The sequence below is a fragment of the Streptomyces sp. NPDC001920 genome (assembly GCF_053594495.1).
The window spans coordinates 113,448-171,118 of the sequence record NZ_JBSFEP010000017.1 but is presented as its reverse complement, the minus strand read 5'-3'; the positions used below and the strand labels follow the sequence as shown (position 1 = coordinate 171,118).

The 57,671-nt window shown below is 71.9% G+C and carries 42 protein-coding genes, 3 tRNA genes and 1 pseudogene (2 of these 46 cut by a window edge); 18 read left to right on the top strand and 28 right to left on the bottom strand.

All coding sequences use genetic code 11. The features are described from left to right. Together ACWCPI_RS27955 and ACWCPI_RS27950 are read right to left on the bottom strand one after the other, a co-directional pair. A protein-coding gene (locus ACWCPI_RS27955; protein WP_451040734.1) for an amylo-alpha-1,6-glucosidase crosses the window boundary here: on the bottom strand, nucleotides 1-1,827 show its 5' portion. 111 nt of this gene lie to the left of the window's left edge; the window shows 1,827 of its 1,938 coding nt (coding positions 1-1,827); it begins with the start codon at nucleotides 1,825-1,827; its stop codon lies off the left edge, out of view. Continuing rightward, nucleotides 1,824-3,278, bottom strand: a complete 1,455-nt coding sequence (locus tag ACWCPI_RS27950; protein WP_451040733.1) for an MGH1-like glycoside hydrolase domain-containing protein — start codon at nucleotides 3,276-3,278, stop codon at nucleotides 1,824-1,826. The genes ACWCPI_RS27955 and ACWCPI_RS27950 overlap by 4 nt, the downstream gene beginning before the upstream one ends. 120 nt (nucleotides 3,279-3,398) lie before the next feature. Here ACWCPI_RS27950 and ACWCPI_RS27945 point away from each other — a divergent pair, with 120 nt between their 5' ends. Both ACWCPI_RS27945 and ppdK read left to right on the top strand, forming a co-directional pair. Then, nucleotides 3,399-4,601 carry an ROK family protein gene (locus ACWCPI_RS27945; RefSeq protein WP_451040732.1) on the top strand — a complete coding sequence of 401 codons (1,203 nt, stop codon included), beginning with the start codon at nucleotides 3,399-3,401 and terminating at the stop codon, nucleotides 4,599-4,601. 542 nt (nucleotides 4,602-5,143) lie between these two features. Beyond that, nucleotides 5,144-7,864 (top strand): pyruvate, phosphate dikinase, encoded by a 2,721-nt coding sequence (gene ppdK / locus ACWCPI_RS27940; protein ID WP_451040731.1) that lies wholly within the window; start codon nucleotides 5,144-5,146, stop codon nucleotides 7,862-7,864. 1,670 nt (nucleotides 7,865-9,534) lie between these two features. On the opposite strand, the gene ACWCPI_RS27935 is transcribed toward ppdK, so the two are convergent. The 3 genes from ACWCPI_RS27935 to ACWCPI_RS27925 all read right to left on the bottom strand — a co-directional run bounded on the left by ACWCPI_RS27935 (nucleotide 9,535) and on the right by ACWCPI_RS27925 (nucleotide 13,403). After that, nucleotides 9,535-10,695, bottom strand: coding sequence for an alkaline phosphatase PhoX (locus tag ACWCPI_RS27935; RefSeq protein ID WP_451040730.1), 1,161 nt, complete (start codon nucleotides 10,693-10,695; stop codon nucleotides 9,535-9,537). 249 nt (nucleotides 10,696-10,944) lie between these two features. Then, nucleotides 10,945-12,429 (bottom strand): sensor histidine kinase, encoded by a 1,485-nt coding sequence (locus tag ACWCPI_RS27930; protein ID WP_451040729.1) that lies wholly within the window; start codon nucleotides 12,427-12,429, stop codon nucleotides 10,945-10,947. After that, a complete protein-coding gene (locus tag ACWCPI_RS27925; protein ID WP_451040728.1) occupies nucleotides 12,426-13,403 on the bottom strand; it encodes a response regulator transcription factor in 978 nt (325 codons plus the stop codon). The genes ACWCPI_RS27930 and ACWCPI_RS27925 overlap by 4 nt, the downstream gene beginning before the upstream one ends. A gap of 190 nt (nucleotides 13,404-13,593) precedes the next feature. On the opposite strand from ACWCPI_RS27925, the gene ACWCPI_RS27920 reads away from it, so the two are divergent. Together ACWCPI_RS27920 and ACWCPI_RS27915 are read left to right on the top strand one after the other, a co-directional pair. After that, the gene (locus tag ACWCPI_RS27920; RefSeq protein WP_451040727.1) at nucleotides 13,594-14,199 is read left to right on the top strand and encodes a carbonic anhydrase; all 606 of its coding nucleotides are present in this window, start codon (nucleotides 13,594-13,596) and stop codon (nucleotides 14,197-14,199) included. Then, a complete protein-coding gene (locus tag ACWCPI_RS27915; protein ID WP_451040726.1) occupies nucleotides 14,196-15,974 on the top strand; it encodes a SulP family inorganic anion transporter in 1,779 nt (592 codons plus the stop codon). The genes ACWCPI_RS27920 and ACWCPI_RS27915 overlap by 4 nt, the downstream gene beginning before the upstream one ends. A 266-nt stretch (nucleotides 15,975-16,240) precedes the next feature. Here ACWCPI_RS27915 and ACWCPI_RS27910 read toward each other — a convergent pair whose 3' ends face one another. The 5 genes from ACWCPI_RS27910 to ACWCPI_RS27890 form a co-directional block, all read right to left on the bottom strand. Then, nucleotides 16,241-17,020: an SDR family NAD(P)-dependent oxidoreductase gene (locus ACWCPI_RS27910; RefSeq protein WP_451040725.1), complete on the bottom strand. Its 780-nt coding sequence runs from the start codon at nucleotides 17,018-17,020 to the stop codon at nucleotides 16,241-16,243. A 71-nt stretch (nucleotides 17,021-17,091) separates the two neighbouring features. Then, on the bottom strand, nucleotides 17,092-17,676 hold the full coding sequence (locus tag ACWCPI_RS27905) for a TetR/AcrR family transcriptional regulator (RefSeq protein ID WP_451040724.1): 585 nt from the start codon (nucleotides 17,674-17,676) through the stop codon (nucleotides 17,092-17,094). A gap of 68 nt (nucleotides 17,677-17,744) precedes the next feature. Then, nucleotides 17,745-18,098 carry a nitrite reductase small subunit NirD gene (nirD, locus tag ACWCPI_RS27900; protein WP_451040723.1) on the bottom strand — a complete coding sequence of 118 codons (354 nt, stop codon included), beginning with the start codon at nucleotides 18,096-18,098 and terminating at the stop codon, nucleotides 17,745-17,747. After that, entirely contained in the window at nucleotides 18,095-20,692 is a 2,598-nt protein-coding gene (nirB, locus tag ACWCPI_RS27895) for a nitrite reductase large subunit NirB (protein ID WP_451040722.1), read from the bottom strand. Before nirB ends, nirD begins: the two co-directional genes overlap by 4 nt. After that, entirely contained in the window at nucleotides 20,692-21,906 is a 1,215-nt protein-coding gene (locus tag ACWCPI_RS27890) for an NAD(P)/FAD-dependent oxidoreductase (protein ID WP_451040721.1), read from the bottom strand. The genes nirB and ACWCPI_RS27890 overlap by 1 nt, the downstream gene beginning before the upstream one ends. A 595-nt stretch (nucleotides 21,907-22,501) precedes the next feature. Here ACWCPI_RS27890 and cpt point away from each other — a divergent pair. Further along, on the top strand, nucleotides 22,502-23,041 hold the full coding sequence (gene cpt, locus ACWCPI_RS27885) for a chloramphenicol phosphotransferase CPT (RefSeq protein WP_451040720.1): 540 nt from the start codon (nucleotides 22,502-22,504) through the stop codon (nucleotides 23,039-23,041). A gap of 1 nt (nucleotide 23,042) precedes the next feature. Here the strand turns inward: cpt and ACWCPI_RS27880 are convergent, their stop codons facing one another. Then, nucleotides 23,043-23,948, bottom strand: a complete 906-nt coding sequence (locus ACWCPI_RS27880; RefSeq protein ID WP_451040719.1) for an NAD(P)-dependent oxidoreductase — start codon at nucleotides 23,946-23,948, stop codon at nucleotides 23,043-23,045. Nucleotides 23,949-24,044: 96 nt separating this feature from the next. Here ACWCPI_RS27880 and ACWCPI_RS27875 point away from each other — a divergent pair, with 96 nt between their 5' ends. Continuing rightward, nucleotides 24,045-24,446 carry a winged helix-turn-helix transcriptional regulator gene (locus tag ACWCPI_RS27875; RefSeq protein ID WP_451040718.1) on the top strand — a complete coding sequence of 134 codons (402 nt, stop codon included), beginning with the start codon at nucleotides 24,045-24,047 and terminating at the stop codon, nucleotides 24,444-24,446. On the opposite strand, the gene ACWCPI_RS27870 is transcribed toward ACWCPI_RS27875, so the two are convergent. The 4 genes from ACWCPI_RS27870 to ACWCPI_RS27855 all read right to left on the bottom strand — a co-directional run bounded on the left by ACWCPI_RS27870 (nucleotide 24,384) and on the right by ACWCPI_RS27855 (nucleotide 28,813). Next, nucleotides 24,384-25,121, bottom strand: a complete 738-nt coding sequence (locus tag ACWCPI_RS27870; RefSeq protein ID WP_451040717.1) for a class F sortase — start codon at nucleotides 25,119-25,121, stop codon at nucleotides 24,384-24,386. The two genes, ACWCPI_RS27875 and ACWCPI_RS27870, sit on opposite strands and share 63 nt — an antisense overlap. A 117-nt stretch (nucleotides 25,122-25,238) precedes the next feature. Beyond that, nucleotides 25,239-25,760, bottom strand: coding sequence for a hypothetical protein (locus ACWCPI_RS27865; protein ID WP_451040716.1), 522 nt, complete (start codon nucleotides 25,758-25,760; stop codon nucleotides 25,239-25,241). Nucleotides 25,761-26,120: 360 nt separating this feature from the next. Beyond that, nucleotides 26,121-27,050, bottom strand: a complete 930-nt coding sequence (locus ACWCPI_RS27860) for an aminoglycoside phosphotransferase family protein (RefSeq protein WP_451040715.1) — start codon at nucleotides 27,048-27,050, stop codon at nucleotides 26,121-26,123. Nucleotides 27,051-27,163: 113 nt separating this feature from the next. Continuing rightward, nucleotides 27,164-28,813 carry a M4 family metallopeptidase gene (locus tag ACWCPI_RS27855; protein WP_451040714.1) on the bottom strand — a complete coding sequence of 550 codons (1,650 nt, stop codon included), beginning with the start codon at nucleotides 28,811-28,813 and terminating at the stop codon, nucleotides 27,164-27,166. Between the two features lie 109 nt (nucleotides 28,814-28,922). On the opposite strand from ACWCPI_RS27855, the gene ACWCPI_RS27850 reads away from it, so the two are divergent. Continuing rightward, nucleotides 28,923-29,354, top strand: a complete 432-nt coding sequence (locus ACWCPI_RS27850; protein WP_451040713.1) for a gamma-glutamylcyclotransferase family protein — start codon at nucleotides 28,923-28,925, stop codon at nucleotides 29,352-29,354. A gap of 99 nt (nucleotides 29,355-29,453) precedes the next feature. On the opposite strand, the gene ACWCPI_RS27845 is transcribed toward ACWCPI_RS27850, so the two are convergent. Further along, nucleotides 29,454-31,658 carry a molybdopterin oxidoreductase family protein gene (locus ACWCPI_RS27845; protein ID WP_451040712.1) on the bottom strand — a complete coding sequence of 735 codons (2,205 nt, stop codon included), beginning with the start codon at nucleotides 31,656-31,658 and terminating at the stop codon, nucleotides 29,454-29,456. 425 nt (nucleotides 31,659-32,083) lie between these two features. Between ACWCPI_RS27845 and ACWCPI_RS27840 the strand changes: the two genes are divergently transcribed. The 3 genes from ACWCPI_RS27840 to ACWCPI_RS27830 are packed head-to-tail and all read left to right on the top strand — an operon-like array spanning nucleotide 32,084 to nucleotide 35,643. After that, nucleotides 32,084-33,619, top strand: coding sequence for an amino acid adenylation domain-containing protein (locus tag ACWCPI_RS27840; protein WP_451040711.1), 1,536 nt, complete (start codon nucleotides 32,084-32,086; stop codon nucleotides 33,617-33,619). Continuing rightward, nucleotides 33,616-34,863, top strand: a complete 1,248-nt coding sequence (locus tag ACWCPI_RS27835; protein WP_451040710.1) for a hypothetical protein — start codon at nucleotides 33,616-33,618, stop codon at nucleotides 34,861-34,863. Before ACWCPI_RS27840 ends, ACWCPI_RS27835 begins: the two co-directional genes overlap by 4 nt. A gap of 12 nt (nucleotides 34,864-34,875) precedes the next feature. Beyond that, nucleotides 34,876-35,643, top strand: coding sequence for an enoyl-CoA hydratase-related protein (locus ACWCPI_RS27830; RefSeq protein WP_451040709.1), 768 nt, complete (start codon nucleotides 34,876-34,878; stop codon nucleotides 35,641-35,643). Nucleotides 35,644-36,510: 867 nt separating this feature from the next. Here the strand turns inward: ACWCPI_RS27830 and ACWCPI_RS27825 are convergent. Next, nucleotides 36,511-37,197 (bottom strand): SanA/YdcF family protein, encoded by a 687-nt coding sequence (locus tag ACWCPI_RS27825; RefSeq protein WP_451040708.1) that lies wholly within the window; start codon nucleotides 37,195-37,197, stop codon nucleotides 36,511-36,513. A 224-nt stretch (nucleotides 37,198-37,421) separates the two neighbouring features. Between ACWCPI_RS27825 and ACWCPI_RS27820 the strand changes: the two genes are divergently transcribed. From ACWCPI_RS27820 to ACWCPI_RS27800, 5 genes are all read left to right on the top strand, one after another. Then, a complete protein-coding gene (locus ACWCPI_RS27820) occupies nucleotides 37,422-38,327 on the top strand; it encodes a sirohydrochlorin chelatase (RefSeq protein ID WP_451040707.1) in 906 nt (301 codons plus the stop codon). Nucleotides 38,328-38,432: 105 nt separating this feature from the next. After that, nucleotides 38,433-39,686 carry a deoxyguanosinetriphosphate triphosphohydrolase gene (locus ACWCPI_RS27815; RefSeq protein ID WP_451040706.1) on the top strand — a complete coding sequence of 418 codons (1,254 nt, stop codon included), beginning with the start codon at nucleotides 38,433-38,435 and terminating at the stop codon, nucleotides 39,684-39,686. A gap of 192 nt (nucleotides 39,687-39,878) precedes the next feature. Further along, nucleotides 39,879-41,144: an NAD(P)/FAD-dependent oxidoreductase gene (locus ACWCPI_RS27810; RefSeq protein WP_451040705.1), complete on the top strand. Its 1,266-nt coding sequence runs from the start codon at nucleotides 39,879-39,881 to the stop codon at nucleotides 41,142-41,144. 29 nt (nucleotides 41,145-41,173) lie between these two features. Further along, nucleotides 41,174-43,078, top strand: coding sequence for a DNA primase (gene dnaG, locus ACWCPI_RS27805; protein WP_451040704.1), 1,905 nt, complete (start codon nucleotides 41,174-41,176; stop codon nucleotides 43,076-43,078). Between the two features lie 223 nt (nucleotides 43,079-43,301). Next, complete coding sequence (locus ACWCPI_RS27800; protein WP_451040703.1) at nucleotides 43,302-44,609, top strand: RNA polymerase sigma factor; 1,308 nt, start codon at nucleotides 43,302-43,304, stop codon at nucleotides 44,607-44,609. 50 nt (nucleotides 44,610-44,659) lie between these two features. Here the strand turns inward: ACWCPI_RS27800 and ACWCPI_RS27795 are convergent, their stop codons facing one another. The 4 genes from ACWCPI_RS27795 to ACWCPI_RS27780 form a co-directional block, all read right to left on the bottom strand. Continuing rightward, nucleotides 44,660-46,588 (bottom strand): ABC transporter ATP-binding protein, encoded by a 1,929-nt coding sequence (locus ACWCPI_RS27795; RefSeq protein WP_451040702.1) that lies wholly within the window; start codon nucleotides 46,586-46,588, stop codon nucleotides 44,660-44,662. After that, the gene (locus ACWCPI_RS27790) at nucleotides 46,588-48,321 is read right to left on the bottom strand and encodes an ABC transporter ATP-binding protein (RefSeq protein ID WP_451040701.1); all 1,734 of its coding nucleotides are present in this window, start codon (nucleotides 48,319-48,321) and stop codon (nucleotides 46,588-46,590) included. Before ACWCPI_RS27790 ends, ACWCPI_RS27795 begins: the two co-directional genes overlap by 1 nt. Before the next feature lie 162 nt (nucleotides 48,322-48,483). Next, nucleotides 48,484-49,941 (bottom strand): FGGY family carbohydrate kinase, encoded by a 1,458-nt coding sequence (locus ACWCPI_RS27785; protein WP_451040700.1) that lies wholly within the window; start codon nucleotides 49,939-49,941, stop codon nucleotides 48,484-48,486. A 161-nt stretch (nucleotides 49,942-50,102) separates the two neighbouring features. Continuing rightward, nucleotides 50,103-50,411, bottom strand: coding sequence for a YtxH domain-containing protein (locus tag ACWCPI_RS27780; RefSeq protein WP_388798806.1), 309 nt, complete (start codon nucleotides 50,409-50,411; stop codon nucleotides 50,103-50,105). Nucleotides 50,412-50,570: 159 nt separating this feature from the next. Between ACWCPI_RS27780 and ACWCPI_RS27775 the strand changes: the two genes are divergently transcribed. From ACWCPI_RS27775 to ACWCPI_RS27765, 3 genes are all read left to right on the top strand, one after another. Continuing rightward, nucleotides 50,571-50,643: transfer RNA gene (locus tag ACWCPI_RS27775), tRNA-Asn, on the top strand. Between the two features lie 5 nt (nucleotides 50,644-50,648). Beyond that, nucleotides 50,649-50,721, top strand: a tRNA-Asn gene (locus ACWCPI_RS27770). A 178-nt stretch (nucleotides 50,722-50,899) separates the two neighbouring features. After that, nucleotides 50,900-50,976: transfer RNA gene (locus ACWCPI_RS27765), tRNA-Ile, on the top strand. Nucleotides 50,977-51,156: 180 nt separating this feature from the next. On the opposite strand, the pseudogene ACWCPI_RS27760 reads toward ACWCPI_RS27765, so the two are convergent. The 7 genes and pseudogenes from ACWCPI_RS27760 to ACWCPI_RS27730 all read right to left on the bottom strand — a co-directional run. Next, a pseudogene (locus ACWCPI_RS27760) lies at nucleotides 51,157-51,792 on the bottom strand (substrate-binding domain-containing protein); the annotation flags it as partial. 49 nt (nucleotides 51,793-51,841) lie between these two features. After that, nucleotides 51,842-53,581, bottom strand: a complete 1,740-nt coding sequence (locus ACWCPI_RS27755) for a VanW family protein (protein WP_451040699.1) — start codon at nucleotides 53,579-53,581, stop codon at nucleotides 51,842-51,844. A gap of 234 nt (nucleotides 53,582-53,815) precedes the next feature. Further along, complete coding sequence (locus ACWCPI_RS27750) at nucleotides 53,816-54,961, bottom strand: DUF475 domain-containing protein (RefSeq protein WP_451040698.1); 1,146 nt, start codon at nucleotides 54,959-54,961, stop codon at nucleotides 53,816-53,818. Between the two features lie 2 nt (nucleotides 54,962-54,963). Further along, a complete protein-coding gene (locus tag ACWCPI_RS27745) occupies nucleotides 54,964-55,359 on the bottom strand; it encodes a universal stress protein (RefSeq protein WP_388800550.1) in 396 nt (131 codons plus the stop codon). Between the two features lie 27 nt (nucleotides 55,360-55,386). Further along, entirely contained in the window at nucleotides 55,387-56,889 is a 1,503-nt protein-coding gene (locus ACWCPI_RS27740; protein ID WP_451040697.1) for a tripartite tricarboxylate transporter permease, read from the bottom strand. A 7-nt stretch (nucleotides 56,890-56,896) separates the two neighbouring features. Continuing rightward, complete coding sequence (locus ACWCPI_RS27735) at nucleotides 56,897-57,433, bottom strand: tripartite tricarboxylate transporter TctB family protein (RefSeq protein ID WP_451040696.1); 537 nt, start codon at nucleotides 57,431-57,433, stop codon at nucleotides 56,897-56,899. Further along, a protein-coding gene (locus tag ACWCPI_RS27730) for a Bug family tripartite tricarboxylate transporter substrate binding protein (RefSeq protein WP_451040695.1) crosses the window boundary here: on the bottom strand, nucleotides 57,430-57,671 show its end. The gene runs 763 nt beyond the window's last position; only the last 242 of its 1,005 coding nucleotides appear in the window; its start codon lies off the right edge, out of view — the gene reads right to left on this strand; the stop codon is at nucleotides 57,430-57,432. Before ACWCPI_RS27730 ends, ACWCPI_RS27735 begins: the two co-directional genes overlap by 4 nt.

Genomic DNA, 57,671 nt, shown 5'->3' with positions numbered 1-57,671 from the left:
GCCCGCCAGGACCTCCGGCAGCCGGTGGCCGGTCACCGTCGCCGCCTCCACCAGGGCGTGGGCGACCGTGCGGGCCTCGTCGTGCAGGCCGTACCGGGCCAGTCCCAGCGTGATCAGCGCGTTGTCGTGCGGCCAGACCGAACCCCGGTGGTAGGAGAGCGGGTGGTACGCCGGCTGACCGGACGCCAGGGTGCGCACACCCCAGCCCGAGAAGAAGTCGGGTTCGAGCAGACGGCGGCCCACCAGCTCGCCGTACTCCTTGTCCAGCAGCCCGGACCAGAGCAGATGCCCCGCGTCCGAGGCCAGCGCGTCCACCTGCCGGCCCGCACCGTCCAGCGCCAGCGCGGGGAAGGAGTGCGCCTCCATCCAGAAGTCCCGCTGGAACCGGTCACGCAGGTCGGCGGCCGCCTGCTCCAGGAGGGCGGCGTAGGTCTGGTCCTGCCACACCGTGCGGGCCAGCCACGCCGTGCGGCGCAGGGCGTCGTACGCGTACCCCTGGGCGCCCGCCGCCATCACCGGTCCGCCGGGGCGCGTGCCGTCGGCCGAGCAGATGGCGCCGGGGGAGTCCTTCCAGTTCTGGTTGGCCAGGCCGCCCTGGTCGGCGCGGTACACCAGATAGCCGCGGGAGGTCAGGCCCCCGTGGTCCAGCATCCAGCCGATCGCCGCGCGGGCGTGCGGTTCCAGACGGCGGGCCAGGATCGTGTCGCCCGTCTGCTCCACGTACGCGCCCAGCAGGATCAGGAAGAGGGGCGTGGCGTCCACCGAGCCGTAGTAACGGCCGTACGGCACCTGCCCGAAGTGGGCCAGTTCGCCGTGCCGTACCTCGTGCACGATCTTGCCGGGCTGGCGGACGGCGTCCGTGCCGGACTCGGTCGCCTGCGTCGCGGCGAGCGCCGGGAGCGTGGCGGCGGCCAGCCGCGGGCGGTAGGGCAGCGCGAACAGCGACGTCAGCAGGGCGTCACGGCCCAGCAGGGTCAGGAACCAGGGAGCGCCGCCGGCCGGGACGCGCAGTTCCTCGCCGTCCGGACCCGTCGCGCGGACCTGGAGCGAGGCGAGGTCGGCGAGGCCCCGGGCGCACGCCGCCGCCAGCTCCGGCCAGCCGGTCGGGAAGGCGACGCCCTCCACGAACTCGCCCTCCAGGCGGATGAGTTGCTCGTTCAGCGCGGCCGGGGAGCGGGGTACGCGCAACGGGCGTGTGTCGCCGTGCGGGCGGGCCATCACCCGAAGGGTGAGTTCCGCCGTGCCGTGCGGTTCCAGGTGCAGGGTCCACACCAGGCGGCGGGCCCCGGTGCCGGTCTCCTCGACCGCGTCGGGGGCGGGATCGGCCGTCACGGACGTGAGCGAGTGCCACTCCCCGCGCCGGTAGCCGAACTCCACACCGTGGTCCAGGACTTGGCGGGAGCGGACGGCGCCGGACTTGGCGTAGGTGCGGTGGTCCGAGCGCAGCTCGAACTGGTCGGTGAAGTCGGCGTCCGCGGTGACCGCGAGACGGACCGTCGTCGGCACCGGGCGGTTGCTGGTCACCCGCAGGGACTCGATGAACGATCCGTCTCCCACGGCCTGTTCACGGAAGAGCGTGCAGGCGGGCGGTTCGTTGCGGCCGCCGCGCGGGACCAGGACACAGCGGGCGGTGTCCCCGTCGGCGACGGGGGAGAGCGTTTCGGGCACAGCTCCGTCCACGGTGAGCTGCCAGCGGCTCAGGTGCCGGGCGTCGCGTACGAACAGCCCGTCCGGGGAGCCGGAGCCCCGTACGCCGCTGATGTCCCCGCCGTCGCCCACGGCGGCGAAGGTCCCTCCGAACACGAGCAGATGATGCCGGTCCGTCATCCCCGGTTACCTCCCTTGTACTCCTTGACCGCGAGATCCTCGACGGCGCATTCCGGAACGTCGTTGGTGTCCCGCGCCGGCTCGTCGTGCAGCAGGTCCAGCGCGAGCGCGGCGGTCCAGCCGAAGCCGGTGGCACCGCAGGCCTCGCCGGTGTACGGGTCGACGTACTCGGCGAAGCCGGAGGCGTCGGCGAGCTCCAGCATCGCCCGGCGCAGGGCGTCGGCCCGCTCCCGCTCGCCGTGCGTGCGCAGCCCGCGCTCCAGCAGCCAGTTCGTGTTGAACCAGGCCGGGCCCCGCCAGTAACGGTGCGGGTCGAAGGCCTCGCCGAGGAGGTCGTACGACGGCGCGAGGCGGGTGGTGCCGCCGAGACCGAAGTGGGGGCCGTGCGCCGTGCGCACCAGGGCGGCGGTGATGTCGCGCGGGAGCGTGGGGAGCAGGAGCGGGACGAGCCCCGCGACACCCCGCTCGGGGACCAGCTCTCCGGCCGGTCCGTCGCCTCGCAGGTCGCGGCAGAGGAACATCCCCTCCGCCGGGTCCCACAGCCGCTCGATCAGAGCCGCCGTCAGCCGCTCGGCGCGCGCGTGCCGGGCCGTGCCCGTCGCGCCCAACTCCCGCGCGATCCGGGCCAGCGCGTGCTCGGAGGCGATGAGCAGGGCGTTGAACGCCGGGTCCTCGACGGCGAAGTCACCGGTGCCGTCTGCGTAGCCGCCGTCCCGGTAGTCGGCCGCCAGCCGCACGTACCGCCCGTAGTCCAGATCCGTGGGCCGGTCCTCGGCGGCGCCGTGGTCGAGGTCGGCGCGGCGGAAGGAGCGGGCCGGGGCGGGTGTGACCCGGCTCAGCGGCGCGTCCCAGCAGGGGCTGTTGTCCATCCCCTGCTCCCACGGGTGCACGACGGACGCGAGGCCGCCGCCGCCCAGGTCCCGGCGGTGCAGCAGATAGCGGTGCCAGGCGGCCAGGCGGGGATACACCCGGGTGAGGAAGCCGCGCGCCCGGGACAGCACCGGGTCGGCGCGGTGCACCAGCCAGGCGGACAGCGCGTGCACCGGTGGCTGCACGATGCCGGAGGTCTGTACGGTGCGCGGGGCGCCCGCGGTCCGTCCCGCGGTGGAGGAGCGCCAGAAGTCGGGGCTCGGGAAGTACGCGTCCAGCGGTACGGAGGGGTTGAAGACGATGTGCGGGATCCGCCCGTCACCCCACTGGGCGTCCAGCAGCGTCTCCAGTTCCGCCTGCGCCCGTAACGGCGAGACGTGCCTGAGACCGATCGCGATGAACGCCGAGTCCCACGACCACTGGTGCGGGTACAGCCCGCGTGAGGGCACCGTCGAGGTGCCGGTCCAGTTGGCCTCCAGCACGCGGGCGGCCCTGACGTGCGGCGAATCCGCGGTGGGCGGCGGATCGTATGCGATGTCACGCTCCGCCGGAGGCACGGTGAGTTGGGCGCTGCGATCCACTCGGGGCTCCCCGAAAGACGTCCGGCCGACCAGTTCGGTCGTGGCTACCGTAGGGTTACGTCTATTTAACACGCAAAACCCAATATGTAATGCAGGGTTGAGGAACACAAGGGGGTGTGCATGAACGCACGAGGTCCGGCGAGCGCCGGGGAGCTGCTCGAACTGGTGCGGAGCGGACGGGCCGTCACACGCGGCGCACTCCAGCAGGCGACCGGCCTGTCCCGTGCCACCGTCGGCCAGCGCCTCGACCGCCTCTTCCGCGCGGGGTGGCTGCGCGAGGGTGCCGTCGGGCCCGTGGGCTCCCCGCTGGGCGGCCGGCCCTCCATCACCCTGGAGTTCGACGATGCCCACGCCGTGGTCCTGGCCGCCGACCTGGAGACCCGGCACGCGCGCGCGGCCGTCCTGTCACTGACCGGTGAGATCCTCGCCGAGCACACCGGCACGCTGGTCGTCGAGGACGGCCCCGACGCCGTGCTGGACGAGCTGGGGCGCTGGTTCGCCGAGTTGCTGGAGAAGGCCGGCCGCCCAGCGGCGGAGGTCTGCGGCATCGGTCTCGCGGTCCCGGGTCCGGTCGACACCGTGACCGGCCGGGTGGTCCAGCCGCCGATCATGCCGGGCTGGGACGGCTACGACACGACGGGCCGGCTCGCCCGCTCCTTCGCCGAGGCCACCGGTGCCGCACCGGTCCCGGTCCTGGTGGACAACGACGCCAACCTCATGGCGTACGGCGAACAGCGCACCGGTTTCCCCGACTGCTCGGCGTTCGTCCTCGTCAAGGTCTCCACCGGCATCGGCGCCGGGGTCGTGGTGGACGGCTCGATCTACCGGGGCATCGACGGCGGCGCGGGCGACATCGGCCACATCAGGGTGCCGGCGGGCGCGGACGCGCTGTGCCGGTGCGGTTCGTACGGCTGCCTGGCCGCCGTCGCCAGCGGGGGTGCGGTGGCCCGCAGGCTGGCCGGCAGCGGGGTACCGGCCGCCTCGGGCTCGGATGTGCGGGACCTGCTGGCGGCCGGGGACCCGGGCGCGGCGGCACTGGCGCGGGAGGCCGGGCGGCAGGTCGGGGACGTGCTGGCCACCGTCGTGACGCTGCTCAACCCCGGTGTGCTGATGATCGCCGGGGACCTCGCCGGGACGCCCTTCCTCACCGGCGTACGGGAACTGCTGTACCAGCGGGCGCTGCCGCGCTCCACGGCCCACCTGGACGTCGTGACCTCGCGGCTGGGGGAGCGGGCCGGGCTGGTGGGGGCCGGGGCACTGGTCGTCGAGCATCTGTACGCGCCGCTGCGGGTGGAGGAGCGGCTGGCCGCGCTGGGGGTGTGAGGGGCGGAGCGGGTGTGTGACGGGTGGAGCGGGTGTGTGACCGGCGGATCTGTGACGGGCGGAGCGGGTGCGTGAGGGCCGGGTCCGTGACGGGTGGAGCAGGTGCGTGACCGGCGGATCTGTGACGGGCGGGTTTCGGTTGGGAGGCGTGTCCGGAGCACGTCCGCATGGTGAAATCCGGCGGCTTGTGGGAGCGTGATTCTCGCCACCCTTGATAAGGGTTGCGCTCAGATGAGCGGATCTTGAGCGGATGCACTTCTCCAAGGGGTGGCACTCGGTGCCACCCCTTGATCGTTCATCGATCGAACTCAGACGTGCGATAGTCCCGCTCATCTGAGCGCGATTGCTTGCTTGTGAGGGCTCTTGCGTTCAAGAAGTGAAAACATCCGTCCGCCTCGGCTTGCCAAGCCTTGACTTTCGATCCCCTGGCGGACGGGTGGTTACGGGCGTATGACGCGTGAGTAGACGTACCCAGGCGCCTTCGATCTGGGTATGTTCCTCGCCGTCAGGGCAGCCACCGCGTCCTCGAGGGAGTCGAGACCGTGTCGGAAAACAAAGAACCCCACGTAGCGAAGTTCGTTTACGACTTCACCGAGGGAAACAAGGACCTCAAGGACCTCCTGGGTGGCAAGGGCGCCAACCTCGCCGAGATGACCAACCTGGGGCTCCCCGTTCCTCCCGGCTTCACGATCACGACGGAAGCCTGCAAGGTCTACCTCGACAGCGGCGAGGAGCCGGCGGCACTGCGTGACGAGGTGAGTGCGCACCTCGACGCCCTCGAGACGAAGATGGGCAAGAAGCTCGGCCAGGCCGACAACCCTCTGCTGGTCTCGGTCCGCTCCGGCGCGAAGTTCTCGATGCCCGGAATGATGGACACGGTCCTCAACATCGGGCTCTCCGACAAGTCCGTGAAGGGCCTCGCCGAGCAGGCGGGCGACGAGCGGTTCGCCTGGGACTCCTACCGGCGCCTCATCCAGATGTTCGGCAAGACCGTCCTCGGCGTCGACGGCGACCTCTTCGAGGAGGCCCTGGACAAGGCCAAGGAGGCCAAGAAGGTCACGGTCGACACCGACCTGGAGGCCGCCGACCTCAAGAAGCTGGTCACCGCCTTCAAGAAGATCGTCAAGAAGGAGGCCGGCCGGGACTTCCCGCAGGACCCGCGCGAGCAGATGGACCTCGCCATCAAGGCGGTCTTCGACTCCTGGAACGGCGACCGCGCCAAGCTGTACCGCCGCCAGGAGCGCATCCCGCACGACCTCGGCACGGCCGTCAACGTCTGCTCGATGGTCTTCGGCAACCTCGGTCCCGACTCCGGTACCGGCGTCGCCTTCACCCGTGACCCCGCCTCCGGCCACCAGGGCGTCTACGGCGACTACCTCCAGAACGCCCAGGGCGAGGACGTCGTGGCGGGCATCCGCAACACCGTCCCGCTCGCGGAGCTGGAGTCGATCGACAAGAAGTCGTACGACCAGCTGATGCAGATCATGGAGACGCTGGAGAACCACTACAAGGACCTCTGCGACATCGAGTTCACCATCGAGCGCGGTCAGCTGTGGATGCTCCAGACCCGTGTCGGCAAGCGCACGGCGGGCGCGGCCTTCCGTATCGCCACGCAGCTCGTCGACCAGGGCCTCATCGACGAGGCCGAGGCGCTCCAGCGCGTCAACGGCGCCCAGCTCGCGCAGCTGATGTTCCCGCGCTTCGACGAGAGCGCGAAGGTCGCCCAGGTGGGGCGGGGCATCGCGGCGTCGCCCGGTGCGGCGGTCGGCAAGGCGGTCTTCGACTCGTACACCGCCGTGAAGTGGTCGCGCTCCGGTGAGAAGGTCATCCTGGTCCGCCGGGAGACCAACCCCGACGACCTCGACGGCATGATCGCCGCCGAGGGCATCCTGACCAGCCGGGGCGGCAAGACCTCCCACGCGGCCGTCGTCGCGCGCGGCATGGGCAAGACCTGTGTCTGCGGCGCCGAGGAACTGGAGGTCGACACCAAGCGGCGCCGCATGACGGTCCCCGGCGGGCACGTCGTCGAGGAGGGCGACGTCATCTCCATCGACGGCTCCAGCGGCAAGGTCTACCTGGGCGAGGTCCCGGTGGTCCCGTCCCCGGTCGTGGAGTACTTCGAGGGCCGGATGCACGCGGGCGCCAACGACGCCGACGAACTGGTCGAGGCCGTGCACCGGATCATGGCCTTCGCCGACCGCAAGCGCCGCCTGCGGGTACGCGCCAACGCGGACAACGCCGAGGACGCGCTGCGCGCCCGTCGCTTCGGCGCCCAGGGGATCGGTCTGTGCCGCACCGAGCACATGTTCCTCGGCGACCGCCGTGAGCTGGTCGAGCGCCTCATCCTGGCCGACACCCAGGAGGAGCGCGAGGAGAGCCTGAAGGCGCTGCTGCCGCTGCAGAAGAAGGACTTCGTGGAGCTCTTCTCCGCGATGGACGGCCTCCCGGTGACGATCCGTCTCCTCGACCCGCCGCTGCACGAGTTCCTGCCGGACATCACCGAACTGTCCGTCCGTGTCGCCCTCGCGGAGTCCCGCCAGGAGTCCCACGAGAACGACCTGCGCCTGCTGCAGGCGGTCCACCGTCTGCACGAGCAGAACCCGATGCTGGGTCTGCGCGGCGTCCGGCTCGGCCTGGTCATCCCCGGCCTGTTCACCATGCAGGTCCGCGCCATCGCCGAGGCCGCGGCCGAGCGCAAGAACGCCAAGGGCGACCCGCGCGCCGAGATCATGATCCCGCTCGTCGGCACCGTCCAGGAGCTGGAGATCGTCCGCGAGGAGGCCGACCAGGTCATCGCGGAGGTCGAGGCGGCGACGGGCACGCAGCTCAAGCTGTCGATCGGCACGATGATCGAGCTGCCGCGGGCCGCGCTCACGGCCGGTCAGATCGCCGAGGCCGCGGAGTTCTTCTCCTTCGGCACGAACGACCTCACCCAGACCGTGTGGGGCTTCAGCCGGGACGACGTGGAGGCCTCGTTCTTCACCGCGTACCTGGAGAAGGGCATCTTCGGCGTCAGCCCCTTCGAGACGATCGACAAGGACGGCGTCGGCTCGCTGGTCGCCGCCGCGGCCAAGGCCGGCCGTGAGACCCGCCCCGACCTGAAGCTCGGCGTCTGCGGCGAGCACGGCGGAGACCCGGAGTCCGTCCACTTCTTCCACGAGGTCGGCCTCGACTACGTCTCCTGCTCGCCGTTCCGTATCCCGGTGGCGCGCCTGGAGGCCGGCCGCGCGGCGACCCAGTCGGAGGGCAGCGACCACCGCTGACCTCCCCCGACTCCGGAGCCGTCGTCCGTCCCCGACCCTCAGTACCGATGGGCGGCGGCTCCGGTGCACGAAAGAGGGCGGCACCCTGTGCGGGGGTGCCGCCCTCTCCCGCACCCCACACGGCGAAGCCCCCCGGTCTTCGTGTACCCGCACACACCGGCGAGGGCGACCGGCTCGGGCAGCGTGCTCACCTCCAGACGGGGGCCGCATCGGCGCACGCAGTGACCTGGAGCAATGCTCGCCGTGCCGTCCAGATGACGTCATCCAGCGTGTCGTCCCCTGAGCGAGGTGAACCGCCCTCCGTCCTCCAGCCGTTGGCCGGCCGCGTGAGCGTCGCTGCTGATCACCAGATGCCATTCGGCGAGTGCGCAGGGAGGGTGCCGTAATCGCTCGGCCCGAACCGCTCTCGCTGGTGCAGCAGTTGGGAGACTATGGAGTAGGAGACAGCCAGGCGTGTTGGCGTTTCCACATCCGTGGGGGAGCCGTGGCCGATTCATCCGACGCGAAGCACAGTCCGACTCACCGTCCCGTCATCCTCGACCTGCGGACAACGCGGCAGCGGAACGTGATGGTGGGGGCGGGTGGCCCTGTCGGCTCCGGGTGCTTCCCGTGGAAAACGATGGTGTTCCTGATCACCGTCGCCCTGATGCCTTTCGGCGTCGTGATCGGCAGCGACCCCGGTCCAGACAGTCAGAAAACGTACGTCGAGACCATCGGCCGCGCTCGCCAGCAACTATTTGAGGGCCAACTCGTGTACACGGACGCTCGATCCTTGAATCTTGTGGCAGGCGCGGAGCCGCGTCCATTCCGCGCCGAGGTCCTGGGTAGTTGGCGTCACGTCAGACCGGGTGAGGCACAGGGGACAGTGCGTGCGGGCGCTCAGATCGGGGTGAGGCTGCGTTGCTCGGGAGTCGGAGTGCGGTGTACGCGACTGTCGTCCGAGCGCCAGAGCGTACTTTCCACGAAGGACAGGGCAACCTGGGTCTGGGAGGTGAGCGCAGAGCGTCCCGGCAAGATCAGCATTGCTCTCACTGTGACTGCCTACTTCGGCCAAAGCAACACGGTTCTCGTCGAGAAGCCGCCCGTGGCACAGCGTGTGGACGTTGTCCCGTTCCCTGACCTGAACGGGTGGTCCTGGGTGAGGGGCCTGTGGCAGTGGATGACCGCTGCGATCACCAGTCTGGGCGGATTGGCTGTGTCTTTGAGTGCCATCGCCGCTGTGGTCGTCATGGCGATCCGTCGGCAGCTTCCGGGGATCGATGCCCCCGCGCAGGGTGTCGGCTCGCGGACAGGTGTGCGTTCGGTACGCATGACACGCTCCAGTCGGGGGCGCCCACTCCCGCGGTCCACTGTGCTGAGGAGTCTCCGGCCCGGTCGTCGGAGAGACGCTCAGCGTGCGCCGCACGAGTGAAGCCCAAGTCGCGCAGACGCTGCCGGCTGCGACCAGGTACGCGCACGTTCGACGTCAGGAAGCCAGCCATGCACCCTGTGCGTGGGTGCCGCCCTCTCCCGCGTGAGCATCGCTGTTCTGTTGCCGGAACCGGTGTCCTTCGAGCCCTCACCGGACGCGCCGCCGCGTCGATGCCGAGGAGGTGGGCGAGGGCGAGCGCGGGAGCACGTAGCGCTTGCGGGCCCACTTGGGGGGCCCGCACCCGTCTGTTGCGTGACCGCTAGGTGCGGAAGGGTCCCTTCACCTCGTAGGTGATGCCGCCCGAGGAGCTTCCCGTGGTGCCCCGTTGGCTGGAGAAGTACAGCCGCGTCCCGTCCGGGGAGAAGGCGGGGCCGGTGATCTCCGAGCTCGACTGGCCGTCGATCCGCAGGAACGGGGCGACGACGTCGTCCGGGGTGATGACGCAGATGTCCATGGAGCCGCCGTCCTCGGCGACGAAGAGGTCGCCGGAGGAGGAGCCGGTGATGTTGTCGACGCCGGTGAGCGGGGCCGTTCCGGAGGTGACGAGGGAGTCGTCGTACGCCAACTCGTAGGTGCCGGCCGTGAGGTTCAGCTGCCAGACGCGGTTGTCGCCCTTGGTGGTGAACCAGACCTTGTCGTCGGCGTAGTGGCAGCCCTCACCGCCGTTGAAGGACTTCGAGCCCGAGACCTGCGAGCGGGTGGCCGTGGGGGAGCCGTCCGGGTCGGGGACGTTCGCCCAGCTGAAGGAGCCGCTGGTCCCGCTGCCCGCGACCATGACCTGGAGGGTGCCGGAGGACAGGTTGCCCCACGTCGTCGGGACGAAGCGGTAGAAGCGGCCGTTGGTCTCGTCCTCGGTCAGGTACACCACCCTGCGCACCGGGTCGGCGGCCGCCGCCTCGTGCTTGAAGCGGCCCATCGCGTCCCGGCGGACCGCCGCGTTCGTGCCCCACGGGTCGGTCTCGTAGACGTAGCCGAGGGACACCTCCTCGCAGGACAGCCAGGTGTTCCACGGCGTCTTGCCGCCGGCGCAGTTCTGGCGGGTGTTGGACAGGATGCGGTACGCGCCCGTGATCGTGCCCGTCGAGGAGAACTTCACCGCGCTCGCCCCGCCGCCCGGGTTGATCTCGGAGTTGGAGACATAGATCCAGCCGGTGCCGTCGGTGTAACAGGCGCCCCCGTCGGGGGCGTTGTGCCAGGTGTACGACGTCCCGGCGACCGTCTGGCCGGAGCGGGCGATGACGCGGCTGGTGAAGCCGCTCGGGAGCCTGATGCCGTTGGCGTCGGGGGAGCCCAGCGGCCCGTAGGGGCCGGGGCCGGGCTGGGCGGGGGCCGCGTGGGCGGCGCCGCGCCACAGGGTTCCGCCGAACACGGCGGTCGAGCCGCCGAGGACGGCCGCACGCAGGAGGTCACGACGTTCCACTCTCACTCCAAGGGGTGCCGTACCGCCCCGCCGCCGGTCGACGGCGGGGTCGTGCGTGGGGGGTGCTGGATGACGGGCGTGGGTGGGGCGGCATGGAACCTAAAGGAGCATGGTGGACGCGTCATGGCCAGTGCGTGACCGGCGGACGGCGTACCCGAGAGCTGACCGTGCCCGCGGGCGGCCGGTATCGCCCGTGCCCGCCAACGAGCACCGTCCGAACCGCCGGCGGGCGCCCCCCCGTACCCGGGATCACGCGCGCAACGCCGGCAGCCCCCGCTTGCGCTGACCGGGCCTGTCCGCCCCCGGACCGTGTGCCTCGCGTGGCGGCTCCGCCGACGGCAGGCGGATCACCACGTCGAGCCCGCCCGCGGCCGCGGCGTGCAGGCTCGCCTCGCCGCCGCTCGCGTGCGCCAGCCGCTGGACCAGCGACAGGCCGAGCCCCGTCCCGCCCTTGGGGGCGCCCGGCGCCCGCCAGAAGCGGTCGAAGGCGCGGCTGCGCTGCTCCGCCGTCATCCCGGGACCCTCGTCGGTGATGTGCAGGTCGACCCAGGCCGGGCGGGCGTCCCGCAGGGCGCGGCGGGCCGGCACATGGAGCCGTAGCTCCATGGTCACGGTGCTGTCGGACGGGGAGGCGCGCAGGGCGTTGGACAGCAGGTTGTCCACGATCTGCTCGACGGCGCCCGGCACCGCCAGCACCGGGCCGACACTGCCGGCGAACAGCACGAGGGAGACGCCCTGCCGTTCGAAGAGCGGCTGCCAGGTGCGGTGCCGTTCCGCGCAGACCGCACCCACGTCGACGGGACCGGGTGTGGCGGCGCTCTCCTCCAGCCGGGCCATCGCCAGCAGGCCCTCCACCATCCGCGAGAGCCGGTCCGTCTCGGTCACGGCGGCGGCGAGACTGCCCCGGCCACGGGCGGCGACGCTCGGCTCCAGGTTCTCCAGCCGCAGCCGCAGCGCCGCCAGCGGCGTCTTGAGCTGGTGGGAGGCCTCGCCCGCGAACGCGTGCTGGGCGGCGAGGAGTTGGGCCAGCCGGGCCGCCGTACGGTTGAACGCGGCGGCCAGCCGGCGCACCTCGGGCGGCCCCTTGGTCATCGTCACCGGTGTGGCGCGGCCGCCCTCCGCCAACTCGTGCGTGGCGTGCTCCAGTTCACGGATGGGCCGACCGGCCCAGCGGGCGATGGCGAACCCGACCGCGGTGACCGCCGTGAGGACCCCCAGCCCGCCGAGGACCAGCAGCAGCCAGACATGGCGGACGCGTTCGTGCACGGTCTGTGTCGGCACCGTAAGCCAGACGGCACCCTGCATCCGCGCGTCGCGCTGGATCGGCGCGGCGACCGAGAGGTACTCGACGCCGCCGATGGTCGACGTACGGACGTCCACCGTGGGGGCGCCGCGGAGCGCGGCCGCGATGCCGGGACGGGAAGCGAGGTTGGAGGACATCACGGCGGCCCGCGGATGCGAGGTGGCGAGCAGGGCGCCCGAGGCGTCCACGATCACCACCTTCCCGCCGATGCGCTCGGCGCAGTGCGTCACCCGGCGCGGCAGTTCCCGTTCGGCCCGGCCCGCGCTGAGGGAGAGCGAGGCGTAGGCGGACACCGACTCCGCCTCGTCCTTCGCCGCGTTCACCACCCGCTCCCGCTCGCTGCGGGAGTAGACGAAGCCCAGCGGGATCTCCAGGCAGAGCAGCACGAGCGCGGCGAGGCTGAGGTAGCTGAGCAGCAGCCGGCGGGTCATGGGGAGGGCACCCGCGGTCCGCTCGGCTCGGTCCGCACCGCCAGCCGGAAGCCGACTCCGCGCAGGGTCCGGATCCATGCCGGGTCACCCAACTTCCGCCGCAGTGAGGCGATATGGACGTCCAGCGTCTTGGTCGGACCCTCGTAGTGCGGATCCCACACCCGGTCCAGGATCTGCTGCCGGGAGTAGACCGCGCCCGGGTCCTCGGCCAGCAGCGCCAGCAGTTCGAACTCCTTGGGCGTGAGGGTGACGGGCACCTCGCCGACCCAGACCCGACGGGTGCGGCGGTCGACGACCAGGGGGCCGGGGGCGGGCCCGGCCGGCAGGGACGCGGTGTCGTCGTACGGGGAGGGGGACTCGGCCTCGTACGACGAGGGCGGCGGAGGTACCGCCGGGTCCGCCTCGGCCTGGGCGCGCCGGCGTTCCGCCACCACCTCCGCGTGCAGCCGCTCCACCACCGCCTCCGCGCGTTCCCGGTACGCCACCGCCTCCGTGCGCAGCCGCTCCACCAGCGCGTCCGTCCGCCCGCGGTCCATCCCCGCGGACAGGCTCCCGTGCCCGGCGGCGGGCCCCGCGTCCGCCGGCTCGGCGCCCGCCGGTTCCGCCGCCGACTCCGCGCGCTGGGTCCGCCGGGTCACCGCCCGCACGCGGGCCACCAGCTCCCGGACGCTGAACGGCTTCGCCAGATAGTCGTCCGCCCCGAGCTCCAGCCCCAGGACCCGGTCGGCCTCCTCACCCCGCGCACTCAGGATGATGACCGGCACGTCCGAGACCTGTCGGATGCCGCGGCAGACGTCGATGCCGTCCATGTCCGGCAGTCCGAGGTCGAGCAGGACGACATCGCCGTACGGCCTTCTCAGTCCCTCGGCTCCGGTGGTGACGTGGTCCACCCGCAGCCCGAAGTGCCCGAGCCCCTCGATGAGCGGTTCGGCGATCGTTTCGTCGTCCTCGATGAGCAGCACGTGTATGCCCATGGGTCCCGTCTCTCGAATTCATATTCTCTGCCCTGGAGCGGTCCACGCTACAAGAAACAGGTGCTCGCAGAACAGTGCACCAAAGAATGGCCAATCTCTGTGCGGGCGCTTGCCTTCGCTTAACCTTCGTCTGGTGTGCCCTCCTCTACGGTGTGACGACCTGGTCGAACTCCCCACCGAGGAGGCTTCGTTGAAGGCATTGCTGGACCATGCGCGCGCGTTCGGGCGCCGGGTCGAATTCGAAAGCGGTGAATACCGGAAACTGGCCGACGGGCAATATCCCGAGGCCCTCTTCATTACCTGCTCGGACTCCCGGGTCATACCCGCGCTGATTACCGGAGCGCGGCCCGGGGAGATATTCGAGCTGCGCAACGCGGGAAATATCGTGCCACCGTACGGCAGCCCCGGCGCGTCCGGTGAGGCGGCCACCATCGAGTACGCACTGGAGGTGCTCGGAGTTCAGGACATCGTCGTGTGCGGTCACTCACACTGCGGCGCGATGGGGGCGCTGAAGTCCGGAGACGACCTGTCGGCGCTGCCGGGTGTGGACGCCTGGCTCCAGCTGGCCCGCCCCGAGCTGACCCAGGTGCTCGACGCCGCCTCCGACGACCCGTCGCTGCCCGACGTGGCCCAGGGCAACATCGTCAACCAGCTGGCCGCCCTGCGGACCTACCCGATGGTGCGGCAGCGACTGGACGCGGGACGGCTGCGGTTGCACGGCTGGTACTACGAGGTCGACACCGGGCAGGTGCACGAGCTGGAGGGCGACGGCCGGTTCCGGGTGCATACCGGATGAGCGGGGCGCATGCGCGCGGGCGGACGCGCGCCAAGGGGGGCCGGCCGAATCTCAGGGGCGTGAAGCCGCTGAAGCCGGGGGGCGCGCAACCGCCGGCGGCCGGGAGCGTGACGCCGCCGAAGCCCGGGGGCGCCAAGCCCGACCTCGCCAACGAGATCACCGCCTCCCTCGTCGTCTTCCTCGTCGCGCTGCCCCTGTGCATCGGCGTGGCCGTCGCCTCGGGCGTCCCCGCCGAACTCGGCATCATCTCCGGGGTGATCGGCGGCCTGGTCGTCGGTGCGGTGCGGGGCAGCACGCTCCAGGTGAGCGGGCCCGCCGCCGGACTCGCCGCGCTGGTCGCGGAGACGGTGCTGGAGCACGGCCTGGCGATGCTCGGCGTCATCGTGCTGTTCTCCGGCATCCTGCAGATCATCCTCGGCCTGGTACGCCTGGGCCGGATGTTCCAGGCGATCTCCATCGCCGTGGTCCAGGGCATGCTCGCCGGCATCGGGCTGCCGCTGATGTTCAGTCAGGCCTATCCGATGGCCGACGCCAAGGCCCCCGGTACCCCGATCGAGAACATGACCGGGATACCGGGCCTGTTCGCCGACATCCTGACCGACCCGCAGGCGATGATCGCCACCCTGCTGGGCGTCGCCACGATCGTGCTGAGCTTCCTGTGGAAGAAGGTGCCGGGTCCGGCGAAGAGGATCCCGGCCGCGCTGGTCGCGGTCGGCGTCGGCATCCTGGTGGCCGCGCTGCCCGGCGTGGACGTGAAGACGCTCCAGGTCGGCAATCTGCTGGCGTCCGTGCGGGTGCCGGGCGCCGAGGAGTTCGCGGGACTCGCGGACGCCGCGGTCATCACCTCCGTCCTCACCTTCACCGTCATCGCCTCCGCGGAGAGCCTGTTCACCGCCGCCGCAGTGGACCGGATGCACAGCGGCCCGCGCACCCGTTACAACACCGAGCTCATCGCGCAGGGCGCCGGCAACACCGTCGCGGGCATCCTCGGCGCCCTCCCGATCACGGCGGTCGTCGCCCGCAGCTCGGCCAACGTCCAGGCCGGTGCGAAGACCCGTATCTCCCGTACCCTGCACGGCCTGTGGCTGCTGGCCTTCGCGCTGCTGCTGCCGCAGGTCCTGGCGCTGATCCCGATCTCGGTGCTGGCGGGCGTCCTCGTCCACAGCGGCTGGAAGCTGTTCGCGCCGGAGGAGTTCCCGAAGATGTGGCGGCAGGACCGGGGCGAGTTCGCCGTCATGGCGGTGACGACGCTGGTCATCGTCGCGACGGCCCTGCTCGAAGGCGTCCTCATCGGTCTCGCGGCCGGGATCCTGCTGGCCGCACTGCGGATGTCCCGGACGGTGATCCGCCAGCACGTCGAGGACGACACCGCGAAGGTCGTCATGGCGGGCAACGCGACCTTCCTGAGGCTGCCGCAGGTCATCGAGGCACTGGAGGCCGCAGCCGCCTCGGGCAGGCCCCGTATCCGCCTCGACCTGACCGGCGTGACGCACCTGGACCACGCCTGCCGCAGCCAGGTGGAGGAGTTCACGGCGCAGCAACGCGGGCTGGGCACCCGGGTGGAACTGCTGATGCCGGGGCCGGCGAGGACGGACGCACCCGGCGTTCCCGCGCGCACCCCGGAGGCGGGGCCGGCTCCCGCCCCGTCGCCGGTCCCCGGCCCGGACGCCGAGTGGTTCTACCTGGACACGCGGCCGATGCCGGCGGAGTACGACCGAGGCCCCGACGGATACGGCCGACCGCACGACGACTATGCGAGCACCTACCGGTCGTAGACCGATCCCCGCCCGTCCCCGTCGTGGTCCGCTCCCGGTCCCGTCCGTGTCGTGGTCCGATCCCGGTCCCGTCCGTGTCGTGGTCCGATCCCGTTCCGTCGTGTCGTAGACCGATCCCGGTCCGTCCGCGCCGGAAGCGGCCGGTCGTGTCCGGCTGGGACACACGGCACCCCGGGCCCGAGCGGACGGGTGGCCGTGGCCGCACCGGGGCCGACGGCGGCCAGGTGCGGCCACGGCGTGTCAGCACCCGCAGGGCCCGTGCCCGCTCAGGCCGTCGCCCCGCTGTCCACCACCAGGTCCGCGCCGACCACCGACGCGGCGTCGTCCGAGGCCAGGTAGAGGACCGCGGCCGCCACCTCCCGTGTGGTCGCGACACGGCCGAGAGGGAGGGCGGCACGGGCGCGCTCGGCCCGGTCCGCCTCCGTCTCACCGGGGTTCAGGGACATGGGGGTGTCCACGGGGCCGGGGCTGACGGCGTTGATGCGGATGCCGTCGCGGATGTGGTCGAGGGCGGCGCCCCTGGTGAGGACAGAGACGGCGGCCTTGGTGGCGGCGTACGCGGTGGCGCCGGGATGGCGGCTGTGGACGCCGAAGGTGGAGGCGATGTTGACGATCGCGCCGCCCGTCGGCTGGGAGCGCATCTGCCGGATCTCGGCCCGGAGGGCGAGGAACACGCCCGTGACGTTGGTGGCGAGCTGGGTGTGCCAGTCCTCCTCGGGGAGGTCGGCCAGCGGCGCGCCGCCGCGGAAGACACCCGCGTTGTTCACCGCCACGTCCAGGCGGCCGAAGCGGTCCACCGTCGCGTCCACGGCCGCCTGGACGTCGGCCGCCGCGGAGACGTCCGCCGCCACCGCCAGTGCCTTCCCGCCCGCCTCCTCGATCAGCGTCACCGTCTCGTCCAGCGTGTCCCGCCTGCGGCCGGTCACGACGACGTTGGCGCCCTCGGCGGCGAGCGCGAGCGCGATGGTCCGGCCGATGCCCGAGCCGGCGCCGGTGACGAGGGCGGTCCTGTCGGTGAAGCGGGTTCCTGTGGTGGCCATGGTCATGATCTCCCCTTTTCTTGACCGATTGGTTCATTATCAGGGCCGAAAAAAGGCCCCTCGAAACGAAGGGCGTTTCAGTCGAGCAGCGCCAGCGCCTGTTCCGCCGCGTCCCGCACCCGCGCCGGGTCCGGTGACGCCTTGCCCACGACCCTCAGGCCCTGCAGCAGGACCAGCAGCATGCGCGCGAGGGTGAGCGGGTCGCGGTCGGCGGGCAGTTCCCCTTGGGCCTGGGCGCGGACCAGGGCCGAGTGCAGCACCGTCTCCAGCTGGTCCCAGTTGCGCTCCACCTGCCGCGCGGCGGCCGGATCGTGCGGGGCGAGTTCCGCCGCCGTGTTGGTGACCAGGCAGCCGTTCAGGCGCAGTCGGTCGTCGGCGGCCTCGCTCGCGTACCGCCTGACGACGGATCGTACGGCCGGCAGCGCGGGCCCCGGCTGGGACAGCTCCCGCACGATCGGCGGGAGCCCGGCCCGGTCGTAGCGCTCCAGCGCCTTCAGGTACAGCTCGTGCTTGCTGCCGAAGGTCGCGTAGAGGCTCGCGCGTCCGATGCCGAGGTGTTCCACGAGGTCCGCCATCGACGTCGCCTCGTAGCCGCGCCGCCAGAACAGCTCAAGGGCTGCCTGGAGCGCGGCCTCGGGATCGAACTCCTTGGTCCTGGCCATGCGGGCCAGCCTAGGTTCAATCAGAATGATCGGTCAAGATAGCTGGGTGCTACGGCGCCCGTACGCTGCTATCCGGTGCTTCGCACCTCGTACGTCGCGATCCGCACCGACTCGTCATCCAGGCACTGCCCCGACTCCAGGTCGAACCGCTGCTTCAGCAGGGGCGAGGCCACGAACGGACGGCCCTGGTGGGTGCCGGTCAGGCCGCGGGAGAGGACCGCCGCCCCGCTGAACGGGTCGCGGTTGTCGATGGCGTACAGCTGTCCGGCGCGGTCGCGGAACAGGGCCACCTGGTCGCCGTTCGGCAGCAGGGCCGCCACACCGCGGCCGGGGAGCAGCCGGGTCAGGTCACAGACCGTCAACCAGTCCGCGCCCAGCTGTACTTGGACCTTCAGGTCGGTTGTCTCGGGTGCCAGGGTCATCGCTGGGCGCTTCCTTCCAGGGGACGGTGGCCGATGGTCAGCAGCGGCAGGTCGGGCTTGATCTGGTCGCGCTCGGGCACGAAGCCGACGACCGGGTCGGGGGTGTCGGGGGCGTTGACGAAGGAGACGAAGCGGGCGAGCTTCTCGGGGTCGTTGATGGTCTCCGCCCACTCGTCGCGGTAGTTCGCGACGTGTGCCGCCATCAGCGACTCCAGCTCCTCGCAGATACCGAGGGAGTCCTCCACGACCACCTCGCGCACATGGTCCAGGCCGCCGGGGATCCGCTCCAGCCACACGCTCGTGCGCTCCAGGCGGTCCGCGGTGCGGATGTAGAACATCAGGAACCGGTCGATCAGGCGGATCAGCTCGGCGTCGGACAGGTCCTGCGCCAGCAGGTCCGCGTGGCGCGGGGTGGCGCCGCCGTTGCCGCCGACGTACAGGTTCCAGCCGTTGGCGGTGGCGATCACGCCGAAGTCCTTCGACTGGGCCTCCGCGCACTCGCGCTGGCAGCCCGAGACCGCCGACTTCAGCTTGTGCGGGGACCTGAGCCCCCGGTAGCGCAGCTCCAGGTCGATCGCCATCCGGACGGAGTCCTGGACGCCGTAGCGGCACCAGGTCTGCCCGACACAGGACTTCACCGTACGCAGCGCCTTGCCGTACGCGTGCCCGGACTCGAAGCCGGCGTCCACCAACCTGGCCCAGATCAGCGGGAGCTGCTCGACGCGCGCGCCGAACAGGTCGATCCGCTGGCCGCCGGTGATCTTCGTGTAGAGACCGAAGTCGCGGGCGACCTCGCCGATCACGATCAGCTTCTCCGGGGTGATCTCACCGCCGGGGACGCGCGGCACGATCGAGTACGAGCCGTTCTTCTGGATGTTGGCGAGGAAGTGGTCGTTGCTGTCCTGCAGGGCCGCCTGCTCACCGTCCAGGACGTAGCCGCTCGCGCCGATCGTCGGGGCGAGGGAAGCGATGATCGAGCCGACGGCCGGCTTGCAGATCTCGCAGCCGTCGCCGCCCTTGGCGCCGTCGCGGCCGTAGCGGTCGAGCAGGTCCTGGTAGGTGTTGATGCGCAGGGCGAGGACGATCTCGTACAACTCCTCGCGGGTCTGCGAGAAGCAGCCGCACAGGCCCTTGTCGACCTCGACGCCGGACGCCTCCAGCTCGGCGGTGACCAGCTGGCCGAGGACCTTCACGCAGGAGCCGCAGCCGGTGCCGGCCTTGGTGCACTTCTTCACCTCGGGCACGGTCGTGCACTGGTGGTCGGTGACCGCGCCGCGGATCGTGCCCTTGGTGACGTTGTGGCAGGAGCAGACGACCGCGTCGTCGGGCAGGGCCGACGGGCCGAGCTGCGCGGGGGCCCCGGCACCGGCCGGCAGCACCAGCGACTCGGGCGAGACGGGCGGGACGGAGCCGGTGAACGCCTTCAGCGTGCCGTACGCCTCCGCGTCACCGACCAGGATGCCGCCGAGCAGCGTGCCGTCGCGGCCGATGACCAGCTTCTTGTACAGGCCCGCGCGGGAGTCGGAGTAGACGACGTCCAGGCAGTCCTCGGCGGTGCCGTGCGCGTCACCGAAGGACGCCACGTCCACGCCGAGCAGCTTCAGCTTGGTGGACAGGTCGGCGCCGGTGAACTCCGCCTCGTCCTCGGCGATCGTCGCGGCGGCCGTCTCGGCCTGCTCGTAGCCGGGGGCGACCAGGCCGTACACCCGGCCGTCGGCGGCCAGGGCGCACTCGCCGATCGCGAACACGTGCGGGTCGGAGACCGTACGGCACTGCTCGTCGACGGCGATGCCACCGCGCTCGCCGACCGTGAGGCCGCAGTCGCGGGCCAGCTGGTCGCGAGGGCGGACACCGGCGGAGAACACCACCATGTCGGTGGCCAGTTCGGAGCCGTCGGAGAGCTTCATGCCGGTCACGGCACCGGACTCGTCGACGACGATCTCCTGCGTGCCCACGCCCGTGTGCACGCTCAGGCCCATGTCCTCGATCGTGCGCAGCAGCGCGGCGCCGCCGCCCTCGTCGACCTGCACCGGCATCAGGCGCGGCGCGAACTCCACGATGTGCGACTCGACGCCCAGGCCCTTCAGGGCGCCCGCGGCCTCCAGGCCGAGCAGACCGCCGCCGACGACGGCACCCGTGGTGGCCTTCGTCTTCGCGTACTCCTCGATCGCGAGCAGGTCCTCGATCGTGCGGTAGACGAAGCAGCCCTCGGCGTCCTTGTTCGGCACCGGCGGCACGAAGGGGTAGGAGCCGGTGGCGAGGACGAGGGTCTCGTACTCGAAGACCTCGCCGGACCTGGCCGTGACCTTCTTCGCCTCGCGGTCGACGGAGACGGCCGGGTCACCGACGTACAGCTCGATGCCGTGGTCCTTGATGAACTCCATGTCCGTCATGGACAGGTCCTCGGGTGTCTTGCCCGAGAAGTAGGAGGTGAGCGCCACGCGGTCGTACGCCGGACGCGGCTCTTCGCACAGTACGACCACGCGGTGCGTGGCGGTCAGGCCGCGCTCGGCGAGCGCTTCGAGGAAGCGCTGGCCGACCATGCCATGGCCGACGAGCACGATCGTGGGGGTAGCCCCCGGGGTGGCCGTCATCAGGAGCCTCCATCGTTGGTGAGCAGGTGGAGCAGAGGGCCGCCGTCGGACGGGAGCGGCTCTGCTCCCTCCCAGGCGCGGGCGAGCGCGCCGACGGTGCCCAGTTCGCCGACGAGGACCCCGCCGACCAGGCGGTCGTCACGCACGACGACCTTGCGGTAGGTACCGCGGGTGGCGTCGGCGAGCTGCACGACGTCGTCGCCGGGAAGGGCCTCCGTCTCGCCGAACGCGGCGAGGTCGAAGAAGCCCTCACCGGCCAGTGTCAGCCGGGTCAGCGCCCGGGTGCCGGTGTAGCGGGCGCCCGCGTCCCCCGCCAGCAACTCGGCGAGCACGTCCGCCTGTTCCAGCGCGGGCGCGGCCAGCCCGTAGACCGTGCCGTCGTGCTGCGCGCAGTCGCCGACGGCCCGGATGTGCGGGTCGGAGGTGCGCAGTTCGTCGTCGACGACGACGCCCTTGCGCACGTCCAGTCCGGCGGCCTGCGCCAGACCCACGCGAGGGTGGACCCCGCAGGCCAGGACCACGAGGTCGGCGTCGAGCGCGTATCCGTCGGCCATCTCCACCGAGCGGACCGCGCCGCCGACGCAGCGCACGTCCCGCACCCGCAGGTCGGTGTGGACCTCTACGCCGAGGTCGGTGAGGTGCCGCCGGACCAGTTTCGAGGCGGCCGGGTCGAGCTGACGCTCCATCAGCCGCTCGGACTGCTGGGCGAGCACGACCTGCGCGCCGCGCAGCGCGAGCGCACGGGCCGCGGAGACCCCGAGGAGCCCGCCACCGATGACCACGGCCCGCACACCCGGTCGTACCGCCTTGGACAGGCCCAGGCAGTCGTCCATCGTGCGGAAGGCATGCACGCCTTCGGGCAGCACGTGGTCGGGGGTGAACAGGCCGCGCAGCGGCGGAAGTACGGGGTTGGAGCCGGTGGCGAGCACGAGCGTGTCGTATGCGATCCGCGAGCCGTCCGCGAGGTGCACGGCTCGCGCCTCGCGGTCGATCCCGGTGACCCGGCCGCGCGTCAGCCCCGCGGGCGCCGGGAGGGCGATCACGTCGGGGCTGTAGCGGCCGGCCAGCACCTCGGCGAGCAGCACCCGGTTGTACGGGCGGTGCTCCTCCTCGCCGACGAGGGTCACGGGCGTGCCGAACTCGCCGAGCCGCCGGGCGAGCCGAACGCCCGCGAGTCCGGCGCCGATCACCACCACACGCGTATTCGAGGTCATGGCATCGAGCGTGCGGCGCGGGTGTTTCCCGACCGCATCACGTCTGTTTCCCGCGAGGAACGCTGCCCTCAGCGGGGACCGGGGCGCGGTGTGAGGGTTCGGAGGGACGCGGGGGCCGGGCTGTGAGGCGGATACGGAGGGGCGCGGGTGGGGCTGACCTGACCCCGGTCCGGGTGTGGCCACCATCGCCTGCGGCGCGGGCGCTGCGGGAACCTGGGAGCCCGGTTCCCGCAGGTCACGCCCAGGGGGACGGACGATGGTCACGAGGCGCGGAGCGCGGTGCGGGACGCCGCGGCCACCACGGACAGCGCTGCGGCACGGGTGCGGCGGGTGGTCCGCGAGCCCTTCACCGCCGGGACGTGGCGCCGTTTCGCCTACGCGGTGCTCGCGTTTCCGGTGGTGTGGCATGCGTCCCACTGGGGCTCCTCGCGGCTCCTCGGGGCGCCGACGGGGCGCCGACAGCGGGCGCCGGTGCGGCGGCTGCTCGGCGTCGAGCCCGGCGACGGCTCACGCGCGGTACTGGTGCACGCGCTCGTCGCGCTGCCGGTGAACCTGCCGAGTGGGGGCCACCGGGCGGCCGATCTAGGGTTGCCCCGTGACGACACACCTTCAGGTCATCGTGCTCAACGGCGGCTCCAGCTCGGGCAAGTCCGGGATCGCCCGCTGTCTCCAGGCGGTGCTGCCGGACCCGTGGCTCAGCGTCGGCATCGACGGGCTGGTCGACTCCCTGCCCCCGTCCCTCAAGGAGCCGGGCGACGGCATCGGGTTCGCGCCGGACGGAGAGGTGAGCGTCGGGCCGCAGTTCCGCGCCCTCGAGCGGGCGTGGATGACCGGCGTGGCCGCGATGGCCCGCGCGGGCGCCCGCGTGATCGTCGACGACGTCTTCCTGGGCGGCGCCGCCTCCCAGGAGCGCTGGCGCACGGCCCTGGCCGGACTGGACGTGCTGTGGGTCGCGGTCCGCTGCGAGGCCCGGGTCGCCGCGGGCCGCGAGATCGTCCGAGGCGACCGGCAGCGGGGGATGGCCGAGTCCCAGGCCGACCTCGTCCACAAGGGCGTGGCCTACGACCTGGAGGTGGACACCACCCGCACCGAGTCGCTGGACTGCGCGCGGACCATCGCCGCGCGCGTGGGCTGACCTACGACCGCTCCGCGCGCAGCAGCAGGTCCACCGCCCCCGTCGTGTCCTCGTCCCCGTGCCCCTCGCCCAGCCACCGTTCCAGCAGGGCCGCGTACGGCGTCAGCAGTTCCGCGCTCACGCCCTGCTCCTCGGCCGTGGCCAGCAGCGTGGCGTTGCCCGCGACCTGCATCGCGAGGTTGGAGACGACACCTGTGGCGAAGTCGCCGCTCTCCAGCTGCTCGGCGGCCTTGTGCGCGGCGGGTGCCATCGCGCCGAGCCACGACACCAGCAGCGGCGCGAAGTCCTTCGGGGCGATGTCCTCCCGCCGGATCAGCGCGAAGGCGTGCAGAACGCCCGCGAACATGCCGCTCATCGCGCTCAGCAACGCCACGTCGTGCAGCGCCGCGAACCCGGGGTCGGCGCCCACGTACCGGGCGGCGGCCGGGACGGCGAGAGTGTCGGCGTGCTCTTCGAAAGCGCCGGGCGAGCCGCTGTAGAAGACGTACGCCCCCGACTCCGAGGCCCCGATCATCGGCGGTACGGCCATGACGCCGGCGTCCAGGAAGCGGGCGCCGCGTGCCTCGGCCCAGGCGGCGCGGGCGCGGCCCTGGGCGGGCGTCCCGGTGGTGAGGTTCACCAGGTCGCGGCCGGTCAGGTCGGCGTCGTCGAGCGCCTCGCCGACCGATGCGTCGTCCAGCAGGCAGACGACGACCAGTCGGCTCGCGGCCACCGCCCCGGCCGCGTCCGGGGCGACCGTCGCGCCCTCGGCGGCCAGCGGCTCGGCCCGGGCCGGGGTGCGGTTCCAGACGGTGACGGGATGTCCGGCGGCGAGCCAGGCGCGGGCCAGGGCGGTGCCCATGGCGCCGGTGCCGAGGAGGGTGAGGGGAGTGCGGGAGTCGCGCGGGTCAACCGGGTTGTCAGTCATGACGTTTAGGGTCATGTGGGGGAACGGCCCGCTCAAGTACGTACTTGGAAGTGGGTGGTTACCACCGGGAAAGGGTCCAGGCAGGGGAGGGACGACATGGGGGTCGGACGGCGGCCGGGGGCGTACGTCTGCGGCGTCGACGCCGCGATGGACGTGGTCGGCGGCAAGTGGAAGGTGCTCATCCTGTGGGCGCTCGGCGAACGTCCCTGCCGCTTCGGGGCGCTGCGCCGGGAGCTGCCGGGTGTGACCGAGAAGGTGCTCGCCGCCCAGCTGCGGGAGCTGGAGGCCGACGGCATCGTGCACCGCGAGGCGTACGACGAGGTGCCGCCGCGCGTCGAGTACTCGCTGACCCCGCTGGGCAGTTCGCTCAACGAGGCGCTGGCCCCGCTCGGGACCTGGGGCCGGGAGAACATCCTGGAGGCGTACCCGCAGCGGTCAGCGGCTGCCGGTGAGATGCGCGAACACGACGACGTTCCCCTGGTACCCGGTCGTCCGTGAGTAACCGCCGCCGCAGGTGATCACCCGCAGCTCGGGGCGCGGCGCCGGGCCGTACACCTTCTCGTCGGGGAAGTCCTTCGCGTCGTACACCTCGACGGCGTGCACGGTGAAGACGGCCGTGCCGCCGTCACGCCGGCCCACCTCGATCGTGCTGCCCTTCTTCAGGGCGCCGAGGCGGTAGAAGACGGCGGGTCCGTCGGCGTTGTCGACATGGCCGGCGACGATCGCGGTGCCCGTCTCGCCGGGCGTCGTGCCCGCCTCGTACCAGCCTGCGAGGTTGTCGCGCTCGGCGGGCGGGACGTCGAGGCTGCCGGTCTTCGTCAGGCCCAGGCCCATGAGGGGCGCGTCGACGCGGATCGAGGGGATGCGGATGCGGTCGGGCGGGGAGGGCGGGAGCGCCGGGGCGGCCGTGCGCCGGGCGGGCGGGTCCGTGTGCGACGTGGGCGGGTCACCCACCCCGGAACCCCGGTCGGCGGTCCTCCCCGACCCGGGCGAGGCGCTTTCCTCGGCTTCCCCGGCTTCCCCGGCTTCCCCGGCTTCCCCGGCCTGCGCGGCGGAGGGCTGCGGCGGGGCGTGGGTCTCGGCGCCGCTGTGCAGCAGCCAGGCGCCGCAGCACAGGGCCAGGGCGGTGGCCGCGGCTATGGCGGCGTTGCCGACGCTGCGGCGACTGCGCACGTGAGCCTCCTGGACTCTCCTCGGGCCGCCCTCGTCCCCCTCCGGGCCGCGAGGGGCGTCGGACCCGGAGGGGGAGGGGACGTGCGGTACCGGTGGACGGACAGCGGAGGGTGTCCGTCAGATCCCGTCGCCTCTCGCCCGGCGATGCAGGAGCCAGGTACCGCCCGCGGCGGCGACGGCGAGAGCCGCCACGCCTGCCGCGGTCTGTACGGGGTCGGTGCCGAGAGCGCCGCCGACCCCCGTCTTCACACTTCCTCTGGGATGCACCTGCTCGCGCGGGGCCGTCAGCGTGACCACCAGGTCCCCCGTCACCCGCCGGCCGCCCTCGGCGCAGGTCGCGACGATCTCGTACGTCCCCGGCTGCGCGCTCGGCGGCACCCGGAACCGCCCGTTCGCCTCCCGCCCGTGCGTGCTCGGCGCCAGCGTGAACGAACCGGCCCCCACCGCGCTGGCGTCCCCCGCCGCCGAACCGCCGTCGCCGCAGGCAGCCGTGTTCACGGTCACCTGCCCGCCCGGCACGACCGAGGACGGATCCACCTCCAGCCCACCACCGTCACCGCCGTACGCGGGCGTGACGACGAGACCGACGGCGCCGACGGCCAACGCGGTCCCGGTCAGCAGACGAGCGGTACGTCGCATCGATGCTCCTCCGAGCGCACGGGCCCACGACCCGCGGCACCCCCAGGTGCCGCCGCCTCGGCCGAGCCCTGCCCTTTTGAGGTAAGGGGCAGTGGGACGGGAGCGCTTCCTGAGAGGACGTCAGAAACGCGGTGAACGGGTGTCGGGCGGGAGTGCCCGAACGCCGTGCCGCCGATGTTTCAGCAGGTCATCGACTTGCTACGGACGTCGGACGGAAAAGTCGCCGAAGGGCGCGGCGCACACGTGTGAATGGGTGACCGGAAAGGACCGCACGGGCGGGGGCCCACCCCGGGCCAAGGCGCCCGCCCACCTACGTCCCGGCCCGTGATCAGTGAAGCCGCACGCCGGGCCGGCCGCGGGTCAGCACGGCCGGCCGCCCGCGTGCTCCGCCAGCACCTCACCCACTGCCCGGCGCCCCACTTGCGCCAGCACCGGATTCGTGCCGTTCCCGCACACGTCGCCGTAGTGGTGCTCGGCCGTCAGCCCGAAGCACAGGGCCCACCCCCGGCCCCGCGCCCAGGTCGCGTCGTCGACGTCGGCCGCCGCCCGGAACGCCTCACGGGCTCCGGCGCCGAAGACCGCCCACGCCGCGATGGTGTCGGCCGCAGGGTCCCCGACCCCGAGCCCACCGAAGTCGATGACCGCGGTGAGGCGTCCGGCGCGGGTCAGCAGGTTGCCGGGGAGGAGGTCGGCGTGCAGCCAGACGGGCTCGGCGTCCCACCGCGGCAGCCGCAGGGTCTCCTCCCACACCGCGGTGGCGAGCGCGGCGTCCAGCGTGCCGGCGGCACTCAGGTCGCGGATCGCGGCCCGGACGTACACGTCCCGCTCGGCGACCGGACCACCGCGGAACGACGGCGGACCGCCCGTCGCGTCCACCGCCCGCAGCGCCGCGGTGAAACGCCCCAACCGCGCTGCCGCGGCGACCGGGTCGGCCGGCGGCGCGTCGTAGGCGTTGTCGCCGTCCAGCCAGCCGTACACGCCCCAGGGCAGGGCATAGCCGGCGCCCGGCTCACCCAGCCCCAGCGGTGCCGGCACCGCCAGGGGCAGACGCGGGGCCAGCCGCGGCAGCCAGCGCTGCTCCCGCACGATCTGGTGAGATCCGCCGGGCAGCCGCGGCAGCCGTACGACCTTGTCGGCGCCCAGCCGGTACATCGCGTTGTCGGTCCCGGAGGACTCGACACGCGCCACCGGCAACCCACGCCACCGGGGGAACTGCTCCGCGACGAGCCGGGCGACCAGCGTTTCGTCGATGTCCAGTTCGTCGGCGTGCATCCTCGTGGGCGAAGGCATGAAACTCCGTGGTGGCAGGGGCGGGTCGACAGCGGAGCGTATCCGCCCGCCCCCACCACGGCCACGGCTTTTCACGGCCCTGGGCCCCGCCCCGGGCCGTCGCGTGGCGCGGCTCAGCCCACGTTCACCGCGCTCCAGGCGGCCCCCACGGCGCCGTGCTCGGCACTCCCCGGCCCGTACAGGTCCTCGGCCGCGCTGAGCGTCGCCGACCGCGCCCCGGCGTAGTTCGTCGAGGACGTCATGTAGACCGTCAATGCCCGGTACCAGATCTTCCCCAGCTTGTCCCGGCCGATCCCGTTCACCGAAGAGCCGTCACAGGTCGGCGAGTTGTAGCTGACGCCGTTCACGGTCCTCGCCCCGCTGCCCTCGGCGAGGAGATAGGCGAAGTGGTTGCCGACCCCCGAGGAGTAGTGGACGTCGAGGTCCTTCGTCGCCGTGCTCCAGCAGTCCACTGACTTGCCGTCCTTCGACGGCTTGTCCATGTAGCGCAGGGCGTTGCGCGGGAACCCCGACCGGACCACCTTCTCGCCGATCAGGTAGTCCCCCGGGTCGGCGGTGTTCGACGCGTGGAACTCCACGAGCGTGCCGAAGACATCGGACGTGGCCTCGTTCAGACCGCCGGACTCACCCGAGTACGTCAGCGCCGCCGTCTTCGACGTCACGCCGTGCGTCATCTCGTGCCCGGCCACGTCCAGCGACACCAGGGGGCCCAGCTGGGTGCCGTCCCCGTCGCCGTACGTCATGCAGAAACAACGGTCGTCCCAGAAGGCGTTGTTGTAGTCCTTGCCGTAGTGCACGCGGTTGTACGACCCCTTGCCGTCGCCCGCGATGCCCCTGCGGCCGTGGATGTCCTCGTAGTAGTCCCACGTCACGTCCGTGCCGTACTGCGCGTCGACCGCGGCCGTGGAGCGGTCGGTCGCCGCGCCCGTGCCCCAGTGGTTGTCGGCGTCCGTGAAGGCCGTCGCGGGGGCGCGGCCGAGGCAGACGGTGAGGACGCACAGATCCGTCCTGTTCTCGGCGTCCCCGGTGTAGGTGCCGCCGCGCGTCGGGTCCTTCAGCTGGTACGCCGACCCCGAGGGCGTCGTCTCCAGCGGCACCGTGCCGCCGTACAGCGACTTCCCGTCGCCCGTCGCCGACTCCAGGTCGTCCCACGCGTCGATCTGCGTGCCGGTGCGGGCGTCGGTCAGCACGGTGCGGGCGACCGGGTTGCCTCGGGAGTCCTGTGCGACGGCGCTCGTCCGCCAGGCCAGCTTCGGGGCGCCGTGCAGGGCGTCGACGACCAGTTCGGGCCGGGAGGTGAGCCGCTTCAGCGTCTCGCCGACGTTCACGGCACGCAGCGCGCTCGCCGCGAGGTCGGCCGCCCTGGGCGCCGGGACCGCCGGTGTCACACTCGGTACGAAGACCGTGTCCCGGGTGGCGCGCGAGGCGCCGCGGTACGTGCCGTCCTTCGCCAGGTGGACCACGAAGTCACCGCCCAGCACAGGCAGTTGGCGGTAGGTGCGGTCGTAGCGCACATGCTGTGTGCCGTCCGCGTCCACGATCACGTCGCGCACGGTGGTGTCCTGAGCCGTCGTCAGCCCGAGGCCGCGCGCCTGGCTCCGGAGGGCCGACGCCGCGTTCTCGATCGCGGTGGCCCGGGACGGCCTGTCGTCCGCGCCGGCGGTGGGGGAGAGGGTGGTGGTGAGGAGGGCGGCGATCGCGGCGGAGGCGAGGCCCACCGTGGCGCGTCGGGAACCTCGGGCGTGCAGCCGTATTCGGCTCATCGGTCTCCTTGAACTGGGCGGCGCAGAGATTGCCAAGATTCAAGGGGCCGTGCACATGCCGTGGCCAGGGTGAATCCGTGCAGGTGTGTGAGAGGAGAGAATCCTTTCTGTGACCCTCTCTCCCCGACTCCCGTTCTTCGTCTACGGCACCCTGCGCCCCGGTGAGTCCAACCACGACCGCTTCCTGCGCGGCCGCACCCTCGCGGAGGAACCGGCGCGGCTCGTGGGGGCGCGGCTGTACGACGGTCCGGGCTATCCGTACGCCGTCGAGGAACCGGGCGCGGGCGGCACCGTCCACGGCGAGCTCGTCACGGCCCGCCCCGAGGAGTACCCCGCGCTCCTGGCGGCCCTGGACCGGCTGGAGGAGTACGCCCCGGCCGACCCGCGCAACCTCTACGAGCGCATCGCCCGCCAGGTGGTGCGCGCCGACGGAACGGCCGTGCGGGCGTGGGTGTACGTGGCCGCGCCGGCTGTCGCGATCCGGCTGCGGGCGCACGGCCGTGTCATCGAGACGGGTGACTGGGCGATTCGCCGCGGCTGACGCCGGTCGGGCGGGCCGCCGGCCGCAGGTCGCCTACGGTTTCACCGCCTCCACCCCACCGGTCGCCTTCGGTTTCGCCGTCCCCACCTCACCGGCCTCCTACGGTTTCACCGCCTCCACCCGCACCGCGCACGCCTTGAACTCCGGCATCCGCGACGTCGGGTCGAGCGCCGGGTTGGTCAGGGTGTTGGCGCGGCCCTCGCCCGGCCAGTGGAACGGCATGAAGACCGTGTCCGGGCGGATGCCGGTCGTGATGCGGGCGGGGGCCACCGCCCGGCCCCGGCGCGAGACCACGGCCACGGGGTCGCCCTCGGCCGCGCCCAGGCGGGCCGCGAGCCGCGGGTGCAGTTCCACGAACGGGCCCGGCGCGGCGGTGTTCAGCTCGTCGACACGGCGGGTCTGGGCGCCGGACTGGTACTGCGCCACGACCCGCCCGGTCGTCAGCAGCACCGGGTACTCGTCGTCGGGCTCCTCGGCGGCGGCCCGGTGCGAGACGGGGGCGAAGCGCGCCCGTCCGTCCGGTGTGGCGAACCGGTCGAGGAAGAGGCGGGGCGTACCGGGGTGCACCGCGCCGGTGGTGTCGCCGTCCCCCTGCGCCGGGTCGTCGTCGGCCCGCGCCGACGAGTCCAGCGAGGCGTCCTCGCAGTCCCCGCAGTCCTCGGCGTCCTCGGCGTCCTGCGCGGAGAGCGCGGCGGGACACGGCCAGAACACCCCGTTCTCCTCCACCAGCCTGCGGTACGTGATCCCCGAGTAGTCCGCCGCTCCGCCCGCGCTCGCCCGGCGCAGCTCCTCGAAGACCTCCTCGGGGTCGGTCGGGAAGCCCTTCTCCAGGCCCCGCTCGCCGCCCAGCCGGGCCGCGAGCTCGTGCATGACCTCCAGGTCGCTGCGCACGCCCTCGGGAGGGGTGACCGCGCGCCGCCGCAGCAGCACCCGGCCCTCCAGGTTCGTCGTCGTGCCCGTCTCCTCGGCCCACTGGGTGACCGGAAGGACGACGTCCGCGAGCGCCGCCGTCTCCGACAGCACCACGTCGCACACCGCCAGGAAGTCGAGGGACCTGATGCGCTCCTCGACGTGCGCGGCGCGCGGCGCCGACACCACCGGGTTGGATCCCATCAGCAGCAGGGACCTGATGTCCGTGCCGAGGGCGTCCAGCAGCTCGTACGCGCTGCGGCCGGGCCCCGGAAGGCTGTCCGGGTCCACACCCCACACCTCGGCCACATGCCGCCGCGCCGCCGGGTCGTCCAGCTTGCGGTAGCCGGGCAACTGGTCGGCCTTCTGGCCGTGTTCACGCCCGCCCTGCCCGTTGCCCTGCCCGGTCAGACAGCCGTAGCCGGACAGCGGCCGGCCCGCCCGCCCCGTCGCCAGGCACAAGTTGATCCACGCGCCCACGGTGTCGGTGCCCTTGGACTGCTGCTCGGGCCCACGCGCGGTCAACACCATCGCGTGCTCCGGCTCGCAGAACATCCGCACGGTCTCCCGGAGTTGCGGAACGGACACCCCCGTGATCCGCTCCACGTACTCCGGCCAGTGCGCCATCGCCGCGGCCCGCGCGTCCTCCCAGCCGACCGTGCGCTCCTGGACGTACTCCTCGTCCACCCGCCCCTCGGCGACGACCAGGTGCAGCAGGCCGAGGGCGAGCGCGAGGTCGGTGCCGGGCCGGGGCATCAGGTGCAGGTCGGCCTGCTCGGCGGTCTTCGTACGGCGCGGGTCGACGACGATCAGCGTGCCGCCGTTCTCGCGCAGTTCGTTGAAGAACCGGAGCGACGGCGGCATCGTCTCCGCCAGGTTCGAGCCGACGAGGACGACGCAGCCCGTCTTCGGGATGTCCTCCAGAGGGAAGGGCAGACCGCGGTCCAGCCCGAACGCCTTCATGCCCGCGGCCGCCGCCGACGACATGCAGAAACGGCCGTTGTAGTCGATCTGCGAGGTGCCGAGCACGATCCTCGCGAACTTGCCGAGGCTGTAGGCCTTCTCGTTGGTCAGACCGCCCCCGCCGAAGACCCCGCACGCGTCCGGGCCGTGTTCCGCACGAGTGCGGCGAAGCCCCTCGGCGACGCGGTCGAGCGCCTCGTCCCAGCCGGCCGGCACGAGCGTGCCGCCCGACCGCACCAGCGGTGAGGTCAGACGGACGCCCGCGGCCAGGACCGCCGGCGCCGTACGGCCCTTGCCGCACAGCGCCCCCTTGTTCACCGGGAAGTCCGGCCGCTCGACCACCGCGACACCCCCGTCCTGCGTGGGCGTGAGGTTCATTCCGCACTGCAGGGCGCAGTACGGGCAGTGCGTGGGCGTCGCGGAGTTCTGCATGCCCTTCAGCGTGCTTCCGGCGTGTTACGCGCACGGCGGCTCCCTGTTACGCGGCCGGGACGGTGACCTCCCCGTCGCCGCCCGGCCGCCGTGAGGCGCACAGGCGCCCTCCCCTTGTCGCCGCCGACCGGTACCGGAGTTGCCGCTGGTGCGGAATTCGGCTCGCGTGTCTCATTCCGTACCGCGATTGGCCGGTCACAGCTAGTTGAGATTTGAAGAGCCGGGGTTACAGTCGTGGCCCGGGCGGCTGCCGGACTGCCATGGATTCCGCCCGGCCGCTCAGCGCCGCTCAGTGCGTCCGCATCTCCGCACGGCATTCGACATATCGGGCATGCCCGCCGCTCATCCCGGCCGCATCCGCGCGCGGCTCCGCCGCGTACGGCAAATCCGCCATTCGAAACAGCCCGCCAGGAGGTCTCCCGATCATGCCCCAGCGCCCTTCCGGCCCCCTGGGTCACCTGACCCCTCATGACCAGCGCCTCTTCTGGCAGTACGGCCGAGGCCCCACGGTCCCCGTCCCCGATCCGCTGATCCACCGCGCCGTGGAACGGCAGGCCGCGGCCGCGCCGTACGCCCTCGCCGCCGAGCACCTCGGCGACCGGATCACCTACGGCGAACTCGACCGCGCCGCCGACGCCCTCGCCGCCCGCCTGGTGCGGGAGGGCGTACGCCCCGGTGACCACGTCGGACTCTTCGTGCGCCGCTCGATCCCGATGCTGGTCGGCCTGCTCGGCATCCTGAAGGCGGGCGCCGCCTACGTGCCGCAGGACATCGGCCTCGCGCCCCCGGCCCAGCTCGCCCACGTCGTCCGCACCGCCCGCACCCGCGTCGTCCTCACCGCGGCGGAGTACGCGCCCCGCGTCCCCGGCGGTCCGCGCGTGATCGCCCTCGACGAGCCGCCGGCGTACGGCACCCCGACGGCGCCCGCCCGTCCGGTTCGTCCGGTCCACCCCGACGACGGCTGCTACGTCCTGTTCACCTCCGGCACCACCGGCTGCCCCAACGGCGTACGGGTCACCCACCGCAACCTGGCCAACATCCTCCTCACCGCCCCCGGCGACCTCGGCATCCGCCCCGGCGACCGGGTCGCCCAGCTCCTCAACGTCGCCTTCGACATGGCCGCCTGGGAGATCCTCGGCTGCCTCACCCACGGCGGCACCCTCGTCATCCGCGGCAAGGACATCGCGGCCGCGGCACGTACGGCGGACGTACTGATCGCCACCCCGACCGTCCTGTCCGGCATCGACCCGGCCGCCTGCCCGCACGTGCGCACGGTCGCCGTCGCCGGCGAACCCTGCCCCCGTCCCCTCGCCGACCGCTGGGCCCGCCGTGCCGCCTTCTACAACTGCTGCGGCCCGACCGAGACGACGATCGTCAACACGATGAACCGCCACGGCCCCGACCGGCAGCTGCTGACGATCGGCCGCCCCACCCCCAACAACACCGTCTACGTCCTCGACGCCGACCGCCGTCCCCTCCCGATCGGCGAGGCCGGTGAGATGTGGGCGGGGGGCGCCTGCGTCTCGGCGGGCTACCTCGGCAACGAGGCCCTCACCGGCGAGCGCTACGCCCCCGACCCCTTTCTGGGCGGTGACCACCTGATGTTCCGCACCCGTGACCTGGGCCGCTGGACACCGGACGGCGAGCTCGAACACCTCGGCCGCACCGACGACCAGGTCAAGGTCCGCGGCTTCCGCGTCGAACTCGACTCCGTCTCCTCGGTCCTGGAGTCGGTCGAGGGCTGTGTACGCGCGGTCACCCTCAGACGGGACGCGCGCACCCTGGTCTCCTTCGTCTGCCCGGCGGACGTGGACCCCGACCGGGCCCGGCGCGCGGTGGCGGACGCGCTGCCGTACTACTGCGTGCCCGAGAGTGTCATGCCCCTGACAGCTCTGCCGGAGACCGACCGCGGGAAGATCGACAAGCAGGCGCTGCTCAGGATGGCGGGAGCCGCCCGATGACCACGTCCCTCGACCGCCGGACCGACGAACTCCCGCCGCTCACCTCCGGTGTACGCCGTCTCCTCAAGCATCCGCGCCTGATGCACCACAACCGCCTGGCGGCTCTGGTGCTGACGGCCAACCTCGCCTTCCTGTGGGCCGTCGGGGTCCCGTCCGAGCGGACCATGGGCCACGCCGCCCTCGCCAACCTCGCCCTCGCCGTCCTCGTCCGGCAGCAGTACGTCGTCAACCTCCTCTTCCGGCTGGCCACATGGCCGCCGACGAGCTGGCCGCTGAAGGTCCGCTGGACACTGGGCAAGGTGTACCACTTCGGCGGACTGCACATGGGCGGGGCGCTGGCGGGCACGGCGTGGTTCCTGGCGCTGACCCTCACCGCGGACGACCCGCGGCGCACGGCCGTGGGCTGGACCCTGACGGTCCTCCTGGCGCTGATCGTCGCCACCGCCCTGCCGCCCTTCCGCTCCCGCCACCACGACCACTTCGAGAAGATCCACCGTTTCGGCGGCTGGACGGCCCTCGCCCTGTTCTGGACGCACACGCTCCTGGCGTCCCCCGGCCCGGTGGAGGTGGCGGTCCTGTCGGTCGTCACCTTCAGCGTCGTCCTGCCGTGGCTGAGGCTGCGCAAGGTCGACGTACGCCTCGAACGCCCCTCCTCGCACGTCGTACTGGCCCGCTTCGACCACGGCGAGACACCCTTCGCGGGCTCGTCCACGGCGATCAGCCGCAGCCCGCTCACGCAGTGGCACTCCTTCGCCAACGTCCCGGCGCCCGGTGAGTCCGGTTTCCGGCTGACGATCTCCAGGGCCGGTGACTGGACGGGGTCGTTCATCGACGACATGCCGGCGAAGGTCTGGGTGAAGGGCATCACCACGGCCGGCGTCGCCAACATCGAGACCCTCTTCCGGAAGGTGGTCTACGTGGCGACCGGCAGCGGCATCGGCCCCTGCCTGCCCCACCTGCTCGCCGCCGAAGTCCCCTCCCGCCTGGTCTGGGCGACCCGCGACCCCCGCGCCACCTACGGCGACGCCCTCGTCGACGAGATCCTCGCCGTCCAGCCGGACGCCGTGGTCTGGGACACCACCCGCGACGGCAAGCCGGACATGGTGCGCCTCGCCTACGCCGCGTACCGGGACTTCGGGGCCGAGGCCGTGATCTGCATCAGCAACAAGAAGCTGACCTGGCAGGTGGTGCACGGCCTGGAGCGGCGGGGGATCCCGGCGTACGGCGCGATCTGGGACTCGTGAGGGAGACGACCGATGAACCACATCAAGCTCGAACGCCACGGCCGTGTCGTGACCGTCCGACTGCACCGCCCCCGCGTCCGCAACGCGCTCAGCGGCGAACTGCTCACCGAACTCCTCGACGCGCTGCGCCCGCTGGACACCGACCCCGAGGTGGGCTGCTTCGTCGTCACCGGCTCGGACACGGTGTTCGCGGCGGGCGCCGACATCAAGGAGATGGCGGGGCGGTCCGCCGTCGAGATGGCCGCCGCGGACTACTTCGCGGCCTGGGAGGACTTCGCCGCCCTGCGCACCGCGAAGGTCGCCGCCGTCAACGGCCATGCGCTCGGCGGCGGTTGTGAACTGGCGATGATGTGCGACCTGGTCATCGCGGGCGAGTCGGCGGTCTTCGGCCAGCCGGAGATCAAGCTGGGCGTGATCCCCGGCATCGGCGGCACCCAGCGTCTGACCCGTCTCGTCGGCCGGGCGAAGGCGATGGACCTGATTCTCACCGGCCGCACCATGGACGCCCAGGAGGCCGGACGCTGCGGCCTCGTCTCCCGGGTGGTCCCGGACGAGAGGGTCCTGCCGGAAGCGCTGGAGGCGGCCGCGACGATCGCCTCGTACGGCGCGGCGGCACTCACGGCGGCCCGTGAGTGCGTCGACCAGGCGCTCGAAACCGGCCTGCGGGACGGCATCCGCTTCGAACGCCGGGTCTTCCACGCCCTGTTCGCGACGGACGACCAGAAGGAGGGCATGAACGCGTTCCTGGAGAAACGCCGGCCGCGCTTCACCGGCCGCTGAGGCACCCGTCGGCGACGCCGGGACGGGAGCGGGCGCCTCTGACCGGCCGGTCCGGGCCTACCCCCGACCGGGCCGGCCTCCCTCCCCTCCCGAAGCGGCGGGGCAGGCGGCGGGTCGGTCGCCCCGGCCCGCCGCCCGGAGCGCGGTGCGGGCGCGGCCCCGTCTCCCGCCCGGGTCAGGGATCCCTCGTGGCCGGAACACCCGGGTCGGCCTGCACCCCGCGGGCGTGGCGACGGCAGGGCCACCGGTCCCGGCGCTACGGCCCGCTCGGGCCTATGGTCGGCGGGCCGAGGCCGCCTGCTGCCGCTGCCGCTGCCGCTGCCGCTGCCGCTGCCGCTGCCGGTGTCCGTGCCGGTGCCGGTGCCGGTTCGCGTCGCTCGCCCGGTGCGCCGGCGGTTCAGGTCGGCGGTGCTCGGTGTGCTGGGGCCGGTTCGGGTGTAGGCCGCGTCGAGGTCGTCGGCTGCCGGTGCTGCTGCTGCCGCTGTCGGTGCCGGTTCGCGTCGCTCGCCCGGTGCGCCGGCGGTTCAGGTCGGCGGTGCTCGGTGTGCTGGGGCCGGTTCGGGTGCATGCCGCGTCGAGGTCGCCGCCTGCCGGTGCCGGTCTGTGCCGTCCGCCCGGTGCTTCGGTCGTTCAGGCCGACGGTGCGGGGTGAGGCTCGGGCCGTCTCGGGTGTGTGGCGGGCCGACGCCGTCGGTCTCCGGCTCCCGGCCGTCCCGCCCGCCCGGCGCCGCTCGCGGTTCCGCCCACGGACGGCCGGCGTCGATGGGGCCACACCGTGCCCTCGCCCCGCCGGCCGAGCTGCGCCTCCGGCCGGCGGGGACACGGCGAGGCCCCTGCGTGGGGGGGCGGGCCGGCTCCGGGGTGCCGCTACCTTTCGGCCGCCAGCGCTTTCGCCACCCCCGCCTCCCTCGGCCCGAGGAAAGTGGGATCCGGCTCGAACAGGGCGTCCAGGGCCGCCTTGCCGGCCGCGAAGATCTCCCGGGTGCCGCCGTAGTACCAGGTCGCGTCGTGCTTGGCGTCGACCCCGACGCCGTACGACGCCACCCCCGCCTCCTGGCACAGCGCGACCGCCCGCCGGATGTGGAAGCCCTGACTGATCAGCACCGCCTCGTCGACGCCGAAGATCTTCTTGGCCCGGACACAGGAGTCCCAGGTGTCGAAGCCCGCGTAGTCGCTGACGACACGGGAGTCGGGCACGCCGTGCCTGGTCAGATAGGCGCGCATGGCGTCGGGCTCGTCGTAGTCCTCGCGGCTGTTGTCCCCGGTGACGAGAACGACCTCGACACGGCCCTCGCGGTACAGCTCGGCCGCCGCGTCGAGCCGGTGCGCGAGGTACGGGGACGGCTCGCCGTCCCACAGCCCGGCGCCGAAGACCACGGCGACGTCGGTGCGCGGCACGTCGGCCGTGGTGCGCAGCCGGTCCGCGGTCACGACGTGCATCCAGGTGGCCGGAAGCAGCGCCAGCACGCACCCCGCCATCACGGCCTGCACCAGCCGGCGCTGCCCGGCGCGGGTGCGCGGCAGCCCCGGCGGGCGCGGCTTCGGTCGGCGCATCGGACGGTCCCTCCCCCGGTCGGCTCACCGCCTGCTCTCGACAGTCAGGGACGTCCTGTCGTCCGCCGCGGTTCACTCCGCGCGACGTGACCAGGTTCACTTCATACGACGAAACCGCAGGTCACGGCCGCTCACAGGGCCCAGGGGCCGCACCGTGAATTCGGTGTAAGAACCCGTCACCCCTGTGAAACGGGGCGGCAACGTCCCGCCCTCACCATTGATCCATGACGGCGTCGACCCCTCCTCGCGACGAGTCCCCGACGGCCCACCTCGACAGTACGGCGCACCTCATGAACCGGATCAGCAGCCAGCTCGCCAGCCAGCTCAGCCTCGTCTCGCTCGACGGCCGGCGCCGCCCCGAACCTCCCGCGGTGCCTGAACGGCCTGGGCGGTACCCCCATGCGCTCGTCGTCGTGGCTCACGGCAGCCGCGACCCGCGTGCCCTGAGCACCGTCCGCGCGCTCCTCGACAAGGTCCGCGCCCTGCGCCCCGGCCTGCCCGTCCACCTCGGCCACATCGAGCTGAACGAGCCGCTGCTCCCCGACACCCTCGCCGCGCTCGGCACCGGCGAAGCGATCCTCGTCCCGCTGCTGCTCAGCCGCGGATACCACGTCAAGCGGGACATCCCCGAGATGGCCGCCGAGGCCGGCGTCCACGCCCGCGTGGCCCCCGCCCTGGGCCCGCACCCGCTGCTGGTGGAGGCTCTCCACGCCCGCCTGGCCGAGGCGGGCTGGCGCACCCGCATGGACGACGCCACGCGCCGCGCCAGCGCGGTGATCCTCGCCGCGGCGGGCTCCCGCGACCCCGAGTCGAAGGTCGACACCTCCCGCACGGCCCAGCTCCTCGCCGACCGCCTGGGCGTCCCGGTCGTCCCGGCCTACGCGACCACGGCGGCCCCCACGGTCGCGGACACCGCCCGCGCCCTGGCCGCCCGCGGCCGCACGAGGGTGGCCGTCGCGTCGTACTTCACGGCCCCCGGCCGCTTCGCCACCGAGTGCGCCCAGGCGGCCCCGTGGATCGCCTCGGCACCGCTGGGCACCCACACCGCGATGGCGAGGCTGCTGCTCCACCGCTACGACCAGATGCTGACGACGCCGGTCACGGCGGCACCGGAACTGGCGTCGGCGTAGAACGCCCCGGAAGGCGACCGACCGGGGCGGGCGAAGGCGACTCCCCGGGGCGAGTGGGCGAGACACAGCCCACTGTTTGTCACTGCCTGCCTTTACTGTCGGTGCATGTACTACGACGAGTCGGCAGTCGAACGCTGGGCCCCCGAACCCGACAAACGCCCGGGCCGCACCGCCTTCCAACGCGACCGCGCCCGCGTCCTGCACTCCGCCGCCCTCAGACGGCTCGCCGGCAAGACCCAGGTCGTGACACCCGGAACGCACAGCCACGCCTGGGACCCCAGCCCCCGCACCCGCCTCACCCACTCCCTGGAGTGCGCCCAGGTCGGCCGGGAACTCGGCGCGGCCCTCGGCTGCGACCCCGACCTCGTGGAGGCAGCCTGCCTCTCCCACGACCTCGGCCACCCGCCCTTCGGTCACAACGGCGAGGTCGCCCTCAACGAGTTCGCCGAGGACTGCGGCGGCTTCGAGGGCAACGCCCAGTCCCTGCGCCTCCTGACCCGCATCGAGCCCAAGCGGTTCACCCCGGAGGGGTCCGTCGGCCTCAATCTCACCCGGGCCACCCTCGACGCCGCCACCAAGTACCCCTGGCCGCGCGGCGCCCACCCCACCGACCCGGCGTCCCCCAAGTTCGGTGTCTACGAGGACGACCGGCCCGTCTTCGACTGGGTCCGCAAGGACGCCCCCGGCGCCCGCACCACCTTCGAGGCCCAGGTCATGGACTGGTCGGACGACGTGGCGTACTCGGTGCACGACGTCGAGGACGGACTGCACGCCGGCCACATCGACCCCAACTGCCTGCACGCCGAGCCCGAACGCGAGGCGGTCTTCGCGGTCGCCGTCGGACGGTACGTCCCCGAGGACACCGACGCAGCCGAACTCGCCGCCGCCCTCGACCGCCTCCAGGACCAGGAGTGGTGGCCGCACGGCTACGACGGCTCGGCCGTGGCCCAGGCCCGCCTCAAGGACGCCACCAGCCAGCTCATCGGCCGTTTCTGCCTGGCCGCGGAGAGCGCCACGCGTGCCGCGTACGGCTCCGGGCGGCTCACCCGCTACGGCGCCGAACTGGTCGTACCGCGCGAGACCCGGCTGGAGTGCGCGGTCCTCAAGGCCGTCGCCGACCGGTACGTCATGCAGCGCGCCGAGCAGGAGCGGCTGCGCGCCGACCAGCGGATCGTCGTCGCCGAACTCGCCGAGGCGCTCACCGCCCGCGCCCCCGACGGGCTGGACCCGCAGTTCCGGACCCTGTTCGACCAGGCGGGGGACGACCGCGCCCGCAAACGGGTGATCGTCGATCAGATCGCCTCCCTGACGGATGCCTCGGCCCGCTCGCTGCACGCGCGGTTCACACAGAGGGCGTAAGGGCGAGGAGCGGGGGGAGGGCAACTCGCGCCCGCCGGACGACCCTTCACCGGCCCGTGACCGGTGTGGCACCTGAGGCGAACGGGCACTCGAAAGTGACCCTGCGTGGCCTGATCGGGTCACCCCCTCTTCCCGCATCACGCTGCGTGCGGGACGCTCGCATGTGGCGGCACCCTTACGAGGAGGCATCAAGTGGTCGACGCGGATCAGACATTCGTCATCGTCGGAGGAGGACTCGCCGGCGCCAAGGCGGCCGAGACGCTCCGCGCGGAGGGCTTCACCGGGCGGGTGATACTGATCTGCGACGAGCGCGACCACCCCTACGAGCGGCCGCCGCTGTCCAAGGGCTACCTCCTCGGCAAGGAGGAGCGCGACAGCGTCTTCGTGCACGAACCCGCCTGGTACGCGCGCAACGACATCGAGCTGCACCTCGGCCAGACCGTCGACGCGATCGACCGTACGGCGAAGACGGTCCGCTTCGGCGAGGACGGCACGGTCGTCCACTACGACAAGCTCCTGCTGGCCACCGGCGCCGAGCCGCGCCGCCTGGACATCCCGGGCACCGACCTGGCCGGCGTCCACCATCTGCGCCGCCTCGCGCACGCCGAGCGTCTCAAGGGCGTTCTGGCCTCGCTCGGCCGTGACAACGGGCACATCGTGATCGCCGGCGCCGGCTGGATCGGCCTGGAGGTCGCGGCGGCGGCCCGCGAGTACGGCGCGGAGGTCACCGTCGTCGAGCCGGAGCCGACCCCGCTGCACGGCGTGCTCGGCCCGGAGCTCGGCGCGCTCTTCGCCGAACTGCACCGCGAGCACGGGGTGCGCTTCCACTTCGGCCGGCGGCTGACGCGGATCGTCGGCCAGGACGGCATGGTGCTCGCCGCCCGCACCGACGACGGCGAGGAACACCCGGCCCACGACGTCCTCGCGGCGATCGGCGCCGCACCCCGGACGGCGCTGGCGGAAGCGGCCGGGCTGGAGATCGCCGACCGCGCCCACGGCCGCGGCGTCCTGGTCGACGCACAGCTGCGCACCTCCGACCCCGACATCTACGCGGCCGGCGACGTGGCCTCCTTCCCGCACGCCCTCTTCGACACCCGGGTACGCGTCGAGCACTGGGCCAACGCGCTCAACGGCGGACCGGCGGCGGCACGGGCGATGCTGGGGCAGGACGTCACCTACGACCGGGTGCCCTACTTCTTCTCCGACCAGTACGACCTGGGGATGGAGTACAGCGGGTGGGCCCCGCCGGGGTCGTACGACGAGGTGGTGATCCGCGGCGACGCGGGCAAGCGGGAGTTCATCGCGTTCTGGGTGAAGGACGGCCGGGTGCTGGCCGGGATGAACGTGAATGTGTGGGACGTCACAGAGCCGATCCAGCGGCTGATCCGCTCGAAGGCCCGGGTGAACACCGAGACCCTCGCGGACCCGCACATTCCGCTCGAAAACCTCGTCCCATAGGTGTCAGTGCACCCCCGTAGAATTCACGCGTGGCAGGACGGATCAACGACGAGGACGTGAAGGCGGTACGGGACGCGGTCCCGATCGACGCCGTGGTGTCCGAGTACCTCCAGCTGCGGAACGCGGGCGGCGGCAACCTCAAGGGCCTGTGCCCCTTCCACGACGAGAAGTCGCCGTCCTTCCAGGTCAGCCCGAGCAAGGGGCTCTTCCACTGCTTCGGCTGCCAGGAGGGCGGCGACACCATCACGTTCGTGATGAAGGTCGACCACCTCTCCTTCTCCGAGGCGGTCGAGCGCCTCGCCGCCCAGGCCGGCATCACCCTGCGCTACGAGGAGGGCGGCTACAACCCCTCCCACCAGCGCGGCGAGCGCATCCGCCTGGTCGAGGCCCACAAGATCGCCGCCGACTGGTACGCCGAACAGCTGGCCACCAGCCCCGAAGCCGACACCGGCCGCCAGTTCCTCGCCGAGCGCGGCTTCGACCAGTCCGCGGCCCAGCACTTCTGCGTCGGCTACAGCCCTCAGGGCTGGGACCACCTCACCCGCCATCTGCGCGGCAAGGGCTTCACCGACAAGGAACTGATCCTCTCCGGACTCTCCCAGGAGGGCCGCCGCGGCCCCATCGACCGTTTCCGGGGCCGTCTGATGTGGCCGATCCGCGACATCGGCGGCGACGTCGTCGGCTTCGGCGCACGCAAGCTCTACGAGGCGGACAACGGGCCCAAGTACCTCAACACCCCCGAGACGGCGATCTACAAGAAGTCCCACGTCCTGTACGGCATCGACCTCGCCAAGAAGGAGATCGCGAAGTCCAGCCGCGCCGTCGTGGTCGAGGGGTACACCGACGTCATGGCCTGCCACCTCGCCGGGGTCACCACGGCCATCGCCACCTGCGGCACAGCCTTCGGCGGCGATCACATCAAGATCCTGCGCCGGCTGCTGATGGACAACGGCTCAGCCCGCGTGATCTTCACCTTCGACGGTGACGCGGCGGGCCAGAAGGCGGCCCTGCGCGCCTTCGAGGACGACCAGAAGTTCGCGGCGGAGACGTACATCGCGATCGCGCCCGACGGCATGGACCCCTGCGATCTGCGCCTCGCCAAGGGCGACGAGGCGGTCGCCGACCTGGTCGAGCCGCGCACCCCGCTGTTCGAGTTCGCGCTGCGCCAGATCGTGCGCCGCTACGACCTCGACACCCCGGCGGGCCGCGCGGCCGCGCTGGACGAGGCGGCGCCCGTCGTCGCCCGCATCAAGAACAGCGGCGCCCAGCACGAGGTGGCCGTCGAACTCGCGGGCATGCTCGGCATCCTCGACACCCAGTTCGTCGTCAAGCGGGTCGCCCAACTGGCGCGCTGGGCACGGGACCGCGGCGGCAGGGGACCGGCGCCGACGCCCCGCGGCCCGCAGCAGCCGTACGACGCCGCCCCCGCCCCCCGCGCCTCGGGCCCGGCCCTGACCCTGCGCAACCCGGTCTACGCGACCGAGCGCGAACTGCTCAAACTCGCTCTCCAGCGGCCCGAGTTGGTGTCCCCGGCCTTCGACGCGTACGGCGTCGACGAGTTCACCGCCGCCCCCTACGCCGCCGTACGCCAGGCCATCATCGAAGCGGGCGGCGCGGAGTACGGCATCCAGGACGCCCAGGAGTACCTGGTCCGCGTCCGCGAGGCGGCGCCCGACGACCAGGTCCGCGCGATGGTGACGGAGCTGGCGGTCGAGGCGATCATGCGCAGGACCGTCGACGAGAACTACGCCGGCGAACAGCTCGTCACCGTCCGCCGCCGCGCCGTCGAGCGCCGCATCCGCGACATCCAGAGCCAGCTGACCCGCCTCGGCGCGGGCGGCGACCCCGCCCAACTGGCCGCCGTGCAGAACGAGTTGTGGGTGTTGCAGCAGTACGACCAGGCGTTGCGCGAGCGCGGGGCGGCGGCGCTCTGAGCGCTGCCGCCGCGGGGGCTGCTCGGGCGGGATGATGTCGAGCCGGAGGCCCCGCGCCGCGACCCGCCGCGCCGCGACCTCGTCCACCCGGCCCCCCAGCGCCTCAAGACGCCGCCGTCCTGCGGCCGAACGGTCCGAGTAACCGCCCGGTCACGGACCGGACTCAAAAAGTCACCGCACGCCCCTCGTGGCGGCGATGTGTCGTACTCCACACTGGGTTCCGGTGCCTGAGTCCTCGGAGCGCGGCCGATCCGTTCCTCACGGGTCCCACACCCCCGCGGTTCCGCTCATCGCGTACGGGACGGACAGCGGCGAGGCCGCCGACTCCGCCCTCGAAGCAGCGCTGCCGTACGCCTCGGCAGCGATCATCCTGGAGGTCGCCCCCGTGCAGACCCAGACCCTCATCCAGACCGACAGTACGGACGGCACGGATCGGGAAGCGGAGACCGGCGTTCTCGTCGCGGTACCGCCGCAGAGCCGTGTCGCGCACCACCCGGAGACGGAGCCGGAGGCCCCGTCCGAGGCGGCCGAGCCGCCCGCCGACGCCTTGGACGGTCCCGAGGCCGCCGAGCCCGTCGAAGCACCGCTGCCGCCCCGCGCCCGCACCGCCGACACCAGCGGACCCTCCTCCGACCTGTTCCGCCAGTACCTGCGGGAGATCGGCCGCATCCCCCTGCTCACGGCCGCCGAGGAGGTCGAACTCGCCCGCCGCGTCGAGGCCGGCCTGTTCGCCGAGGAGAAGCTGACCAGCACCCCCGACCTGGAGAGCCGGCTCGCCCTCGACCTGGACCGCCTCGTCGTCATGGGCCGGATGGCCAAGCGCCGCCTCATCGAGGCGAACCTGCGGCTCGTGGTGTCCGTCGCCAAGCGGTACGTGGGCCGCGGCCTGACCATGCTCGACCTCGTGCAGGAGGGGAACCTCGGCCTGATCCGCGCCGTCGAGAAGTTCGACTACGCCCGCGGCTACAAGTTCTCGACCTACGCCACCTGGTGGATCCGCCAGGCCATGTCCCGCGCCCTCGCCGACCAGGCCCGCACCATCCGGGTTCCGGTCCACGTCGTGGAGCTGATCAACCGGGTCGTCCGCGTACAGCGCCGCATGCTGCAGGAACGCGGCTACGAGCCGACGCCGGAGGAGGTGGCCGCCCACCTCGACCTGCCGCCCGAGCGGGTCAGCGAGGTCCTGCGGCTGGCCCAGGAACCGGTCTCGCTGCACGCCCCGGTGGGCGAGGAGGACGACGTCGCCCTCGGCGACCTCATCGAGGACGGCGACGCCGCCTCGCCGGTCGAGTCGGCGGCGTTCCTGCTGCTGCGGGAACACCTGGACGCGGTCCTCTCGACCCTGGGTGAGCGGGAACGGAAGGTCGTACAGCTGAGGTACGGCCTCGCGGACGGCCGCCCCCGCACGCTGGAGGAGATAGGCCGCATCTTCGGCGTGACGAGGGAACGCATCCGTCAGATCGAGTCCAAGACCCTCAACAAGCTGCGGGACCATGCTTTCGCGGATCAGCTGAGGGGGTATCTGGACTGACGCCGTGTGCGGGCCGGCCCACGACACCACACGGCACCTCCGACGGCGCCTCAGTCCACCTCGGCCACCGCCTGCGCGAACTGCGCCCGGTACAGTCGCGCGTACGCCCCGTCCGCCGCCAACAGCTCGGCGTGCGCGCCCTGTTCCACGATCGCCCCGTTCTCCATGACGAGGATCGTGTCCGCGTCCCGGATCGTCGACAGCCGGTGCGCGATGACGAACGAGGTGCGCCCGTGCGCCAGCTTCGCCATGGCCTTCTGGATGAGCACCTCGGTACGGGTGTCGACCGACGAGGTCGCCTCGTCCAGCACCAGGATCACCGGATCGGACAGGAACGCCCGCGCGATGGTGATCAGCTGCTTCTCACCCGCGCTGACCCCCGACCCCTCGTCGTCGATCACCGTGTCGTACCCGTCGGGCAGCGTACGGATGAACCGGTCCGCGTGGGCGGCCCGCGCGGCCTCCTCGATCTCGCCCCGGGTCACCTCCCGGGCGGCGCCGTACGCGATGTTCTCCGCGATGGTGCCGCCGAACAGCCACGTGTCCTGCAGCACCATCCCGATCCCGGCCCGCAGTTCGTCCCGCGACATGCGGGCGATGTCCACGCCGTCCAGGGTGATCCGCCCGGACGAGACGTCGTAGAACCGCATCAGCAGGTTCACCAGCGTCGTCTTGCCCGCGCCGGTCGGCCCGACGATGGCGACCGTGTGCCCGGGCTCCACCGTCAGCGACAGGTCCTCGATCAGCGGCTGGTCCGGGTCGTACCGGAAGGACACCGCCTCCAGCGCCACCCGGCCCCGCAGCTGCTCGGGCCGCGCCCCGGGCACCGGATCGGCCTCCTGCTCCGCCGCGTCCAGCAACTCGAAGATCCGCTCGGCCGACGCCACACCCGACTGGACCAGGTTCGCCATCGACGCGACCTGCGTCAGCGGCATGGAGAACTGCCGCGAGTACTGGATGAAGGCCTGCACGTCACCGATGGACAGCGAACCCGACGCGACCCGCAGGCCGCCGACCACCGCGACCAGCACGTAGTTGATGTTGGACACGAACAGCATCAGCGGCTGCATGATCCCGCTGTGGAACTGAGCTTTGAACCCGGCCTCGTACAGCGCCTCGTTCTGCTCGGCGAACTGCTGCGCCGACTCCTCCTGCCGCCCGAACACCTTCACCAGCGTGTGCCCGGTGTACATCTCCTCCACATGCGCGTTGAGCTTGCCGGTGGAGCGCCACTGCTGCACGAAGTGCGGCTGCGACCGCTTCCCGACCCGGGTGGCCACCACGAACGACAGCGGCACGGTCACCAGCGCCACCAGCGCCAGCAGCCACGACACCCAGAACATCATCACCAGCACGCCGATGATGGTGAGAACCGAGTTGATCAGCTGGCCCATCGACTGCTGGAGCGTCTGCCCGATGTTGTCGATGTCGTTGGTCGCCCGGGACAGCACCTCGCCGCGCCGGCTCTTGTCGAAGTACGACAGCGGCAGCCGCGACAGCTTCGCCTGGACGTCCTCGCGCATCCGGTACATCGTGCGGTTCACGGCCCGGTTCACCAGCCGTGTCGCCACCGCCATCAGCAGACCGGCCACGACGAACACGGCGAGCGCGAACAGCAGCACGTGCCCGACGGCGGTGAAGTCGATGCCCTGGCCCGGTGTGAAGTCGGTGCTGCGCAACATGTCGGCGATCTCGCCGTCACCGCGCTCCCGCATGGCCGCGAGAACCTGGTCCTTGGTCGCCCCCGGCTCGAACTCCCGCCCGACGATGCCGGCGAACACCAGGTCGGTGGCCTCACCGAGGATCTTCGGCCCGGCGACCGAGAGGCCCACGCTCACGACCACGCAGAACAGCAGCCCGTAGAGGGTGAGCCGTTCGGGCTTGAACCGGGCGACGAGCCGTCGGCTCGACACCTTGAAGTCCAGCGAGCGGTGGTCCGGTCCGGTGCCGGCCATCATCCGCCCCATCGGCCCGGCCATCAGGCAGCCTCCGCTTCCGTCAGCTGGGAGAGCACGATCTCCCGGTACGTCTCGTTGTCCGCCATCAGCTCGTGGTGGCGGCCCGTGCCGACCACCCGCCCCTCGTCGAGCACGACGATCCGGTCCGCGTCCCGGATGGTCGCCACGCGCTGGGCGACGATGACGACGGTCGCCTCGGCGGTCTCCCGGGCGAGCGCCGCACGCAGCGCCGCGTCCGTGGCGTAGTCGAGGGCCGAGAAGGAGTCGTCGAACAGGTAGATCTCCGGACGTTGCACGAGGGTCCGCGCGATCGCCAGCCGCTGCCGCTGGCCACCGGAGACGTTCGTGCCGCCCTGCGCGACGGGCGCGTCCAGCCCGCCCTCCAGCCGCTCCACGAACTCCTTGGCCTGCGCCACCTCCAGTGCGTGCCACAGCTCCTCGTCCGTGGCGTCGGGATCGCCGTGGCGCAGGTTGGTGGCCACCGTCCCCGCGAACAGATACGGCTTCTGCGGCACCAGCCCGACGGTCCGCGCCAGCAGCCCGGGATCGATGGACGCCACGTCCTCGCCGTCCACCAGCACCTGCCCGTCCGTAGCGTCGAACAGCCGGGGGACCAGCCCCAGCAGGGTCGACTTCCCGCTGCCCGTCGAACCGATCACGGCCGTCGTCTCGCCCGGCAGCGCGACCAGGTCGATCCCCTTCAGCACCGGCTCCTCGGCACCCGGGTAGCAAAAGCCCGCGCCCCGGATCTCCAGATGACCGTGCCGGCGCAGCTCCCGCACCGGCGCGGCCGGCGGAACCACGCTCGACGACGTGTCCAGCACCTCCTGGACGCGCTCGGCGCACACCTCCGCACGCGGCACCATCATGAACATGAAGGTGGCCATCATCACGGACATCACGATCTGCATCAGATAGGCGAGGAACGCCGTCAGGTCACCGATCTGCATCCCGCCGCTGTCGATGCGGTGCGCCCCGAACCACACCACCGCGATCGACGACAGGTTCACCACCGTCATCACGATCGGGAACATCAGCGCGAGCAGATTTCCCGTGCCCATCGCCATGTCGGTGAGCTCGACGTTGGCCTTCCGGAACCGCTGCTGCTCGTACTCGTCGCGCACGAAGGCGCGGATCACCCGGTTGCCGGTGATCTGCTCGCGCAGCACCCGGTTCACCGTGTCGAGGCGCTCCTGCATGGTCCGGAACAGCGGCCGCAGCCGTCGTACGATCAAGGTCACGCTGATGCCCAGCACGGGTACCACCGCGACCAGCACCGCCGACAGCGGCACGTCGAGGCCCAGCGCCAGCACGATGCCGCCCACGCACATGATCGGCGCCGACACCATCAGGGTGAACGTCATCAGGGCCAGCATCTGGATCTGCTGGACGTCATTGGTCGTACGGGTGATCAGCGAGGGCGCGCCGAACTGCCCGACCTCACGCGCCGAGAAGGACTGCACCCGGTCGAAGACGGCCGCCCGTACGTCCCGGCCGAGCGCGGCGGCGGTCCGGGCGCCGTAGTGGACGGCACCGATGTTGCACACGACCTGAGCCAGCGAGATGCCGATCATCAGGGCACCGTGGGACAGGATGTAGCCGGTGTCGCCGTTGACGACGCCCTTGTCGATGATGTCCGCGTTCAGCGTGGGCAGGTAGAGGGTGGCGCAGGTCTGCAGGAACTGCAGCAGCACCAGCCAGGCGATGGGTTTTCGGTAGGGCCTGAGGTAGGTCCGCAGAAGTCGTATGAGCACGCTGCTTCTCTCGGAGTGGGCGAGTCGGCGAGGAGAGGGGCCATTGGTTGCCCTTGGCCCCTATCGTCGGACACTCCACCCGTGTTACCTCAACCGATTAACCCATGAGCGGTGCTTCGTACGGCCTTCCGGGTGCGGTTCCCACCGGTCTCTCACCTTCCGCTACGGCCGGAACGCCCCGGGATGCGTCTGCTCCCGCACCGACACGAACTGCTGGCGCACCGCCTGACCCACCGCCAGCTCCTCACCCGGCTCCAGGACCTGCGCGGCCGCGCCCTGCCAGACGGGCGGGGTGCGCGGGTCGAGAGAGCCCTGCGACACGCCGAGCGCCCACGCCGCCTGCCGGGCGGCACCGATCGCCGCGTAGTCCGCGGGCTGCGGTACGACGACCTGCGCCCCGAACAGCATGGGCGCCGCCGCCTGCACCGCGGGCAGCTCGGCGGCCGCCCCGAGCAGGAAGATCCGCCGCACCTCGACGCCCCGGCCGCGCAGCACGTCCAGCGCGTCCGCGAGCCCGCACAGCATGCCCTCGAACGCCGCCCGCGCCAGATGTTCCGGCTTCATCGACTCCCGCCTGAGCCCCGCCAGCGTTCCGGCGGTGTGCGGCAGGTTCGGCGTCCGCTCGCCCTCCAGATACGGCAGCAGGACGAGGCCGTGGGCTCCCGGCGTCGACTTCATCGCCAGGTCGGACAGGCTCTGCAGATCGGCCGCGCCGAGGAGTTCGGCGGTGCCGCGCAGGGTGCGGACGGCGTTGAGGGTGGTGACGACCGGCAGGTGCATGCCCGTCGCGTCGGCCAGCGAAGTGATCATCCCGCTGCTGTCGACGAGGGCCTCGGGGTGGACGGCCATCACGGACCCGGAGGCGCCGAGCGACACGACGGCGTCGCCCAGCCCGATGCCGAGCCCGAAGGCCGCGGCCATGGTCTCGCCGGTGCCCGCGGAGATCAGCAGCCCTTCCGGGGTCGTACCGGCCGCCTCCGCCGGCCCGATCACCTCGGGCAGCATGGCCTGGTGTCCGAGCGCCAGCTCGACGAGGTCGAAACGGTAGGAGCCGGTGGCCGCGGACCAGTACCCCGTCCCCGAGGCACCGCCGCGATCTGTGGTCCTTCTCACGGGCCGGCCGAGGAGCTGCCACACCAGCCAGTCGTGCGCCTGCATCAGGACGGCGGCGCGCGCCGCGTGCTCCGGCTCGGTCTTGGCGAGCCAGCGCAGCTTGGTCACCGGCTGCGCGGCCTGCGGCACACAGCCCACGGCCTGCGCCCACGCCTCACGACCGCCCATCGCGTCGATCAGGTCGGCCGCCGCGACCTGCGCCCGCTTGTCCCCGCCGACCATCGCCGGGCGCACGGTGTTGCCCTGGGCGTCCAGCGGGACCACGGCGTTCTGCTGCGCCGACACGCCGATGGCCTGCACGCCTTCGAGCAGCCCGCCGCCGGCGGCCTCACCGAGGGACAGCAGCCAGGCCTGCGGGTCGACGTCGGAGGGACGGGTGCCGCTGCCGTCCGGCGACTCCACCGGGTGCGGGGCGTACCCCTGCCTCAGCACGGCCCCTGTGTCCGTGTCGCATACGACGATGCGCGTGAAATCGGGCGAACTGTCCAACCCGGCGACTATCCCCATGGCCCAAATTGTGCCGTAGCGCTGCGCTTGCTCGGGCCATGGGCGCCGCGCGGACACGTGTGAGTTTGCGGGCGCGGGCGTGTCGCGGCCGGTCGCGCCCACGCGACCCGCTCGCCTGTCGGCACGGCCCCGCGCCCCTCAGAGCACCGCGGTCGCCACGGTCATGTGTTGCTCGTGCCCCAGTCGTCCTCCGCACCGCCGTTGTGGGCGCTGCGTTCGCGCAGGTTGCGGACCCGGTCGGCGACCGATTCCGGCACCCGGTCGCCCACCTTGTCGCTGACCGCGTGGTAGGCCTTGCCCGCGAAGACGCGGCTCTGCTGTGCGGCCGTCTCCGCGGTGTTGCGGACGGCGGGGTTCTGCGCGACCTGGCGCGCGGACTTCTTCAGCTGTTCGTAGCGCTCGCGTCCGGCCCGTGTGCCGAGCACGTACCCGACGGCGAGTCCGACGATGAACGTGAGCCGGTAGCGCATGGCGGCCACCCTTCCCTCGTGTAGGTCCCTGGTGCGGCGTCGGCGCCGGGGGAGAACCGATTGGCGGAGCACCCCCCTGCTTGCGCTAATGTATGTGTCGCAGCGAGCGCACGCCCCCTGGCGAATACCCAGGTAGGTACGTTCGATGCAACGAGGCATTCCTCCGTAGCTCAATTGGCAGAGCAGCCGGCTGTTAACCGGCAGGTTACTGGTTCGAGTCCAGTCGGGGGAGCTCGGTCCTCCGTAGCTCAATTGGCAGAGCAGCCGGCTGTTAACCGGCAGGTTACTGGTTCGAGTCCAGTCGGGGGAGCATGCTGAACGAGGACCCCTCAGGGGTCCTTTTTCATGTTCGGCCTCGTGCCCGGGAACCGTGCAGGTCGGAGCGGAGTCCTTCAGGGCATGCGAAGTCGACCATACGAAGCAGGAGATCGTATGAGCGGCTATGCTGCGGCAGACGGCGCGCACACTTGTACGCGACACGCCGCTATGGGGCGGTAGCTCAGCCGGTTAGAGCAGCGGACTCATAATCCGTCGGCCGTGGGTTCGAGTCCCACCCGCCCCACCAAGGAAAGGTCAGAGAAACGTTCTGGCCTGCTGAAACGTGACTGCGGCGGCTGCCGTTGCCGACCTGATCGTCCACCCGGAAGCATCGGCCGGGGCCCTGCCGCGGGTCTCGGTGCCGGTCGCCCCGCCGAGCGGCGGTCCGGCGGGGCGGGGAGGACGGTCCGCCGAGGCGGCCGGGCCGCTACTTGAGCTGGTCGGCGGTGAAGTAGTCGTCCACGACCAGGACGTCGTAGTTGCTCTTGTCGACGGGCGTGGGCTGCAGCAGGTTGGCGGGCACGGGCTTGGCGCCGTTGTTGTAGTCCGTCCTGTTGTTCACCCACGGCGTCCTGCCGACGATGATGTCGTCGACCATCTCCGCGGCGGCCTCGGCGAGCTTGCGGACGTCCTTGAAGACGGTCTGCGACTGCTCGCCCGCGATGATCGACCTCACCGACGGAAGTTCGGCGTCCTGGCCGGTGATGACCGGGTACGACTTGCTGCCGGAGCCGTAGCCGTCCGACTTCAGGGCGGCCAGGACGCCCCTGGAGATGCCGTCGTACGGCGACAGGACCGCGTCGACCTTCTTGCTGCCGTACCACTGGGCGAGGAGGCCGTTCATGCGCTTGTGCGCGGTGGGCCCGTCCCAGCGCAGGGTGGTGATCCGGTCGAGCTTCGTCTGACCGGACGGGACGAGCAACTGCTTGCCGTCCAGGTACGGTTGCAGCAGCGCCATCGCGCCCTCGTAGAAGTACTTGGTGTTGTTGTCGTCGGGAGAGCCCGCGAACAGCTCGATGTTGAACGGGCCCTTGCCGTCCTCCAGACCGAGCCGGTTGGAGACGGAACGGTCATCTGCCGGGCGGCCGGGGGTACCGGCCGCCCGCCTGAGGTCACTCGCAGACGATCTCGTCACGAGGGGAGTAATGCGTGCGGAACGGCTCCCGCTTCACCTCTTCGCCGTCGCGCAGGAAGACCCGCTCCACGGTGACGTCGAATCCCTCCAGCGGAGTCTGCGGCACGCACTTCTCGTCGGTGCTCACCCTCTTGCGCGGCTCCTTGACGTTCCTGCGCGGCCCGGTCACCGACTCGATCTCGTCGTACTTCCGGGTGCCGAGGATCGTGATGGTCACCGAGGTGTCGGTGGACTCGGCCTGGATGTACAGGGCGTTGCCGGAGTCGTTGCGAAAGCGCAGGTCCAGGCTGCCCCAGGCGACCGTCGCCTCGCGGCCCTCGGGATAGCGCTCGATGTAGAAGGAGTGGGCGCCGTACTCGACGGGCTTGAGGCCGGCGAAGAACATGGCGTTGAACATGGTCGTGGCCACCGAGGAGACACCGCCGCCGGGCGCCTTCTTGTACTGGTCGTCGAGGATCATGATGCCCTCGACGAAGCCGTTCTCCTCCGTGCGCTCACCGACGGTGCGGTTGAAGCTCCAGGTCTTGTCCGGCATCACGACGGAGCCGTTGATCAGTTCCGCCGCCCGGCCGATGTTCTTCGTGCGGTACGGCGCCGGTTCGAAGTTCACCGTGAACGAGGACATCTTCTCCGTCAGGCCCAGGCGCTCGGCGTTCTCGGCGGTCACCTGAGGCTGGGTCACCCGGGTGGCGATCGCCCCGCTGCGGTCGGTGCCCGACCTGGTCAGCAGCGGCATCACGGCCTTGCCCAGCGCCTCGTCGGTGACCTGGACGGCGGCCCTGGCGTCGTCGTCGGCCACCACCTCGTCGCCGTCGAGGCGCAGCGTGGCGTTCCGGGGCTCGGTCGGCAGGCCGGACAGGGGGCGGGCGACCGCGGGGGCGGCACGCAGGCCCTTGGCGTCCAGCCGCGGGGTCAGCCTGCCGTCGCCGTCCGGTGGCATCGTCAGGTGTTCGCCCAGGACGTCCGGGTCGACGGTGAACCGCCGGTCGGCCACGGTCAGCCTGATGGGCCACGACATGGCAGGCCGGGCGAACTCGCGGACCGCCCGCCGTACCTCCCGCTCCGTGACCTTCGGTGTGGTCACGCGGGCGGGCAGGGCCGTGACGGAGCCGGTCTCGGCGCGCAGGAAGGCGGCGCGCAGCGGCTCGACGGCGGCCTTCGTGTCCAGGGCGTGGCCGTCGCGCGGGGCGACCTCGCGGACCCGGCCGTCGTCGAAGGTGACGGCGCCGTCGCGGACCTTCTGGTCGAGCGACTTCGCCAGCCGGACCAGACCGGAGCGGGCCTTGCCCTCGTCGACGCGCACGACCGGCTCGACGGCACCGCCCGAGTGGAACAGCCCGCCGATCACGGCGAACGGATCGGCGTCGTCGGTGCGCCCGGCGCGGTCCACCGTCTTCTCGTGGTCGAAGGTGATGCCGACCTGCCGTGGTTCGACCGTGCCCCTGCGGTCGCCGACCGTCACGGTCAGCTCCCGGGACGCGGCCGGCCCCAGCCGGTCCTGCAGTTTCCGGACGGCCTCCGCGCGGCTCAGGCCGCCGATGTCCACCCCGCGCACGGTCGTCCCCGCCTCTATGTCGCCGCCCGCGACCAGCAGCCCGGCGAGGTACAGGCCGCCGACGCCCAGGGTCAGCGCGCCGCCGGCCAGAGCGAGGGGCGGCAGGGAAGCTATGCGGGGAGCGGAGGCTCCTCGCGGGACGGAGGGGATGCGCAGGCGCATGGGTCTCCCGGCGGATCGACAGGGTGGTGCGGTCTTCGACGGCACGGCGCTGTGCGTGAGGCAAACACATCCAGCTAGCCATATACGGGCGAAATCGCCTATGTCGTGGGACACGTTTGTCCCAGATCACGCAGGTGCCGCAGTCACCGCTCCGGGCGGTGCCCCGGTCGACGACGCGTGGGAACGCGCCCGCACGGTCCTGCGGGCGCGTTCCCACGCCGAGGGGCGTACCGGTCAGGCCCGGGAGGGCACCTCGGCCGTCTCGTCCGGCGCCGCCGGCCGTTCCCCGGACGCCGCCAGGGCCCGGTTGCGGCGGACGGAGGCGATGAAGGACGCCGCGATCAGGACGACACCGATCAGACCTGTGACGATCTCGCTGATCCGGTACTGGATGGTGATCAGCAGGATCGCGGCGAGCGCGCCGATCGCGTAGTGGGCGCCGTGCTCCAGATAGACGTAGTCGTCGAGGGTGCCCTGGCGCACCAGGTACACCGTCAGGGACCGGACGTACATGGCGCCGATGCCCAGGCCGAGCGCCATCCAGAAGATGTGGTTGGTGAGGGCGAAGGCACCGATCACGCCGTCGAACGAGAAGGACGCGTCCAGGACCTCCAGGTACAGGAAGAGGAAGAACGCCGCCTTGCCGGCGAGGGCGACCACCGGGACGGGCCTGCCTTCCGCCCTGGCCTTGTCCGCCTCCTCGTGCTCGTGTTTTTCCTCTTCTTCGAGCTTGTCCTCGAAGTAGCCGGAGAGGCCGCCGACCACGAGATAGGTGATCAGGCCGGCGACGCCGGAGAGCAGCACGGTGGCGGTCTTGTCCGCGTGACCGGTGCTGACGTGGGCGTGACCGGCGAAGGTCGTCGCGGTCGCCAGCAGGACGAGCAGCGCGACGCACACCGACAGCATGTCGATCCTGCCGAGCCTGGCCAGCGGGCGCTCCAGCCGGCCGAGCCACTGGACGTCCCGGTCCTCCAGGATGAAGTCCAGGAAGATCATCAGCAGGAACATGCCGCCGAAGGCAGCGATCGCCGGGTGGGCGTCGGTGACCAGGTCCTCGTAGCGGCCGGGCTGGTCGAGGGCCAGCTGGACCGCCTCCACGGGGCCCACCTTGGCGCTGATCGCGACGATCACCACGGGGAACAGCAGCCGCATGGCGAACACGGCGACCAGGATGCCGACGGTGAGGAAGATCTTCTGCCAGAAGGCGTTCATCTTCTTCAGGATCCCGGCGTTGACCACCGCGTTGTCGAAGGACAGCGAGATCTCCAGGACGGACAGGATCAACACGAGCCCGAAGGCCTCCCACCCCCACTGCCAGGCGGCGAAGGCGAGGCCGAGCGCCGTGACGGCGAACGACCAGCCGAAGGTCCTCAGCACCACCGTCAGCCCTCCGCCTTCACGGCGAGGACCGGGCAGCCCACGCCCAGCAGGATCTGCTGGGCCGCCGAGCCCATGATCAGCTTGCCGACCGCGCTGCGCCGCCGCAGCCCGATCACCACCAGGGACGCCTCCGTCCGCTCCGCGAGGTCGATGATCTCGTCGGCGGCGTCCCGGGCGCCCAGGACCTGGCGGACGTCGAAGTCGACGCCGAGGGCCGCGAGGTCCTCGCGCACATGGGTCAGGTCGGGTTCCTGGGCGAAGCGGGGGTCCACCAGGGCGTCGCCCCGGCTGGTGTTCACCACCAGGAGTTTCTCGCGGCGCCGCCCCGCCTCGTCGATCGCCGCGCGCAGCGCCGCCTCCCCCTCGGGCGAAGGGACGTAGCCGACCAGGATGGTCATCTCGTGTCTCCAGATGTCTCGGGTGTCTCAGGCGGCGCTTCGCGCGCGCAGGGGAGTTACGACGAACCGGCCGATCAGCGGCCACACCAGGACCAGCGCGACCACCGCGTAGACCGTGTACGACACCGGGCCGCCCAGCAGGCCCGACAGCTCGCCGCCGGACAGCTGCAGGGAGCGCCGGCCCTGCAGCTCCGCGCGCGGGCCGAGGATCACGCCGACGATCAGCGGCAGGACCGGCAGTCCGAAGCGGCGCATGGCGAAGCCGAGGAGGCCCAGGGTGAGCAGGATGAACAGGTCCAGGGGCTGGGCGTTGACGGCGTAGGCGCCCATCGACGCGAAGAACAGGATGCCCGCGTACAGGTAGGGGCGCGGGATCTGCAGCAGCTTCGCCCACGCCGGGGCCAGCGGCAGGTTCAGCAGCAACAGCAGCAGGTTGCCGATGAAGAGGCTGGCGATCAGGACCCAGACCAGGCTCGCCTCGCGTTCGAACAGCAGGGGTCCGGGCTGGATGCCGTACGACTGGAAGGCCGCCAGCATCACGGCCGCCGTGGCGTTGGTCGGCAGGCCGATCGCCAGCATCGGGACGAGGGTGCCCGCGGCGGACGCGTTGTTCGCGGCCTCCGGGCCCGCCACACCCTCGATGGCGCCCTTGCCGAACTCCTCGGGGTGCTTGGTCAGCCGCTTCTCGGTGGCGTAGGACAGGAAGGTCGGGATCTCCGCTCCGCCGGCCGGCAGCGCGCCGAACGGGAAGCCGAACGCCGTGCCGCGCAGCCAGGGCTTCCAGGACCGCTTCCAGTCCTGCCCGCCCATCCAGGGCCGTCCCACCGGGATCACCTCGGCCGGCTTGCGGCGCAGGTGCGCGGCCACCCACAGCGCCTCGCCGACCGCGAAGATGCCGACGGCGACCACGACGACGTCGATGCCGTCGGCCAGCTGCGGAACGCCCAGCGTGAGCCGCTGCTGACCCGACACCGAGTCGATGCCGACCAGCCCGATCGTCAGGCCCAGGAGCAGCGAGACGAAACCCCGGATGCGCGAGGAGCCCAGCACCGACGTCACGGCTATGAACGCCAGCAGCATCAGCGCGAAGTAGTCGGGGGCGCCCAGGCTGACCGCGAAGTCCACCACGAACGGGGTGACCAGGACCAGCAGGAGGGTGCCGATGGTGCCCGCCACGAAGGAGCCGATCGCCGCCGTGGCCAGGGCCTGGGCGGCGCGGCCCGCCTTCGCCATCTTGTTGCCCTCGATGGCGGTGACCACGGACGAGGACTCGCCGGGGGTGTTCAGCAGGATCGACGTCGTCGAGCCGCCGTACATGCCGCCGTAGAAGATGCCGGCGAACATGATGAACGCCTGCACCGGCTCCATGCCGTAGGTGACGGGCAGCAGCAGCGCCACCGTCATCGCCGGGCCGATGCCCGGCAGGACGCCCACCGCGGTGCCGATGACCACGCCGACCAGGGCGAGCAGCAGGTTCATCGGGTCCATGACGTCCGCGAAGCCCTGCATGAGGTTGTTCAGGTTGTCCATCGGGGCCTCACAGGATTCCTTGCAGGACCCCGGCGGGGAGGTTGACGCCGAGGCCGATCGCGAACGCGTAGAACGTCGTCAGGGAGAGCGTCGCGGCGATGAGCAGATTGCGGATGTAGTGGCGGTTGCCGAGGGCGAACGCGGTGCCCCAGAACAGCAGGGCACCGCTGATCACCCAGCCGAGCCGCTCGATGAGCAGCGCGTTCGCCAGGAACACTCCGACCAGCAGCAGCACGGTGCGCCAGTCGCTGCCGCTCGACAGGTCGACGTCCTCGCCGGCCTCCGGCTCACCGCGGCCGCCCCGGGCCACGTCCACGGCGTACAGCGCCGCGAGCAGCACGAGCAGGCCGCCCAGGATCAGCGGCACCGCGCGCGGGCCGACCGGGTCGGTGCCGCTGGTGATGTGCGGGATGCCGAGGGCGTCCACGATCACGGCGGTGCCCAGCAGGGCGAGGAACGCGCACACACCGTACTGTGCGCGGTCCCCGCCCTCCCGGGGCGGACGGGAGTCCTCCACGGTCCGTTCCCTCACGTCGGAGCTCATGCCAGCCCGAGTTCCGCCAGCAGGTCGGCGACCGCCTTGTCCTGCTCGGTCAGGTAGCTGCCGAACTCGTCGCCGGCCGCGAAGGCGTCCACCCAGCCGTTCTTCTCCAGCTGCGCCTGCCACTCCTCGGAGTCGTGCATCTTGGTCAGCGAGTCGATCCAGGTCTGCTTCTGCTCCGCGGTGATGCCGGGAGGGGCGACGATGCCGCGCCAGTTGGTGAAGACCAGGTCGATGCCCT

Bases quoted from the DNA above. Each gene is read 5' to 3' on its own strand.
- ACWCPI_RS27780 (WP_388798806.1), bottom strand. From the start codon at position 50,411: ATGCGCTACCGGCTCACGTTCATCGTCGGACTCGCCGTCGGGTACGTG.
- ACWCPI_RS27880 (WP_451040719.1), bottom strand. From the start codon at position 23,948: ATGACTGACAACCCGGTTGACCCGCGCGACTCCCGCACTCCCCTCACC.
- ACWCPI_RS27835 (WP_451040710.1), top strand. From the start codon at position 33,616: ATGACCACGTCCCTCGACCGCCGGACCGACGAACTCCCGCCGCTCACC.
- ACWCPI_RS27915 (WP_451040726.1), top strand. From the start codon at position 14,196: ATGAGCGGGGCGCATGCGCGCGGGCGGACGCGCGCCAAGGGGGGCCGG.
- ACWCPI_RS27925 (WP_451040728.1), bottom strand. From the start codon at position 13,403: ATGGGCATACACGTGCTGCTCATCGAGGACGACGAAACGATCGCCGAA.
- ACWCPI_RS27745 (WP_388800550.1), bottom strand. From the start codon at position 55,359: ATGACCATCCTGGTCGGCTACGTCCCTTCGCCCGAGGGGGAGGCGGCG.
- ACWCPI_RS27905 (WP_451040724.1), bottom strand. From the start codon at position 17,676: ATGGCCAGGACCAAGGAGTTCGATCCCGAGGCCGCGCTCCAGGCAGCC.
- ACWCPI_RS27875 (WP_451040718.1), top strand. From the start codon at position 24,045: ATGGGGGTCGGACGGCGGCCGGGGGCGTACGTCTGCGGCGTCGACGCC.
- ACWCPI_RS27820 (WP_451040707.1), top strand. From the start codon at position 37,422: ATGACGGCGTCGACCCCTCCTCGCGACGAGTCCCCGACGGCCCACCTC.
- ACWCPI_RS27845 (WP_451040712.1), bottom strand. From the start codon at position 31,658: ATGCAGAACTCCGCGACGCCCACGCACTGCCCGTACTGCGCCCTGCAG.
- ACWCPI_RS27855 (WP_451040714.1), bottom strand. From the start codon at position 28,813: ATGAGCCGAATACGGCTGCACGCCCGAGGTTCCCGACGCGCCACGGTG.
- ACWCPI_RS27840 (WP_451040711.1), top strand. From the start codon at position 32,084: ATGCCCCAGCGCCCTTCCGGCCCCCTGGGTCACCTGACCCCTCATGAC.
- nirB (WP_451040722.1), bottom strand. From the start codon at position 20,692: ATGACGGCCACCCCGGGGGCTACCCCCACGATCGTGCTCGTCGGCCAT.
- ACWCPI_RS27865 (WP_451040716.1), bottom strand. From the start codon at position 25,760: ATGCGACGTACCGCTCGTCTGCTGACCGGGACCGCGTTGGCCGTCGGC.
- ACWCPI_RS27795 (WP_451040702.1), bottom strand. From the start codon at position 46,588: ATGGCCGGGCCGATGGGGCGGATGATGGCCGGCACCGGACCGGACCAC.
- ACWCPI_RS27830 (WP_451040709.1), top strand. From the start codon at position 34,876: ATGAACCACATCAAGCTCGAACGCCACGGCCGTGTCGTGACCGTCCGA.
- ACWCPI_RS27930 (WP_451040729.1), bottom strand. From the start codon at position 12,429: ATGACCCGCCGGCTGCTGCTCAGCTACCTCAGCCTCGCCGCGCTCGTG.
- nirD (WP_451040723.1), bottom strand. From the start codon at position 18,098: ATGACCCTGGCACCCGAGACAACCGACCTGAAGGTCCAAGTACAGCTG.
- ACWCPI_RS27815 (WP_451040706.1), top strand. From the start codon at position 38,433: ATGTACTACGACGAGTCGGCAGTCGAACGCTGGGCCCCCGAACCCGAC.
- ACWCPI_RS27785 (WP_451040700.1), bottom strand. From the start codon at position 49,941: ATGGGGATAGTCGCCGGGTTGGACAGTTCGCCCGATTTCACGCGCATC.
- ACWCPI_RS27755 (WP_451040699.1), bottom strand. From the start codon at position 53,581: ATGCGCCTGCGCATCCCCTCCGTCCCGCGAGGAGCCTCCGCTCCCCGC.
- ACWCPI_RS27735 (WP_451040696.1), bottom strand. From the start codon at position 57,433: ATGAGCTCCGACGTGAGGGAACGGACCGTGGAGGACTCCCGTCCGCCC.
- ACWCPI_RS27945 (WP_451040732.1), top strand. From the start codon at position 3,399: ATGAACGCACGAGGTCCGGCGAGCGCCGGGGAGCTGCTCGAACTGGTG.
- ACWCPI_RS27825 (WP_451040708.1), bottom strand. From the start codon at position 37,197: ATGCGCCGACCGAAGCCGCGCCCGCCGGGGCTGCCGCGCACCCGCGCC.
- ACWCPI_RS27910 (WP_451040725.1), bottom strand. From the start codon at position 17,020: ATGACCATGGCCACCACAGGAACCCGCTTCACCGACAGGACCGCCCTC.
- ACWCPI_RS27890 (WP_451040721.1), bottom strand. From the start codon at position 21,906: ATGACCTCGAATACGCGTGTGGTGGTGATCGGCGCCGGACTCGCGGGC.
- ACWCPI_RS27860 (WP_451040715.1), bottom strand. From the start codon at position 27,050: ATGCCTTCGCCCACGAGGATGCACGCCGACGAACTGGACATCGACGAA.
- ACWCPI_RS27740 (WP_451040697.1), bottom strand. From the start codon at position 56,889: ATGGACAACCTGAACAACCTCATGCAGGGCTTCGCGGACGTCATGGAC.